Origin of the sequence: Alteromonas sp. PRIM-21, assembly GCF_027563165.1 — a bacterium.
Classification (GTDB): domain Bacteria; phylum Pseudomonadota; class Gammaproteobacteria; order Enterobacterales; family Alteromonadaceae; genus Alteromonas; species Alteromonas macleodii_A.
The window spans coordinates 115,343-173,013 of sequence record NZ_JADOEK010000009.1 but is presented as its reverse complement, the minus strand read 5'-3'; the positions used below and the strand labels follow the sequence as shown (position 1 = coordinate 173,013).

Sequence of the window (57,671 nt, the reverse complement as noted above, 5' to 3'; positions counted from 1 at the left end):
TTCGACGAAAAACAAATATACCGTATTGACCATTACCTAGGTAAAGAAACCGTTCTTAACTTAGTGTCGCTTCGTTTTGCCAACTCTATTTTTGCTACAAACTGGGATCACAACTGTATTGATCACGTTCAAATTTCAGTGGCTGAATCAGTAGGTATTGAAGGACGTTGGGGTTATTTCGACGATGCGGGACAAATGCGTGACATGGTGCAAAACCACCTGTTACAAATTTTAAGCTTGGTCGCGATGGAACCGCCAACAACCCTAGATGCTGATAGCATTCGTGATGAAAAGCTAAAAGTGCTTAAAGCGCTTCGCCCTATCAACTCGTTTAATATTAACGAAAGCACGGTACGCGGTCAGTACACGTCTGGTTTTGTTAAAGGCGAAGAAGTACCTGGATACCTTGAAGAAGAAGGTGCAAATACGCAGAGTAAAACTGAGACCTTTATTGCAATAAAAGCGGAAATTGATAACTGGCGTTGGGCCGGCGTGCCATTCTACCTGCGCACAGGTAAGCGCATGCCAACTAAGGTGAGTGAAGTTGTTATTTACTTCAAGCGCCAGCCGCATAATTTATTTGGCGATAGCTTCAAAAACCTTCCGCCTAACAAACTCGTTATACGTCTACAGCCTGATGAAGGTGTAGAAATCACGGTAATGAATAAAGTTCCAGGTTTAACTAGCTCAGGCTCGATGGACCTACAAAAATCTAAGCTTAACCTAAGCTTCTCGGAAGCGTTTGCTGACGAGCGTATTCCTGACGCTTACGAAAAACTTCTGCTTGAAGTGATGCTTGGAAACCAAGCGCTATTTGTTCGCCGAGACGAAATTGAACAAGCCTGGACATGGGTAGATTCAATTCTTGAAGCGTGGAAGCAATCAAGTGAGCCACCTGAGCCGTATCAAGCAGGTACGTGGGGTCCGGTAGACTCTATAGGTCTTCTAGCCCGCGAGAATCGCAGTTGGTACGAAAGCAAAACAGGAAAGAAAAAGTAATATGGCGTTAACAACTCTATCATTTGAAACACCTGACGCGCTTACCGATGCATTTGCACAAGATTTAGTAAGCATTCTTAAAACAGGTATTAAAACTCGTGGCCGTGCATCTCTTGTAGTTAGCGGTGGACGTACTCCTCTAGCGCTTTTCAAGCAGTTAAGCGAGACCGACCTTGAGTGGGATAAGGTTGATATTACCCTTGCTGACGAGCGCTGGGTAGAAGAGAGCCATGAGGCCAGCAACACTAGCCTAGTTAAAAATAATCTAATTCAAAATAAAGCCGCAGCAGCTCGTTTTATCGAACTGAAAAGCGATGTTGACGATGCAAACAAAGGCGTAAATGCAGCCGAGTCTAATTTGGCAAGCATGTCACAGCCTTTTGACGCATTAATACTTGGTATGGGGGAAGACGGGCACACTGCATCGCTTTTCCCTTGTTCTGAGCAAGTACTTGACGGCTTAGATATGAGCAGCGGCAGAACCTGCATTGCTGTTCAACCTACAACAGCACCTCATCAACGTATTTCATTAACGCTACCTGCGTTACTCAATAGCCGAAACATCTTTTTACACCTAACGGGTGAAAAGAAAAAGCAAGTGCTTTTAGACGCTATTGAAAATGCTACCGAAGCGCAAAAGCCCATCACTGCCGTTGTAAATAGAGCACCGGTGACTCTGATGTGGGCGCCATAGGAGACTATATGAATCCAAAAATTGCTGAAGTTACGCAACGAATTATCGAGCGTAGTAAAGAAACGCGTAAAGCGTATTTAGAAAAGATTGAGGAAGCACGCCGTCAAGGTCCACACCGCGGTGTACTATCGTGCGGAAACTTGGCCCACGGCTTTGCTGCATGTGGTACAAGTGAAAAGGCTGACCTTCGTTCCATGACCAAAGCCAACGTGGCTATTGTGTCTGCGTACAATGACATGCTTTCTGCTCACCAGCCTTATGAAACTTACCCTGCGCTTATCCGCGAAGCGGTAAAAGAAGTGGGCAGTGTAGCGCAGTTTGCCGGTGGTGTACCTGCAATGTGTGATGGTGTGACGCAGGGCCAGTCTGGTATGGACTTAAGTCTTATGAGCCGTGACAACATCGCTCAGGGCGCAGCTATCGCGCTTTCACACAACATGTTTGATAGCACCCTGATGCTAGGCATTTGCGATAAGATAGTACCTGGACTGCTAATGGGCGCACTTACGTTTGGTCACTTGCCAACGGTGTTTGTTCCAGCTGGTCCTATGCCATCAGGCTTGCCAAATAAAGAAAAAGCCCGCGTTCGTCAGGAATTTGCTGAAGGCAAAGTTGGTCGCGACGCGCTGCTTGAAGCTGAGTCTCAGTCTTATCATTCTGCTGGTACTTGTACTTTCTACGGTACAGCCAACTCAAACCAGCTTGTGGTTGAGATGATGGGCTTACACTTACCAGGTTCTTCGTTTGTTAACCCTGGTACGCCACTGCGTGACGCGCTAACAAAAGCCGCTGCAGTTCAAGCAACTCGGCTAACTGACCTTGGCGACAATTACACGCCAATTGGCCACATTGTAGATGCTAAGGCTATTGTGAACGGTCTTGTAGGTTTACTTGCAACGGGTGGTTCTACTAACCACACCATGCACCTTATCGCTGTTGCGCGCGCTGCTGGTTACATTGTTAACTGGGATGATTTCTCAGATATTTCAAATGCAGTTCCACTACTTACCCGTATTTATCCTAACGGTTCAGCAGACATTAACCACTTTGTTGCCGCTGGTGGTATGTCGTTGCTTATCAAGCAACTGCTTGACGCAGGACTACTACACAACGATGTGAAAACTATCGTTGGTGATGGTCTAGACCTATACACCAAAGAGCCTGTGCTAAAAGACGGCGAGCTAGAGTGGCGCGACGGCCCAACTGAATCTCTGGATAAAGAGGTACTTGCGACCGTCGAGACTCCGTTTAAGCCTGATGGTGGTTTGAGTGTGCTTGACGGTAACCTAGGTCGCGGCGTAATAAAAACGTCTGCGCTTCGAACCCCGCATTGCACGATTAAAGCGCCAGCGGTAGTGTTTGAAGATCAGTTTGAACTAGATGAAGCGTTTAAATCTGGCAAGCTAGATAAAGACTGCATCGTTGTTGTTCGCTTCCAAGGCCCATCGGCCATTGGTATGCCAGAGCTTCACCGCTTGACGCCACCACTTGGAGTAATTCAGGACCGTGGATTCAAAGTAGCACTTGTTACTGACGGTCGTATGTCGGGTGCATCAGGTAAGGTACCTGCTGCTATCCATGTGACTCCAGAAGCTTATAAAGGTGGTCTACTTGCTAAGGTACAAGAAGGCGACATTATTGAGCTCAACACCGAAACCGGTGCTTTAACTCTGCACGTTGATGACGAAACACTTGCCGCTCGAGAAGCAGCGCCAGCAAGCTTGGCGAAGCATCATGTTGGCATGGGACGTGAAATGTTTGCAGGTATGCGTGCCATCCTTACTGGTGCAGAAGAAGGGGCGTGTTCACTGTTTTACACGCAGGAGCAAGCATAATGAGCCAAAAGTTTGTGGCTGATGTCGGCGGTACCAATATTCGCGTTGCGAGAGTAACCGAGTCGGGCGTCACTGACATCAAAAAATACATGTGTAATGACTTTGCTAGCATCGATTTGGCTATTACACAGTATTTTACTGATATGCCAGAGCACAACTTTACCCAAGGTTGTATTGCAATTGCCTGCCCAGTGCTAGGTGACCAAGTTGTAATGACTAACCACAGCTGGGCTTTTTCTCAAAACGCTTTGCGTTCGCAGCTTAAGCTAGACGCGCTGTTCGTTATTAACGACTTCACTGCAGTAGCACATTCATTACCTGTGCTAAGTGAAGACCAAGTTGTTCAAATTGGTGAGGGCACACCAAAAGAGAACGGCAATATTGCTGTTTTTGGCCCGGGTACGGGCCTTGGCGTTGAGCATATCACTATGACTTCAACGGGTTGGCAAACATTAGACGGTGAGGGTGGTCATGTTGACTTCGCTCCCGTTGATGAAACCGATGTTGTGGTTTGGCGTCATTTGCAATCAACGTTAGGGCGGGCTTCTGCTGAAGAAGTGATGTCTGGACGTGGCTTGCACAATATCTACACTGCGTTAGCTAACGATGCGTCTGCCCCTGTAGCTTTTACTGAGCCAGCGCAAATTACAGAAGCAGCATTAAACGGAACGTGTGAGTTAGCTGAAGCAACACTGACTCAGTTTTGTCGAATCATGGGAAGCTTCGCGGGTAATATAGCGCTCAATATGGCGACTACTGGCGGCATCTTTATTGGTGGAGGTATTGCAAATCGTTTCCCTGAGTTTATTCAAAACAGCGATTTCAGAGCGCGTTTTGAAGCAAAAGGGCAAATGAAGCATTACGTTAAAGACATTCCCACCTATCTTATTGCAGAACCTGATCACGGTTTATTGGGTGCGGCTGCATATCTGAATCAAAATACAGCGAGCTAAATTATGACATCAAAATGGAAAACCTCTCCAGAGGAAATTTTTGCGGCCGGCCCAGTTGTACCTGTGTTGGTTATCAACGACGTAGAAAAAGCGGTACCTCTGGCAAAAGCGCTAATGGAAGGTGGAATTAAAGTTTTAGAAGTAACTTTACGTACACCTGCAGCAATTGACGTAATTAAGCGAATTGCAGAAGAAGTACCTGATTCTTTAATTGGGGCGGGAACGGTAACCAACGCACAACAGCTAAAGGCGGTTGTTGAAGCCGGCGCTAAGTTTGCTATTAGCCCAGGCATGACGGCTGACTTGCTCAAAGCGGGTATGGATGCTGATATTCCACTTATCCCAGGTATTTCTTCAACGTCTGACCTAATGAAGGGTAAAGATGCGGGTTATACCCACATGAAATTCTTCCCCGCTGAAGCGTCAGGTGGCGTTAAGGCTATCAAATCTATCAGCGGTCCTTTCCCTGATGTAACTTTCTGCCCAACAGGCGGCATTGGTCCAAATAACTACAACGATTACTTAGCACTTAAGAATGTTAAGTGCGTAGGTGGTTCGTGGTTAGCGCCAGATGATGCAATTGAATCAGGTGATTGGGCGCGCATCACCCAGTTGGCTAAAGAAGCCGTTGCAGGTGCTAAGCAGTAGGATGCGACAACCTTATTTCTTTTAACGGAATAAGTTGCCATTTTAAAGCTGTAGCGAATGAAAAAAGAGACGCTTATAACGTCTCTTTTTTATTTATTGTAAAAGAACTCTGTTTTTTACGAAGATAGAGTCTGTGTTTTCATAATGGGCATAAGCGATGTTACGCGTCATTAAATGACCCTTTATGAACCTTTCCCGCATGTTTTTTGATTTGACTCACATATCACACCAGTTGTGTGCAGACTTCTCTCTACGTCCGTACTTAATAGATTAGAGATAAAGCGCGCTAATAGTTCTTCATCCATTAATGAAGACATTTCTAAGTGATTCAGGTTTGGAAAAGAGTGTTGTGTTATACCTGAGCTATTAACAGCTTCCCAATCTCGCTCTAGAGCGACTCTATCGGTGGGTGAAGTGTAAACATAGGTCGTAAGAGGAAATTGTTTTAATTTTCCTATAATGTCTATGTCACTTTCCTCAGCCTTTGCGTTGCTATAAACAATAGCTACAGCGTCTTTAATGTTCTGTTTAGATATAAATGATGAATACACTTTATCTTTGTGCAAAATATTCCATAGCGCCAATGTAGAGTGATGGAAGTCTGTCATTGGCGCAATCAAGTGTAGTCGCGCCCCTTCAACCTTGGATGCGACGTGAAACGCGGCGACGCTTCCCATAGAAATGCCGATTAAATCTACTTTAGCTGGCTTTTGTTCTTCGATTGCTGAAACTATTGGAGTCACGGCGTTCAGGCCAAAAGCAAAATGTTCAGCGCTATCTGCGCTTTCAACAACTATGACATCGGCGCCCGTCATTAGCGTAAGCCATTGTTGATGCATAGCCACAATAGCCTTCGCGGTGCCGAACCCCGGGAAAATAAATATCAAATGACGTCCATCACTTGTGCTGGCTCTTCCACTATCTTTAAAAGTCCATACCTTGGTTTTATTGTTGATGGTGAGGGAAAATTCTAATTGGCTTACTGGGATATCTGGCGAACGTTGAACTTTAATGCATTCACTACTAGTTGAACATAGACGTGATGTTTTAAATGTCTCAGACAAATTTCCACTTACCGAGGGGGTATGCTGGGAGGCTATTTGATAAGCAATAAGGCGGGCGCAGCCCGATAAAGATATCGCCAAATAGAGGAGAAACAACAATCTAACTAACTTCAATTTCTTATTCTTGGGCTTCATTCCATTGAAAAGCATATAACTACACCAACGATTAATATTGATTTTGGTTAGTTTGATAGCAGTAGTGGGGCTTTATTAGCTCCACTACCAAAATATAAATAACTGATACCTAACGTGGAACAATAGTCTGGCTAAGAGTGTGACTTTCACCAGGTGCTAACGTTCTGCCTTGGGTTAATGATGTCTCCACGCACAGCATGTGCTTATAGCCAAATGGGTCCATGTCTGAAATGGACGCAGCACCTTGCCATGGGTTCCACACAACAAGTGAATCATTGCCCTGTGAAACAACTTCGGTAAATATATTGCCGTCTACTTCAATATCAGCGTTTGTAATGGGCGCAAGGTGGATTCGGTCGGTTTCTCCGGTAATGGTGTAAGGCGATAGCGTAGGCTTAACCGCCCAAGTGTCAAGCTTGTCTTTATATTCGCCCTCAATGCCTTTTATAACTGCTTGCTGAATATCATCAACATGAAAATAAGTGTGCAATGCACAGTTAAAGTCGAATGCTACCACCCCTGTGTTTTCAGTAACTAAAGATACCTCCATAGTTTCACCGATAGCGACAACCATGGTTACAGTGCAGTCATTTTCAAATCCCTCAGCCCGGGTAAAACTTGGCGAAAGGGTTATAGTGGTTCCGCTTGCTGATTCTTCTGAGTTAACCAGCTTCCACACCTGGGTTCTTAAAAAGCCGTGAGAGGGAAGGGCACCTTTTTCGCGACCATGGTCATCACTAAACCATGGCCAACACACTGGAATACCCCCGCGTATTGGGCGCTCGCCATTTAGATAGGCGTGTGGACTTACCCAAAGTCGCTCTTTGTTATCGCTCTTTGGAACAAAAGATAAAATATGGCCGCCAAATAAGCTTATGCGCGCTGTGGCGAAAGCGTTATCCACGTCTAAAAAGGTAAGACCATTAGACTCGCTAACGGTAACTGAATTCACAGATGGCATACGTCCCCCTTGGACTGAATACTAAACTTACAAATAGGCGACGGGAAAATGTGGGTCGCTGAAAAACCGTCTTTATTTTTGAGACAACAAAAAAGGTGCAAACATAATGCTTGCACCTTTAGATTAACTCAACTTTAGAACAAATAGTTTAACTATTTGTTCTATATTTTGTTTATTACTTAGAAATATGAGCTACTAAGTCTAGAACCTTATTTGAGTAACCCCATTCGTTGTCGTACCAAGATACAAGCTTAACGAATGTGTCAGTAAGCGCGATACCTGCAGTAGCGTCGAATACAGAAGTGCGTGCGTCGCCTAAGAAATCATTTGATACAACTGCATCTTCAGTGTAACCCATGATACCTTTCAGCTCGCCTTCTGAGGCTTCTTTCATTGCAGCACAGATTTCGTCGTAGCTAGCAGCCTTCGCTAGGTTAACCGTAAGATCAACAACTGAAACGTTAGGTGTAGGTACACGGAAAGCCATACCTGTTAGTTTACCGTTAAGCTCAGGAATTACTTTACCCACTGCTTTGGCAGCACCCGTTGACGATGGGATAATGTTTTGACCCGCGCCGCGGCCGCCACGCCAGTCTTTCATTGAAGGACCGTCTACAGTTTTCTGTGTAGCAGTTGTAGCGTGAACGGTTGTCATTAGACCGTCTACAATACCAAACTTGTCGTTAAGCACTTTTGCAAGTGGAGCAAGACAGTTAGTAGTACAAGATGCATTTGAAACGATAGTTTCGCCAGCATAGCTCTCTTGGTTAACGCCCATTACGAACATTGGCGTGTCGTCTTTAGACGGTGCAGACATAACCACTTTCTTCGCGCCAGCTTCAATGTGCTTCGCTGCAGTTTCTTTAGTTAGGAATAGACCTGTTGATTCAACAACAACATCTACGTTTACTTCATCCCACTTAAGCGCAGCTGGGTCTCTTTCAGAAGTAATACGGATAGTTTTGCCGTTTACAACTAGACTGTTGTTATCAACTGAAACTTCACCGTCGAATAAACCGTGCGTCGAGTCGTATTTCAAAAGATAAGCAATGTAGTCTGTGTCTAGCAAGTCGTTAATAGCTACAACTTCAATGTCGTTGCGCTCAGCTGCTGCACGCATTACTAGGCGACCAATACGGCCAAAACCATTGATACCGATGCGGATTGTCATAACGTACCCCGATTGTTCAAATAAAATGAAAATAAATTACGTAAAGTATGGATCAAAATGCCATAATTAGCAAAATAAAAAGCTAAAGTGTTGCAAAATTACGAATAAGTGCTATTGCAATCGTATTCACATATCGCGAAGCCTTTGTTTCTAGAATAATGTTAAAAATTTGTTTGCAGACGCACTTTGCACCTTTGGCCTATGCGTCTTTCACCGAATAACAGGAATGACACACCATGACACAACAACTTCTGCAACAACTGGTTGAAATGCGGGGAATTGAAACCCAATACGTCGACGCATGGGGAAAACCAGCAACCATCGCAGAATCAAGCAAAGCGAAACTGCTAAACACGCTTGGCTATGACACCAGCAGTGATGAAAAAATTCAGTCACAAATTACACAAGATATTAAATCGGTATGGTTGTCGCCTTTAAATCCTGTTCAAGTTGTACGAAACACCCAAGAAATAAACTTAGCCGTTCGCTTACCCATCGAGTTGGTTAACGATGACCATACACTTACTATTACGTGTGAAAATGGTGACGTACAGACCCATCAATTTACGCCTGTTGATCAAGAAATGACGACAATGGCGCACATTGACGATGTTGAATTTCATGAATACGTAGTAACCCTACCTTTGGATTTACCACTTGGATATCACGACGTAGCATTAAGTGCGGATGACGATGAATTCGCACGTTCTCGCCTAATTGTGGCACCAGAGGCATGCTATACACCGAAAGAGATTAAAGAAGGCAAAAAAATCTGGGGCCTAAGTGTTCAGCTTTACTGCGTTCGCAGTGAAAAGAACTGGGGCATTGGTGACTTCTCAGACCTTGCACTGCTTATTGAAAAAGCCGCGGGCGTTGGCGCAGATTTTATCGGGCTTAACCCAATTCATGCGCTTTACCCAGCTAACCCTAACGCATGCTCTCCTTATGGGCCAAGCTCACGTCGCTGGTTAAACTATTTATATATCGATGTAACTGCAATTGACGGTTACGACGATGCATCGGTGCAAACGGTAGTTAGCAGTGATGAGTTTACCGCTACGCTAGAACACGCCCGTAATGTTGAGCATGTAGACTACGAAGCAGTAGCCCATGTGAAATTAGCAGCCCTTAAAGCGGTGTTTGATGTTTACGATGCTAAATACCTTCGTAAAAACACTAAACAAAATAAGGCATTTAATGCTTTTGTTGATGCCGGTGGCGAGAGCTTAGATATGTTAGCGGTGTACGATGCTCTTCAGTCACACCTAAAAGCTGATGGTAAGGAAAGCTGGGGGTGGCCGGTATTTCCACAGGAATACAAAGACTATCATAACCCAGCGGTGGCTAAATTTAAGAGTGCTAACCAGCATGAAGTTAAGTTTTACCTGTTCCTTCAATGGATTGCTGCCCAGCAACTTGAAGCGGCAAGTAACAAAGCAACCGATGCCGGCATGACTATTGGTCTTTATCGCGACCTTGCTGTTGGCGTAAGTGAAGGCAGTGCGGAGATTTGGGGTAACAAAGACCTGTACTGCACAGGGGCAAGTGTAGGTGCGCCACCAGATATTTTGGGCCCGCTTGGTCAGAACTGGGGCTTACCCCCAATGGACCCTCGCAAACTTTACGAACAAGCCTATCAGCCAATTATAGACTTGTTTGCTTCGAACATGGCCTCTTCGGGTTCGTTGCGTATCGACCACGTTATGGCGTTACTTCGCTTGTGGTGGGTAGTAAAAGGCGACCACGCGAAAGACGGTGGCTATGTTTATTATCCAGTCGATGACTTGCTCGGTATCTTAGCGCTAGAAAGTCATCGTAATGAAAGTTTGGTTATTGGTGAAGACTTGGGCACCGTACCTGAAGAAATTCGCAGCAAACTGGCTGACAACGGTGTGTACTCATACCGCGTATTTTTCTTCGAACAAGCAGAAGACGGCGGTTTCTTCTCGCCTAGTCATTATCCTGTTCAGTCGATGTCAACCTTGACTACTCACGATATGCCGACGTTGATTGGTTACTGGCACTGTCTAGATTTAGAGTTGGGTAAAGAAATAGGGCTGTACCCGACAGAAGAAATTCTTCAAACGCTTTATGCAGATCGTCATGAAAATAAACAAGCTATCCTTGATACGCTGCATGGACACGGCTCCATTGGCGACAATGTAGGTCGCGATGTGAATCACACCGGCATGAATCGTGATTTGAATAACGGTATGCAGGTTCATATGGCAGGGGGGTCAAGTGCGCTGTTAAGTCTTCAACTAGAAGACTGGTTAGAAATGGATAAGCCAGTGAACATTCCTGGTACATTTGATGAGTATCCAAACTGGCGTAGAAAGCTGACTGAGAATATTGAGTCGTTGTTTGAAAGACATGATATAAATGAGTTAGCGTCTAAACTTACTCATGCTAGAAAACAAGCAAGCCAAGACTAACTGTCGTTGTCAAAGAATCGACAAGAGGCAGTTGCTTAGGCAACTTTAACGAGTAAGATAAAGTACCAAGACGGTACTTGAAAGAGCTTAGATGTGATCAACGCATTTAAGCTCTCAATTCAACCCGCTGTCATGCGGGTTTTTACTAGGAGTAGCGAATGCAATTAGCGCAGCAGTTCGAACAGGTATTATGTTCTCAGCCGTTTTCCCATTTAGGTATAGTGACAAAAGAGCAAAGCTCTTTACTTCGTGTTTGGCATCCAAACGCAAGTGAGATAACGATTAAATGGGGCAATCCTGCGCTAAAGGATACAACCGTTACTTCCAGTAATGGTTTGTTCGAAACACCACTGCCAGAAAAGTATCAAGGCGAAATTTATCGCGTTCTAGCTAAAGGCGAAAACGCTTATATCGACCCATATCAATTTACCGACCAGGCTTATCACGCTGTACATTATATCGACAGCACGCCTGCGAACTTATATGAACAAGCTGGCGCGCAAATTATTACACTGACTTCACCAGAAGGTGAAGCTGTAAAAGGCGTAAGGTTCTGCGTATTCGCCCCTAATGCAAGTACGGTTTCACTTATTGGAGATTTCAATCAATGGGATGGTCGTTTACATCCTATGGAAAAAACGTCTATGGGATACTGGGTGCTGTTCGTTCCAGAACTCAGCGACGGAGAGCGCTACAAGTATCAGCTTAAAGATGCGCACGGCCATGACCTGCCGCACAAAGCAGACCCTCTAGGTTTCAGTGCAGAACAATACCCATCGCACGCCTCAAAAATTTACGATCACAACATCTACAAGTGGAATGATGGCGCTTGGATGGAAAAGCGCAAGGGCAATAAATACAACAGCCCGATGAGCATTTACGAGGTACATCTAGGGTCTTGGAAGCGCCCGGGCGTTGAAACGGATGCGCGTTATCTAACGTACAAAGCACTGGCTGATGATCTCATAAGCTATGTAAGCGATATGGGCTACACCCACATAGAACTGCTGCCCATTTCAGAGTTTCCGTTTGATGGCTCATGGGGTTACCAGCCAGTGGGCATGTTCGCGCCAACCAGTAGATTCGGAAACCCAGATGAATTTAAATACTTTGTTGATAAGGCTCACCAAGCAGGTATCGGTGTAATTATCGATTGGGTACCCGCTCATTTCCCTGAAGATGGTCACGGTCTAGCAAGATTTGATGGCTCATGTGTCTATGAGTATGAAGATCCAAGGAAGGGCTGGCATCCAGATTGGAATTCATGCATTTATGATTTTGGTAAAGATACTGTACGTCATTTTTTAGTAGCAAATGCACTGTTTTGGTTAGATAAATTCCACGTGGATGGACTGCGTGTTGATGCTGTGGCATCCATGCTTTATCTCGATTATTCACGTAATGACGGTGAGTGGATCCCGAACGTAAACGGCGGCAACGAAAACTATGAAGCTATAAGTTTACTCAAATGGATGAATGAAGAAGTGTATAAACACTTCCCTGACGCCATGACCATTGCGGAAGAATCGACCTCATTTCCGAAGGTTTCTCGACCTGTTTTTGAAGGTGGTCTAGGCTTCGGCTTTAAGTGGAACATGGGGTGGATGCATGACTCTTTGCATTACATCGCTAAAGACCCTGCGTACCGAAACTATCATCATGGCGATATTACCTTTAGCATGGTCTACGCGTTTGATGAAAACTTCGTACTGCCTATTTCACACGATGAAGTTGTGCATGGTAAAGGCAGTATGCTGCACAAAATGCCAGGCGATGAATGGCAGCAAGCCGCTAATCTACGTTGCTATGCCGGTTTTATGTATGGCCATCCCGGTAAAAAACTTAACTTTATGGGCAATGAGCTTGCGCAGGCACGTGAGTGGAACCATGACAGCAGCTTAGACTGGCACCTGCTCGATTATGATAAACACAAGGGTGTGCAAGCACTTTATAAAGCGCTCAATAACCTCTATACATCAACACCAGCGCTATACGAGCAAGATCACGAACCTAGTGGTTTCGCATGGCTAGATCACAGTAACGCAGACCAAAGCGTAGTATCATTTGTGCGTACGTCAAAAGATGCAAAGCAAAAAGTGTATGTGGTGTCTAATTTTACGCCGGTGCCACGTGAAAACTTCAGAATAGGCGTAGATGATGCATGTACGTTATCGCTTGCACTTAATACCGATGACAGTGCGTACTGGGGGAGCGGCTATGAGGTCGTACGTGAAGTTTCCACGCAAAACACGCCTTTCCATAACCGCGGCCACTCGGTAGAGATAACTTTACCGCCGTTAGCAACCGTTTTTTACGTTGCTGATGTAGGTTAATCCGTCTTAGGCGTTATAGCCTTAGCGTATAAGTAGATTGAGAACGCAGTGAACGAAATTTCAGAGATAGTGCAAATTGTTGAAAGTGGGGTGGGTAATGCACATCCACTTGGCGCCACACTGACTCACGATGGATGTAATTTTGCCGTTTATGCTCCTGATGCTAAAGCGGTCGTATTGTGCTTTTTCAATTGCGATACTGAAGAGGCGATAAGTGAACACCCACTGCCAGAAAAGACCGGCGACGTTTGGCACGGTCATTTTAGCGGTGTAAGTGCAGGCCAGTACTATGGGTACCGTGTAGAGCGTGGAGAAGGTGGTTTACATGCTGTGCCCACTGACAAGTTACTTATTGATCCGTACGCCAAAAAAATCAGTCGTGCAATTAAGTGGGATGCGAGGCAGTACAAACACGACTCTCAGTTTATGATCCCTAAGTGCATAGTCATAGATTATAACGACTATGCAACTAATCATGCTCGTCCGCCGGTTATACCTAAACATAAGAGAGTGGTGTATGAGGCGCACGTAAAAGGCCTAACAAAGCTTCACCCTGATGTGCCAAAAGCGCACCGTGGTAAATTCATTGGTGCAGCTCATCCTAGCGTCATTAATCACATTAAGGCATTAGGCGTAACAACAGTTCAATTTATGCCTTTGTGTTCGTTTATGCCAGAGCCTTTTATCACCGATAAGGGCTTAACAAACTATTGGGGGTATAACCCCGTTAACTTCTTTGCGCCTGAACCACGCTATGGCGTGTCAGACGCGCTCGCTGAACTTAAGTCTATGATTGACGCTTATCACAGTGCGGGCTTAGAGGTGATAGTTGATGTGGTGTTTAACCACACAGCAGAGGCGGGCGGTGGTGGCCCTATTTTATCCTATAAAGGGTTTTGCCCAAACCAAGCGTATTTGTTGGAACAAACCAAAAACGGTGAATTGGTTTACTCTAATCACTCTGGCTGTGGTAACACAGTAAATACTGCGCAGCCATTTATGATGGGGCTTATTTTAGATGCCATGCGTCACTGGGTGTCCGTTATTGGTGTAGACGGTTTTCGCTTCGATTTGGCAGTTTGTTTGGGAAGAGAGCCCCAGCAATACAATAAGAAATCCGGGTTACTAAGAGCCATCAGTAGCGACCCTGTTTTAAAAGATAAGGTGCTGCTCGCTGAGCCTTGGGATATTGGTCCAAACGGTTACCAAGTCGGCAACTTCCCGTCACCATGGTTAGAGGTAAACGACAAATACCGTGATACAGTGCGCGCTTTTTGGCGGGGAGATGGTGGTGTAACAGCAGACTTTGCTACGCGGTTAATGGGCTCACGAGATATTTTCCACAAAGGCCGGCGACATATCAGTACGTCAGTTAATAACGTGACTTATCACGATGGTTTCACGCTACATGATATGGTGACCTACGCTGAGCGCCACAACCTCGATAACTTAGAAGAAAATCGAGATGGGCATGGGCACAACCTTTCTGCAAACTACGGCGTAGAGGGGGAAACGAATGACGAGCGAATTCTTGCAATGCGAGAGCGTCAAAAACGTAATCTGTTCGCTACCCTGATTTTTTCTCAGGGGACTCCCCATATACTTGGTGGTGATGAGTTAAGTCGTACTCAAAATGGCAACAATAACGCCTACTGCCAGGATAACCCGATTAGCTGGATGAATTGGGAACTAAACAAGCGTAAACAGGACTTTTTAAGCTTTTGCCAGTATGTAGTGCGCTTGCGTCAATCATCATCATTGCTTAGCGAATTAAAGCTTCATGACGACACTTTTACACTATCAAGAAACGTTAAAGAGATTAATTGGTACAAACCGGATGGTTCGGACAAAGCGTCTGAAGATTGGAATGCACATCACAACAAAGCGTTTGGTGTTGAAATAAAGGGCTGTGTCATGAGCCAGAGAGAGCCCGACCAAAAGCCCGAGCACTGGTTTTTGTGTGTGAATGCTAGCGATAGCGACGTGCGTTTTCACCTGCCAACTGTATTACCAAAAGGTGGGTGGACCATGCATTTAGACACGCGCTATAGTTCACTAGAAGAGCAACCTTCTATTTGTATTCAAAAGGTGTTTTTACAAGCCAGTAAATCTCTCACGCTGTTTAGTTTTTCCCAATTTTCGGAATGAAAGTTGTAGTTAAACTAAAAGAAAGCCTTAAAGCGATAACGCGCTATATCAGGTTTTAATTGTCTGCCAAATGCCGTTTGCTTTATCAAAACTCACGGCGTTCGCTAACGGGCACGAACCTGATTACTCAGCGCTAGGCGAAATACAGCCAGCAAGATAAACCCAATTAGATAACCCAAATAGATAAACGCAGCGCTCAGCCACCGACAAACCGCATGCACTGTAGGGAAACGCTACCGTGTCTTTACAGTTGTATGAATTTTGTTCTGCGTGGTGATGTGTGTGTTATTCGGTATTAAATAAAAACAAATTTCTCGTTCAAACTGACCATAAAAACCTGTTAATGTTTACCGCTGGTGACATTTACACCAGCGCGTACTAATTTGTTAGCTTAAGCTGTTCTTTATTCTTTCTGGTGGTATCATGCGCAGCCATCTGAAATGTGAGGGTGTTCCTATGCAAAAGAAAGGTGGTAATTCGCACGAAGACAAAGCGTGTGATATTGGTTTTATCGGTTTAGGGGTGATGGGTAGTAACCTAACCATGAACCTAGTAGACCATGGCTATCGTGTCGCGTGTTTCGATTTAGATCAAAACAAAGTTGAGTCAATTCTGGCTAAAGACGCAAGCGAAAGAGCTGAAAATACTGAGCCTCGCGTTGAAGGCTGCAGCTCTTACACCGAGCTTTTAAGCAAGTTAAAAGCCCCGCATCTAATCATTATCTCTGTGCCAGCTGGCGCCCCTGTTGACCACGTATGTAATCACCTTATTGACGCGGGAATTCACGCTGACGATATCGTGGTTGATACTGGCAATAGCTTGTGGACCGACTCAGTAGCCCGCGAAGAACAGTATAAAGGTAAATTTATTTTCTTCTCTACCGCTGTGTCTGGCGGTGAAGTGGGCGCGCGTTTCGGACCGTCCTTAATGCCATCAGGTAACCCTTATGCGTGGACGCGTATTGAGCCAGTGCTTAAAGCCATTGCGGCAAAAGTTGATCCTGAAACAGGTAAACCATTAGAAAGCCATACGCCAGGCCAGCCTGTGTTAGAAGGCGAGCCATGCGCCACTTATATCGGTCCAGTTGGGGCAGGGCACTACGTAAAAATGGTGCATAACGGCATTGAATACGCCGACATGCAACTTATTTGCGAAACTTACCATGTAATGCGCGAAGCCCTTAAAATGACGCCTGCTGATATTGCAGAAGTGTTTCGTAATTGGAACGAAGGAAAGCTAAACAGCTACTTGATGGAAATCAGCGCTGAAGTCCTTGAGCAAATGGACCCTGAAACGCAACAGCCATTAGTTGATGTTATCTTAGACAGAGCGGGCCAAAAGGGAACAGGCCTTTGGACTGCAGTAAGCGCATTACAAGTAGGTAGTCCTGCACAGACCATTACTTCTGCAGTATTTGCTCGTAGTATTTCGAGCTTGAAAGAAGAGCGTGTAGCGGCGAGCGAAGTGCTTGCTGGCCCAGATACGCCTACGTTTAGCGATGATCAAAAAGCGTCTATCATCAATAAGCTGGAACAAGCGCTTTATTGCTCTAAAATCTGTGCCTATGCACAGGGTTTCCAGCTTATGGCAATGGCGGGTAAAGAGCACGGTTGGACGTTAGAGTTTGGTGAAATAGCTAAAATATGGCGTGCAGGCTGTATTATTCGCGCTGTATTCCTGCAGTCTATATCTCAAGCCTACGAAACGAATGAAGACTTGGCTAACTTGCTATTAGACCCGTTCTTTGCAGAGCAAATTACGCAGTATCAGGCTGACTGGCGTGAGTCTATCGCTCAGGCGACACTGGCTGGTGTACCGTGCCCTGCAATGATGTCGGCGCTTAGCTACTACGATTCATATCGTACAGCAGTGCTACCAGCTAACTTATTACAAGGTCAACGGGATTACTTTGGTGCACATACTTATCAGCGTGTAGATAAGCCTGCAGGCAAGAAGTATCACATTGAGTGGAGTGATCCAGCACGACCTCAAACTGCTATCAAGAGATAGCATGAACTAAATACTGGGACAAACGTTCATTTTTGAGCGTAAATTATGAAAAGGTGTATTTGAATACAAATACACCTTTTTTGTTTAAGAGGTAATTTATGTCAACAGGTAAGAACACAAACGCATCACTGAATGAAAAGGACTGGAAAACTGAGCTCAGCGAAGAAGAGTATTATGTATGTCGCGAAGCCGGCACTGAGCGACCTTTTACCGGTGTGCTGCTAGATGAACAGCGAGATGGCCTATACGTCTGTAAGTGCTGTGAAGCACCACTTTTTCCTTCAGATACTAAGTTTGATGCCGGCTGTGGCTGGCCTTCATTTTATAAACAGCTTGATGACGGCAACGTAGATTATAGAGAAGACTTGACTCACGGTATGCGCAGGGTCGAGATTTTTTGTAAACAGTGTGGTTCACATTTAGGCCACGTATTTCCAGATGGACCTGCGCCAACCGGCCAACGTTATTGCGTTAACTCGCTATCTATGACGTTTAAAGGTGAAGACGATATAAAAATCAAAGGTTAAATACTTTAATTGAATCGCGCTTCATTCTATATAAGCGCTAATTAAGGTAAACATCTGATTAAAATTTAACCTCGTGGCAGGTGCCTTTAGACGTAGATAAAAAAAACCGCCCATAAACGGCGGTTTTTTTTATTATTTACTAATGAAATTGTGTAATTGAATTTCAAAATTCTAAAGTTTGTTGAGCTTTAACGAGGTTGCATCAAACGTTGCACTGTCCAAGCTACTGACTATTTCATCGATGATATTATCTAATATCTCAACAGGCAGTGCGTATTTCTGGCCAAGCTGCATGCGCTGTGTCTCGTTAAGTCGTTCGTCATAATGTTCAGCAACTCCATACCAAACATAGGCAAGGCGAAAGTTATCCTTATCCATTCCCATTGAAGCCAGTGAGTAAAAGATACTGACATCGATATCGTCACTATCCGTGTATAAACTCAGCGCGCGATATAGGGTGCTGATAGTACGTTCTTGGTCAGTTTTTATTTGTACAGAAGCGAGCTCGACTAACAATTTAGGGTCGCTGACACGGTTGCTCGCCGCATAGCGCTCGAAGCGATGAAAAGCATCTTTGTCGTTATAGCGAGTCCAATGGTAGTAAGAAAGATAAGGGTCAAGGGAGTCTTTCGTTTCTCGGCTTAGGCGTTTAATCTCACGCTGTGCAGTAATAACGCCCTTAAGTCTCGTAGCCTCTTTACCTTTTCGTTTAACGTGTTCGATATGTTGTGCTTCTTCGACGCATACTAGGTATTCCTCGAAGTTTAAAAGGAGAGGGTACTTATAAGCCTCGTCTTTTGAATCTTGATTGTAATAACGAAGGCGAATGATCTCGGCACGCTCAGCGCGACAGCGCGCATCTAAACTCAAATCTGTGCAAATTTCACTATGAGATTCACAAATTTCACTGATAGTAGGCTCGAAAAGGTCGCCACAGCCTGTGAGGCTTGTTACTGATAGCCAAAGTGTGGCCATACCTACTTTTGTTGGAAACTTACTAAATAAACTCTCTGTTACAGTAGTTTTCATAGAGGTTTTGAAACTTATCAACAATTTGGTCTTCCTTGCTTGTTTATTTAAGATACTGCTCGTCACCGTCAGGCGAAAACTCACCTAGTGTACCCTAAAAATAATAAAAAGCTGACGCGTAATTAGGATTAGTTAGAAGCGTTTAGGCCAATAATAAATTGGCTGCGCATACAACAATGACACCACCGTTAATTTAATATCGATGAAGGCAGAAGCATGAATCAACAGTTTGAGCAGGAATTACAAAGCAGCTGGCAAGAGCGTCAGGAATACGCAGAAATGATGTTGCCCCTTATTGGTAAGTTATACCGCAATAAGGCAGTTGAAATTTCAGTTTATGGACGCTCGCTACTGAACGCCAGTGCTATTGATGTTATTAAAGCGCACCGCAAAGTGCGTCTGCACGAAGGTATTAAACTACGCCTACGCGAAAGCTACCCAATTTTAGAAGCCCTGAGCAACATGAAGCTTGCTCCGGCACAAATTGATATTGGTAAATTAGCTTTTGATTTTCACTATGGTTCTGCGGTCGACAACAACGACCTTACGGCCTACCTCAACGAAAAACTAAACGACGTTGCCGACAAAGAGGACGATCAGAAACCTCAGGACGTTGTACTATATGGTTTTGGCCGTATAGGTCGTTTACTTGCTCGCTTGCTCATCGAGCGTCAGGGTAAAAACAACAAGCTTCGCTTACGCGCCATTGTGGTTCGTGGCGGACGCGATGGCGACCTAGAAAAGCGCGCAAGCTTACTGCGCCGCGATTCAGTGCATGGGCCGTTCAACGGCAGCATCACAGTTGACCACGAACGTAACGCGCTAAAAGCGAACGGTTCATATATTCAAGTCATTTATGCCAATAGCCCAGATGAAGTGGATTACACTCAATATGGTATCGATAACGCTATCATCGTAGATAACACAGGTATTTGGCGCGACCGCGATGGTCTTGGCCTTCACCTTAAAGCGAAAGGCGCGGCGAAAGCAGTTCTTACCGCACCAGGTAAAGGTGACATTAAGAATATTGTACACGGTGTGAACGATGAAGAAGTGACGCCAGAAGACACTATTGTTTCTGCTGCTAGCTGTACGACTAACGCTATTACGCCAGTACTTAAGGCGCTTGACGAAGAGTACGGTATTGAAAACGGTCACGTTGAAACGGTTCACTCTTACACTAACGATCAAAACCTTATCGATAATTACCACAAGGGCGACCGTCGCGGGCGTAGCGCGCCACTTAACATGGTTATTACCGAAACAGGCGCAGCAAAAGCCGTCGCAAAAGCCTACCCGAAGTTGGCAGGCAAGCTTACCGGCAATGCTATTCGTGTACCTACGCCAAACGTATCGCTAGCGATTTTAAACCTAAATCTTAAAACGCCGGTGGATCGCATTGCCGTTAATGAATTCTTGCGCGATACCGCACTGTTTTCAAAGCTTCAGCACCAAATAGACTACACGGCAAGTAAAGAGATTGTGTCTACAGACTTGGTAGGCTCTCGCGCTGCATCTGTGGTTGACTCTCAGGCAACTATCGCAGCAGACAGCCGTTTGACACTTTACGTATGGTATGACAATGAGTTTGGCTATAGCTGCCAGGTATTGCGCGTGGTTCGCGATATGGCGGGGCTAAGCTTCCCTACATTGCCACTTTAAAATGAAAGCATTAAAAGTGAGCCTTTAAAAAGTCGAACTTTAAACTGTATAAAAAACCGACCCAAGTGGTCGGTTTTTTGATGGTGTAAACATTTTGTATACTCTTGAAAGTACAAAACCCGCTGTGTGCGTGGAATTTGTGTTTACGTCTATGCTAAATTAGCGCCCAAATAATGAGGAAAACGACAGTCTATGCATATTTCCAGTCAATTCGACAGCGGTAACATTGAAGTAATTAGCGCACAATCACCAGACGATATTCGTCTAACCATTCCCAACGACAACCAGTCTGAATTTGCACAATGGTTCCATTTCCGTTTAGTAGGCGAAACCTTTGTGACGCATACCATGACTATTGGTAACCTTGCAAAATCAGCATATCCTGAAGGTTGGAAGGGATATAACGTTCTTGCATCTTACGACCGTCAAACTTGGTTTAGAATTCCTAGCGAATTTGACGGCGACAACCTTACGTTCTCACTAACGCTAGAACAGCCCAGCGTTTACTTTGCGTATTTCATTCCGTATAGCTACGAACGTCATCTCGATCTTGTACATGACGCGCAAATGTCATTACTCTGTGAGCATAAATTCTTAGGCCTTACCCTTGATGGCCGTGATATGTCTATGCTGGTTATCGGTGAAGAAACGCCAGAAAAGAAAAAAGTCTGGATCACCGCACGTCAACACCCTGGTGAAACTATGGCCGAGTGGTGTGCAGAAGGTATTATTTACCGTTTGCTCGACGAACAAGATGGTTTGGCTCGACAGTTGCTTGATAACGCTGTGTTCTACATTGTGCCAAACATGAACCCAGATGGCAGTGCACGCGGTCACCTGCGCACTAATGCTGTAGGAACCAATCTTAATCGCGAATGGGCGACACCTACGCAGGAAAAAAGCCCGGAAGTACTTTACGTACTTAACGCAATGAGCGAAATTGGTGTAGATATGTATCTTGATTTGCACGGTGATGAGGCATTGCCGTACAACTTTGTTGCAGGAAGTGAAGGTAACCCTAGCTACAATGACACTATAAAGATGCTAGAAAACACCTTTAAAGATGCGTTGTTAAATGCGACGCCAGAATTTCAAGACGAGTTTGGCTACGATAAAGATGAGCCGGGTAAGGCTAATTTAACCGTGGCATCAAACGCGGTGGGCGAGAAGTTCAAGTGCATGGCATATACGGTAGAAATGCCATTTAAAGACAACGCAGATGTACCAGACGACATCTACGGTTGGTCGGTACAGCGCAGCCGCCAATTAGGTGAAGATTTACTTATTGGTGTGAATGCGGTTGTTAAAAAGCTAAAAGCATCAGAGCAATAAAATAAGAATTAGGAAGCGAAAGCTTCTGCGAAAAGGCCTCGACAAAAAGAGGCCTTTTAATTATTAAAATAAAACAACAATTAAACATAATAAAAAAGGGGAATAACGTTGGAAGGGTTATATGGTTTTCTAACTATGCTCGATGGATTCTTAGGGGGCGCGTTCTGGTTTCCTTATGTTCTATTAGGCGTAGGTCTTTTCTTTACGGTTTATCTTAAGTTTCCACAAATTCGTTTCTTCAAACACGCCTGGCAGGTTGTTACCGGTAAGTTTGATAAAGAAAGCGACCCAGGTGACACCACGCACTTTCGTGCACTAACTACTGCACTGTCTGGTACCGTAGGCACAGGTAACATCTCAGGTGTTGCTTTCGCTATTTTCCTTGGTGGCCCCGCAGCACTATTTTGGATGTGGGTAACAGCCTTTTTAGGTATGACAACAAAGTTTGTTGAAGTCACCCTGTCGCATAAATATCGCGTAAAAACAGAAGACGGCACCATGGCGGGCGGCCCCATGTATTATATGGACCGACGCCTTAACATGAAGTGGCTTGCCGTAGCCTTTGCTATTGCCACAGTAGTAAGTTCATTTGGTACGGGTAACCTTCCACAAAGTAATGGTATAGCACAAAGTATTGAAGCTACTTTTGGCTTCGAGCCTTGGTTGGTTGGGAGTGTATTGGGTATTCTTCTGGCGCTAGTAATTCTTGGCGGTATACAGCGTATTGCTGCGTTTACAGCGCGGGTTGTTCCAGTTATGGCCGTAATCTACCTTATTGGCGCACTTGCCGTGATTTTCGCAAACCTAGAGAACATTGGGCCTTCCTTTGCCGCAGTTATTGGTGATGCGTTCACTGGTTCAGCAGCTGCAGGTGGCTTTTTAGGGGCTTCTCTAGCTTATGCGTTTAACCGTGGCGTTAACCGCGGCCTGTTTTCGAACGAAGCGGGTCAGGGCTCTGCACCAATCGCTCACGCAGCAGCAAAAACAAAAGAGCCAGCGTCAGAAGGTATGGTTTCACTACTTGAACCTTTCATCGACACCATTCTAATTTGTACTGTTACTGGTTTAGTTATTCTGTCGTCAGGCGTGTGGAAAGAAAAACACGAAAACGTATTCGACCGTTCAGACATGTATTTTGTAGCCGGGCAATATGATGATTCAAACCAGGCTGATGTAGATAAACTATACGGATATCTGAATGAGATTGATGGAAACAGTGTAGAGCCGTACACAGGGTCAATTACCGTAGTAAATGGTACTGCCGTAAGCGACGGATTTACTCTACTTAATGCGCGTTCTATAGCAGAAGACGTGAAGTACGCAGTAGGCAGTGAAGACTTGTTTACCGGTACATTAAAAATTGTTGACGGAAAACCGGTTAAAGATAATCTCGAGGTAAGCGGTAAGTCGTTAGTTCACTCAGCAGCGCTAACCACTATAGCCTTTACTCGTGGTTTCTTTGGCGATGCAGGGCAGTATATTGTCTCAATTGGATTAATGTTATTTGCTTTTTCAACCGCTATTGCTTGGTCTTATTATGGCGATCGCGCTATGACCTACTTGTTTGGTCCACGCTCTGTAATGCCGTATCGCGTTATTTACGTTGCGGGCTTTGTTTGGGCGGCATTCTCTGATACTACCCTTGTTTGGGCGCTTTCTGCCGTGGCTATTGTAGTAATGACGCTTCCCAATCTGTTTGGCATCATGCTGCTATGTAAAGAAATGAAAGAAACGGTCAATGACTACTGGTCTCGACACAAAAAATAGTATTTAAGCTACTTTTAGTACTTTTTTTCGGGTATTTAGAAGAAAGAGAGTACGGAAAGCTAGTCAGTAAAAATGCGCAGTGGTGAACTTTGTACAAAAGTTAACACCCTGCGCATTTTTGTTTTGTAACGAAGAGGGTATTCAACAGAATCGACTTCATTGTTGTGTTGAACTTCAGTATGATACCCGTCCGCGTAAAATGTTGGCGTACTTAATTACGCTTAAGCATTTCTAGTTCGCACCCAGTAAACAGGAGCAACATATGGCATTAGTTGACTGTCCTTCATGTAATAAGAAAACGTCTGATAAAGCAAAGACGTGCCCTCACTGCGATTTTAAAATCGGAGACGCTACCTCAGAAGATATAGAGCGCAAACAAAGCTTACAAAGATTTAAAAAATTAGCGAGTATCCAGAACCAGTCGCTTATTGCTATGCTGATATTTGTTGCGAGTTTTGGCTTCATGTATTGGGGCGGGACTCGCCCGGGCGATTTGCAACATAATTTAGCTATTTTGGGCGCTGTGGTTGGCTTTGTATGGTACTTAGTAAATCGCGCGCGAATTGTTTACATAAAGCGTTTTTCGTAAATGAATATAGAAGCACTTGTAGCCAGCATGACGCCGGAGATTTACGAGCGTCTGCGTCAGGCAGTTGAAACCGGTAAGTGGCCAGATGGTACACCTTTGAATGACGAGCAAAAAGCAAGCAGCATGCAGGCCGTGATGCTTTATCAAGCTAAAATAGAAAGGTCCTCTGAACACATGACCGTAGGTGAAAGCGGCGAAATTGTACATAAAAGCAAAGCCGACTTTAAACGCTCGTTACGCGACGAGCAGGAAGATAAAAATACAATAGCGCGGTTTAAACAGGATGATATTTAGTCGTATATTTGCGCCTTCACACCAAAGCCCAAAGCCTGAGAAACGGATGCAGGCGATTGAGAATCTCTCTCCCGACAAGGCACAGGAAAAAACAATACTTCACGAACTGGCATTTAATGATGAAGATGCAAATGTCAGTCTGGCAGCGCTTGAAAAGCTAAACAGCTTTGTGTTGTGGCTCAAAATGTCGCAAATTGCAAAGCAATCTAGGGTTAAAAAAGCCGCTGAAAAGAAGGTGAATGCTGCTTTATTAGGCGAGGGTGATGTTAGGCTTTCACGTCAAGAGATATTCTCGTTTTTGACAGAAACAGCCAACCCTGACTTAGTGGTACAGTTAGTGCCGCAAATGTTGAAGAAAGAGCCTAGGCTCCTACAAGATGATGCCCTAGCTAGCGCGCTAATTGAAAAAGTGGGTAAGCCCTCGTTTACTCAATTTATCTTTTTAGAGGGAGCGAGCGCTCAGCTGCAAACTCAGTTGATTAACGCACAATCAGAGGTTTCAGAGCTACAGAAGCTTGCCAAAAAAGTGTCAAGTGATGCGCTTGCAGAGCAAATTAATGCGCGAATTGACGCGATTAAAGAGGCTGCAAAGCGTCCAATTGAGCTTAAAAAGCAGCTAACGCTGGTGCTATCTAAATACCAAGCATTACTCGATAAATCAGACGTTGAAACTATTGAAGAGAAGCGCAACGAGTTAGAAAGCGAGCTAACGGGATTATTTGCACAAGTTGATTTGCTTGTTGAGGAAGAACGCACTGATTATGAAGAAAAGCGCGCTCGTATAACCGAACAAGTAGAGCGATATGTAAGCCGTATTCGCCCTGCATGGGAGGAAAAACAACAAGCTTCGCAACGTGCCAATACCAAAGCATTATGCGAACAACAATTAACTCATGCGAAAGAGCAAGTTGCCTGGCTATACAACAATCGTTTATGTGAAGCGACGCTCGCCGATGTGGCTACCGTTAACGAGAGCGTTCGCGGCGTAGAGGCTACTTTAGAACAGCTTACTCGCCTTGGCAGTGAGCTTACGACCGAGAAGCGTATTGCAGAAATTAAGCGTGAGGTTGATACATTAAACGAACAGCTTGATCGCTTCTCCATGCAACAGCAATACGGACAAAAGCTGCTCATTAAGCTACAACAGCTTGAAGATATCGCCGCCAAGATTGTTTCTGAAAATGATAGCGATAATGTGCAGGTCAACCGCGACTCAGATGCCAAAGATGAGGTGGCCCCTGCTGCTAGTGAAGAAAGCGTAGCAAGCAGTGAGACGGTCGAACAAGACACCTTGCAAAGCCTCAAAGCTCAATTTGACGAAACAAAACAAGCGTATAAAGCGCTTAGTGGTGAAATCGACGCTGTTCCTAAAGCCTTGTCTAAGCGCTTTAACACTGCCAAAAACAGTGTAAATGCCAAAGAGCGCGCGCAGAGAACAAAAGAAAACGAGCAAATTAAACACATTCGTAAACACATTAGTGTTATTGATAATTTAATTGCTCAAGGTAAGTTTCGCGTTGCTATTTCAAAGTTTGCCAAGCTTCAAGACACTTACTCTGCATTGCCAAGCTCAGCAAAAAAGAGTGTGGAAAAGCGCTTTGTGAAGACTGCAGATGATGTGTCGCGATTGGAAGGCTGGCAGGATTACCTTGCAGCGCCGCGTAAGCCAGCTCTAGTGGCAGAGGCCCAAGCACTGGCAGATGTCGCTCCTGATAACATTAAGCAAAGGAGTGACGCCATCAAATACTTGCGTAAGCAATGGTTGTCGCTAACACCGTCATCGTCAAATAACGACGAAAGCAGTGATGATGCATTGCAACAGCAATTCGATGCTGCCCTTGAGAAAGCGTTTGAGCCATGTAGAGCACATTACGCCAAGTTAGACCAACAACGCGCTGCGGCGCGTGAACAGCGTGAATCCATCATTAATACAGTCAAGGCAATGGATATTACTATGCCTGAAGCTGAGTTGGTGAAGGTATTTGATAGAGTATCTAAAAAGTGGCACAGCGCAGGTCAGGTTGAGCGTGAAGTATATGAGGAGTTGAAACAAGAGTGGAAGACGGTTTCTGCGCCTATCCAAGCTAAGGTGACTCAGTGGCAAAGTGATAACCAGACACAAAAGCGTAGTTTGGTTGCCAAAGCTCAACAGCTTTCAACCGAAGAGGATATAACAGACGCTGCCGACAAGGCTCAGCAGTTACAAAAGCAATGGAAGCAAATAGGTCACGCTGGTAAACGGGAAGAGAGTAAGTTGTGGGCAGAGTTTAAAGCTGCAAACGATACGGTTTTTGAGCGTTTAAAAGCGCAGCGTAAAGTGCAGAATAATGCATCTAATGAATTAGTTGATTCTTTGCTGACGCAAACTGAGGCTATCGATATCAACAGTGATGACGCTAGCTTTACTCAATCCGTCAATGTTGTACAAGCTCAGCTAAATGAACTGCCTAAAGCACTGCGCAATAAAGTTGAACGAAAAATAGACGCTATTGAAAACAAACGCGAGACACTGGTAAAAAATGCACAGTCGCAGGCTCGCGTAGCCCGAGCTCAAGCGCTCGTCTCATTACTTCAGTTGAGCGCTGGCGAAGCCGGTATTGATGAACGGGCTGATGAACAATCGTTAGCCGAAACGTTAGGTAAGCGGTGGTCAAGTTTACTTGGTCAGTCTACTGGCAGTACAGCGAGTCAACACGATAGACAGTGGTTGACGGTGGCATTAGAAGTGGCAGTAGGAATGCCTAGCCCAGATGGTGATGCATCAATACGTTCTAGCGTACAGTTACAAATGATGACGTCTAAGTTGGAACAAGGAGAGGCGGCGACCGCCCCCGACATTCTTGCTGACTGGTTATCCTACGACTCAATAGATAAAGTGGACAATAATCTGCTTCAACGTGTTGTTGCAGTAATTAATGCTCACCCTGAAATTGTGGCTTAAGCGGGAAAATAAATGGAAAACAGTGTTGAGTTTCAATTTGAAACCGAAATGTCAGCGTATCGTTTTTTAAATACCGTAAAGCATATTGATGCTGAAGGGTTGAGAGTTAAATTTGGACGTACCGACCATCACGTAAGTGTACAGTACCGTTATGGGATAGGGGAGTTCGATTCTACGCTATCTACACTGGATGACCTTGCCCGAGAGTTAGGTGGTGAAGAAGTCTCTTAACGAGAATATTAGACATAATAGTTAGATCAATACATACAAGAAGGGCCAGACATTGTCTGGCCCTTCTCTTATAAAGACGTGATTAACAGTCTTTATCTTCGGCATTTGCGCCTTCTTTCACATCTTCACAAGCGTCTTCAACGGCGTTACCTGCATCGGTAACCATCTCGTCTAACTCTTCGCCTGCGTCTTCCGCCTTACCGTCACCGCATGCCGCTAGTGATAGTGCAAATGCTGATGCTACTAGTACCTTTGATAGATTTTTAAATGAAAACATATCCTTACTCCTTTTTCCTATATAAAATTTTCTTAGGCCCTTGGTGATTTTCCACGTAACGCATTAGCGATAAGTGAAATTACTAACAACGCGATAAACACAAAGAAAAGAAACTGTGCTATACCTGTTGCTGCACCTGCGATGCCTCCAAAACCAAAAACTGCTGCAATAATGGCGATGATAAAAAATGTGATTGCCCAACCTAACATAACTAAATCCTCGTATTGCTTCCGTTACTTTCACAATAACTAATGCTATCTTTATGCCTGTTTTTTAAGTGTATGAATTATATGGATTAAGTTTGTTTTAGATTGAAGTTTTGAGACGTGGTTTTCAGTGGCAGGAGTCACGATTACACAAGCGAATGCATTTTTTACATGATAGAGCAGAAGCCCTTTTCTCATCATTTAATTCAAGATGAAAAAAGAGGCAAAGCGAAAGGGAAAAACGCTTTGCCTATAAAAGGGAGGAGGTGACGCCCCACATAATGTTAGAAGATTGGGGACTGAGCGTTACCTAGTTACCATTTGGGTTGTAAGGTAACGAAGATTGGTGAGCGACAATACGCAGGTCGCCATCACTGTCTTTCACATAGGCAAAGGTGTACTCTACTTTTGTTTCTCCGCCCTTAGTGTCAGTAAAGAAGTAGTTACCCATCGCCACCGCCATCCGACAACTGTTATTAATAATTCCTACATTGTCGAATTTCACGTTTGTATAAGGCTTAATCGCAAAACCCTTATCTTCCTGATAAGCGTCATTTCCACCGACAAAGTAAGAAAGCGCTGCATCAAAGCTTGAACGGAACTGATCATTTGCTGCAAGAGTTGGTTTAAACAGTACACTACTTAAATCATATCCGTACATGTCCTGGATAAAATCAGCCGCTTCGCCAGAGTAATCACCGTCGTTACTAAACACTGCGCCAATACGTACAATGCCTTCACCCCACATCTTTTGTGCTGCTACAACTTCACGCTCTGTAATACATTCATCCGAATACAGTAACGCATTGTCCAGCGCCTTAGCTTTCAATACACCAACGTTCGAAGTGGCGGTCTCATTCATTTGCGGTTTGGCCACTGCACTGCAGCCGGTGACTAGCATAATTGAAGCTACTACAAGCGTTGTTTTTGTCATTAACGAGTTTAGCTTTTTCATCGCGTGACTCCTCAGTCATTTGCAAAACAAATACGTGTTATTACCTAATTAAATTGCTGGGAGCAGAAGCTGTATAACGTTGTAAAAAGCGGTCTACAGATCTGCTCTGCAGTTCATAGGTTTAATGATAGCTAGCTTGGATGACGGAGACTTTTGTACAACATTAATAGAAGATTAATGGGTCATTAAAAAATGAAGGTGTTCAGACATGTATCAGTTCTGGACGAATGAATGTCTCATCTATCATGTTGAATAGTGTGTTTTATTGTCGCATTACTTCATCAATATTACGTAATTTATACGCAAGCTCATTCGTTTACTGATATACCAAGGCCTGGATTTACTCGATTTTGAAGGACCTTAGTCTGCTTTATAGGATGCATTTTAGGGAATAGGTGGTAGCTATGAATTTAAGGTAGTGGGCTTTAGCGCGTTCCACAGACTTGCTCGTGCATGTAAGCCATGCTTTTCAGTAGAACTAACTGCGTACCGAAAAGCATTTTGTCAGAACACTGATGATGCAGTGTATAGATGAACAGAATGACGTTCAGCTAGTTTGTATTCTTTGGCTCTAGAGGCTGTGACAGCACTTCTAAGACAGTAAAGGCGTTTTTACCTAAACGAGTTTTATCATTCGCCATTTTTACATCAATAGTATAGTAGATGTCGTTAATCTGAGTATTTACAACATCGTTTGAGCTCGGGGCGGCCATCGGTTGAGCAACTTCCTCACAGCCTGACATAGTGCATTGCCTATCTGTTTGAAATATTGCTGGCTCATTTTTGCCAGCCGTTACTTCCCGCGCTATGACAGGCTTTTTATCAATATTTGTATTAATCACCTCTAGATAAGTAAAGCCTTGCTCTTGTGCGACTTCTGCGGCGCGATATAGAGCGTACTGCTGTACTTTGTCGGCCGGAGTTTTATCAGTCGCTTTAAAAAGAACCTGATACTGATTTGCAGATACTTTTTCGCTTGAATAACCATATGAGGCTTTAGAATTCGCTGATTTGTATGGGGTAGGGGCAGCTACAGGTGTCGATGAACACCCTACTATCGCAAAGCTTAGTGCCACACCTGCGGTGGCAAGAAGTACGCGACTACTTTTAATTTTGCTTTTGATGTTCATCTCACAAATTCCTTAATACTGTGATTACTGAAACAAAGAGAACAGCGCGGTTCTACCTAAAACCATTAACGCGCGATTGCGCTTTGCTTTGGGTTTAGCGTCTACTGCACCCTTATAAGCTCCAACAGAAGCTATGCCAAGTAATGTCTCCGGCTTACCCATCATTAACGAACATTGCCTTTTTGCTTGTGTAAGTGCAACATCAGCGTGATGTTTTTGAGAAAAATAGGCATGCTCCTTTTGCGCTATGTCTCTCATGTTCGCTTTCAAAAATATGTTCATAGTACTCACCTCACTATTGTTAAAAGGCCGCGGTCAAAGAGCTTAATCAAAAGAGGTCTCTACTCGCCTTTCGGTATATGCCTTATCCGAAGACTCTACGCCATGTTTGAATCAATCTGCTTAAACTTAAATAGTTAAACGCATTCTGAGCAAGCTTAAAGAAACCAAATGCCGCAAGACTATTAAGTACTAATAATACAAGTGGTACTACAACGTAGTGCACGCCAGCATTGTGAAGTATAGCGCCTATAGCGATATTTAAAATAAGCCAACAAACTGTACCAACCGCGAATGCTGCAAGGCATGCAAAAACAGTAACGAAAAAACTCTTTTTGACAAGCATGAGTTCACTATTGGTGAGCTCAAGAAATGCAAAGCCTTGTTCTTTTCTTTGAGAGAATGCTTCTTTGAACGCGTTGAAAACCTCAGAGAATGACGGGTCGGGGTATTGTTGCTGGGTTGACTGCTCGCCAGATTCTGACGCTGCGGGGTTACTTTCTCCTGTAGCGTTTACATGCAACTTCGCCTGAGCCGGGGGCGGCGTCAGGCGAAATGGATTTTCATGGCACGTGCTATAACGCGCTTTGTGAAAATCTGGTGCTTTCATAATATTACTTCTTACGTAGAAGCGATGTTACTAGCATACCCGCTGCAAAAGCAATACCTGCAGTCGTTACAGGGTTTTCAATTGCATATTTACGTACTTTTGACGCCTGCCATTTCTGCTCTGCTAGACGCTTTCGCTCTGACATGTTTTCGGCAGACGATGAAGCAGTACGACGAATGTTTTCTTCTGCCACACCTGCACTATCTGCAAGCTTGTCTACTGATGCATGAAGAGTGTCTTTCAGTTGATCCGTTACTGGGTGACTCGGTTCAGCCACACCGTTAGTGCTGTTAGTTTTAACGGTTTGTGGTTTTGCTGAAGCTTGTGTAGCCATAATACTCTCCTTAATATTTTGGGTTCACAATAACTACTGCAACGGCTGTACCAATAGAACAATTCCTTAATTTACAGTGGGATAGGGGTTTTGAGTTATTTGGAAGGGTGAAAGGTTTGCAAGAGAAACGCGTTATCCTTGCAAACCCCTGTAATATTTTCTTAGTCGTTAAAACGAAAGCTTAGCTTCCACCTACGACGGATGCGAGGTCATCCTTTGACACGGGTTTAAGCAAAGCGCTGTCTATTCCAATCGAGTCCATTGCTTCTTGTTCGGCTTCGTGTCCACTGACTATGGTAAGCGAAGCATTTGGTAATTGTTTTTTTAGTTCGCCAGCAAGGTCGTAACCGTTGTAATCAGGTAGGGTTAAATCCATTAATACGTGATCAAAGTCATTGTCTTGCGCGGTGCTAAGCGCATCAACACCACAGTACTCGGTGGTGACTTCATGACCTAAATGCACTAAAAACAACTGCAATAGCTCTGCTGCATCTTCATCATCTTCAATTACTAAGATACGTTTACTAGAAGGGCTTCCGTCACCTTTTTTCTGAGGGGGATCTTCAGCTGCTATGCCTATATTCGTATTGGGTTCAAATCCATCGCTTGTTGGCATGTTTTCCTCTGGTGCGTAAGGTTTCTGTATCGGCATGTCAGCAACCTGTGCTTCCACATTGGTAAAAGTAACGTGGTCGCCAGGCGGAAGGTATTGTGAAAGAAGTTGAGCTAATGCAAAGCGGTCTATTGGTTTGCCTATAACGTCATTAAAGCCTTCACGTATTAGTGATTCTCTGAGTCCTTTACGACTCGCTGCGGTAACCGCAATAACGGGAATATCTTTACCATGGCGACGAATAGCGTGTAAGGCCTCAATGCCATTCATCACAGGCATGTGAATATCCATAAGAACGAGGTCAAAAGGTCGATTGTGCTCGTCGGCCTGTAATACAGCTTCCAGTGCTTTGACACCGTTTTCTGCGTAACTAATATCTGCTTGGGACTGACTTACAAGATGACCGGTAAGGCGCCGAATTTCTCTTAAGTCATCAACAATTAGCACTCTGCCGGTAACATTCAAATCGATACTACTAGACTCAACGGTTTGTATCTGGCCAAGCGCTAAGTCGACAAGAGGTTGTTTGGATATATCGCCAGGGTCAATATCGAAGGTAAACGTACTGCCTTCACCAAGTCGAGATGATACATCTATATCGCCGCCAAGCTTGGTGACAAGTTCTTTACAAATAGCTAAACCTAGACCTGCACCACCGTGATTAGCGCGCATCACGTCTTCAATCTGCTCGAAGGGCTGGAAGATATTGATTAGTTTGTCTGGTGGCATACCTATGCCAGTATCGTCTACGGAAAATCTAAGTAACTGAGGCTTTTCACTATCTGTTGAATTTTCATCAAGGGTAATAGTGAGTGTGATACTGCCCTTATCGGTAAACTTAACTGCATTAGAAATCAGGTTAAGCAGCACTTGGCGAAGTCGAGTGGGATCCGTCTTAATAAATTCGGGAATTTTGGTATTTGAGACCACATTTAAACTCAGCCCTTTATCCTTGGCATTCAAACGCATCAACGAGTGAATATCGGTGAGAAAAGCCGATAGGTTCACATCTTTAATGTTTAGTTCTAGCTTCTCGGCCATTATTCGTGACATATCAAGTAAATCATTGAGCAAGCTCAATAAGTGTTTACCGTTTGAATGAATTATCGATAGCTCTTGCTGAAACGGGCTGTTTCTTGCGTCATCTATGAGAAGTTCTGTGTACCCCAAAATAGAGGTAAGAGGCGTGCGCAATTCATGGCCAAGGTGAGCAAGGAACTTGTCTTTCGCTTTGTTTTTTTGTTCAACTTTGTTGCGTTCAATCCGCTCGTTTTCTATATCGCGACGAACCATGGCGTAGCGGATAGTGCGCATAAAGCGTGGCGATTCTATCTCCGACTTCTGTAGATAATCTGCGGCCCCTGCGCGCATTACCATTTCATCTACTGTCACGTCAGACTGACCTGTTAAAATAACCACAGGCAGGCTAAATTGGTTCGACTTCAGAACACCCAGAACATCTATGGCATTCTCTGCGCCTAACAAATAGTCAAGCAAACATAAGTCAAAGTCTTCCGTTTTAAGCGCTTCTATGGCGTCAAGACTGTTTGTCACCCAAGTTAACTCAAACTTAGGTGACTCACATTGTTCTAGATAGTCAGAAGTTAAGAAGTAATCATCTTCATCATCTTCAACCAATAGAATTTTAATAACCTCTGACATCTAGTACCTCTTTTACTCGTGTGGTAACTCTACGAACTCGATCCAATAACGGCCTAAAGCACGCATTAGTTCAACCAACCCTTCAAAATTAACTGGTTTGGTAATATAAGAAGCGCAACCAAGGTCGTAACCGCGTAGCATGTCCTCTTCTTCCTTCGATGTTGTTAAGATAACAACGGGAATACTGCGTAGTTTAGGGTCGTTTTTAAGTTCCTGGAGTGCTTCGCGACCGTCTTTTCTTGGCATATTTAAATCAAGTAAGATGAGGCTAGGGCGAGGGGCAGACGCAGGATCTGTGTATTTTCCCTCGTGACGGAGAAACTCTAATAATTCCACACCGTCTTCAACACAAAATAAGTTGTTTAGTACGCGACTTTCTTGCAGTGCGTCGACGGTCAGTAAGCGATCATCCTCATCATCATCGGCCATCAATATATTTATTGGCTGGGTTTGTTTACGCGTCATTGTGTGTTTCTCCATTATTGTTGTTGGAACCAAACGGCTCACTATCCACCGGCACTATTATTGTGAACGTGGCCCCGTGACCTTGCGCGCTCGTAGCAGTAATCTGACCATTATGCCTTTCTACTATTCTTCGACATACGGCAAGCCCTATGCCCGTACCTTTATACTCACTTCTACCGTGAAGACGCTGGAAAGGAGCAAATATTTTCTCTGCGAACGACTGGTCAAAACCAATACCGTTATCGGCGACGGTAATTTTTATCCAATCGTATTCCTCAGACATGATGATGTCTTGAGTATCTTCTTCGCTAACTTCTTGTAAAGTGATTTTTACAACGGGCGTTATGCCTTCACTTTGAAATTTGAGTGCATTAGAGATCAAGTTTAAAAACAACTGCTCGAGTTGTGTTTTATCACCACGAACAATAGGCATATTTTCGCTTACTTCTATCTGTGCTGATTTTTCATCGATGGCGATTTCTAGATCATCTAATACGCTTTGTATAACGTTATCTAAGCTTACTTCACTGAAATCTTTGCCACGTGTTGAAACACGAGAAAAAGCGAGAAGATCAGATATGAGCATCGACATGCGTTCTGCGGCGTTTAACATTCGCGCTAGATAGTCTCTGCCTCTCTCATCGATAACATCGGTGTATCCTGACTCAAGACGGTTACCGAACGCCCGAATCTTGCGAAGTGGCTCTTGCAAGTCGTGTGAAGCAACAAAAGCGAAATCTTCTAACTCTCGGTTACTTCGGGCTAACTCATCGGAGTAAAGGCTAAGTTCTTGTGTCCGCTCTTCTATGCGATTTTCTAAGTCTTCATTTACAGATTCAAGATCAGCTTGATACTTCTCGTGCTCTCGCGAGTTAATTTTCAGCAATAGAAAAACAGCAATAACGAGTAATAGGGTAGTGGCTGACGAGATGATTAAGGTATTGACCGAGTCTCTTCGCAAGCTCATCAAATTTGCTAAATGTGTACCTTGCATACCGCGTTCAGAAGCATCAATTTCACGAAATAGCTCTTCGAAACGTCTGTAAAGGTCAATACCTTTATCGCTCTCAACTAGTTTAATGGCCTCTTTCTGTTTGCCTTCCTTTATAAGCTCAACGACTTTAATAACTTCGTTGATCTTTGCTTTGGTTAGGTAAAGCAATTCCTCAATTCTTACAGATTGTTCGTCTATATCAGACGAAAAAGAGCTCACTTCTACTTCGTCCATTAACTCGCCGATAACGCCAAGTGTTTCCGTGTAGTCAGTTAGATATTCTTCATCGTCAGTAAGCATGTAGCCCCGTTGACCAGACTCCACCCGCAATACAGCTACATGAAGCCTATTAACTGCATTAATAACCCGATTAGTTGTAAATAATCGCGCTTCAAGTGCTGACAGGTCGTTAAGCGTACTCACTACATAAAATGAGTTTGCTGTCATAACAACAATGATGACTACAACCAAAATTATCCAGCTGTAAATGGAAGACAGAACTTTAGAGATCATTTATTTATTCCGCATCATTCTCACCCAGTTCTGCCGTCATTTCAGAAAGGGTCTCGCTGCAGTCTTTTGCACTGCTTATTATTTTATCTAACGCCGCTAATGCCTTTTCAGGCGCAACATCACCATTTAAAGCCATTTTTACTAGCTCTGCCTGCATAGATATTCTATTTAAAGGCTTGCGAGCATCATGAACGAAAACGCTCAGCCGTGAGAATTCTTCGCTAGTCATATCGAATACCTCTCATTACTCATCTTTGCTAAGGTCGCCGTAGGCATGAAGGCGGTTGTACAGCGTTTTGGTACTGATCCCTAACATTTCTGCGGCTGTGGTTTTATTGCCACTTACTTTTTCTAATGTGGCGTAAATAAGCTCTTTTTCTACATCTTCAATCGTTCTTCCGGCTTGAAGGGCAGGTGTCGTACTCTGCTTTTGCGCAAAAGGAGATTCGATGGTTTTAGGTAGCTCAATCTCACTCTTTTCAGGGTCACTCATAATGGCGGCACGGTGAACAAAGTGTCTTAACTCTCGAACGTTACCAGGCCAGTCGTAGGCTTGAAGCGTTTCTAGCTGATTATCTTCCCATTTAAAATGAGATCCATTGTCTTTATTAAATTCGGCAATAAAGGTTTTCGCTAGAAGCGGAATATCTTCTTTTCGTTCACGTAAAGGTGGAATAGTGATTGGGAAAACGGCCAATCTAAAATAAATATCTTCACGCAACACTTTGCTTTGCGCAATTTCTTCCATTGTTCTGTTTGTTGCAGATACTACGCGACAGTTTACAGGTATAGATTTTGTGCCGCCTACACGAAGCACCACTTTGTTTTCGAGCACACGCAAAAGGTTAGGCTGCATATCGATAGGCATTTCTGTGATTTCATCTAAGAAAAGGGTGCCTCCTTCTGCCTGCTCAAAAACACCCTCTTTACGGCCCACAGCACCGGTGAAGGCACCTTTCTCATGACCGAACAACTCACTACCAATCAATTCTTTAGAAAAGGCGCCACAGTTTGTAGCGATATAAGGACCTTCACTTTCTGAAGCTCTGTGAATAGCAGCTGCGACTACTTCTTTACCAACACCACTTTCACCTAACAGCATGACGTTAGCGCTTGTTTTGCTAACCCTTGAAATGAGTTTATATAACTCCTTCATGACCGTTGACTCGCCAATAAGCAAATCGAAGTGTTTTTCAATTTTCTCTTCTTTAGGTGCTTTTTCTTTTGGCTTTTTACTTAACACAGCCTCGATTTCTTCGCGCTGTATTGGCTTGACAAGGTAGTCTACGGTAGGGCCACACAAGCCTTTGATTACACTTTTAACCGAAGGGTGGCCGGTGATTAAGGTAACACGAGGACGCTTGGGGAGCGCATCAAGTTCATTAAACAGATGAGCGCCGCTACCATCGGGCAACATGAAATCTAACAGTACGTGATCGAATGTTTCTTTCTCTAGCCAGTCGCGGGCTTCGGCCAATGTCGCAGCTGTTAGGACGTCGTGGCCTAAAAACTCAATAATAGTACAAGCTACTTCTGTAAACTCGGCGTCGTCATCAACTAAAAGTACGGTTAGCACGTGGATGTCCCTCTCTATTACTTTCCATTTAAAATATGGAATAAAATCAATGTTATAGTTGTATCATAAAAGGCAAGGAAAAATAACTAGATACCTAGCTATACTGACTCCTTTCCAAGCAATAACTTGTTTAGTTCAGGTAAAACCGAATGAATGTTCAATAAAGTCACATTAATTGTTGTGATTCATCTGTAGAAACGACCGTCTATAATTTTACTTTTTTGATTTAATCTAGAAGATTCTCGGTCTATCAAACACACATTGAGTGTTACCTATTTACATACAACTGCAAAAAGTATTCCCATTTGCTTATAAAGTGTACGTGAGCTTGGCTATGGCACATTTTTCGCACAATTTGTATGTAGAGCAACTTTATTATTGGTGAAAGGAATAGATAAGGTTTACCGAGAATTTGCGTATGGTAGGCCCGCATTTGCTCTCTGAAGTTAGAGGACTACGGCTAAATTTATGTCAAAGGAATTGAAAATGTGGGCAAAAACAGCTGAGAGATCAATGACTTTAACCGAGCTGCTGACAAAAATGCAGCCTCGGGCTAGTCAAGATTTATTTTATTTTGTAGATTTTTGGGAAGTTATGGAAAAGCGGGGCTTTGGCCCAATGCTAGCGCTTCCGTCGTTTATCGCCTGCACCCCTATAGGCGCTATTCCTGGTGTACCTTCTTTAACCGGTGTTACGATTTTACTTATTGCATTGCAAATATTACTCGGTAGCAGGCACCCATGGTTACCTCAAAAAGTGATGGATATACATTGCGATGCTGATCAACTACGCCATATAGTCGAAAAAATAAAACCCTATGCAGCTAGTGTCGACCGCTTTCTCGTTCCCCGTTGTTTTTTTATGAGGCAGCCCGTATTTCGCTCTTTAATTGCTTTAAATTGTGTGGGCTGCGGCTTGGTAATGGTTCCGTTAGAGCTTATTCCCTTTATGGGTCTTATTCCCGCTTTGGCAGTTTTCATTATGGCCGTTGGAATGGCTACTGACGATGGGGCAGTAGCCTTGATAGGTGTAACAATTTCACTGTTTGGATTTGTGTTAGGCTTTCAGCATTTGCCGGCAGTTGTTAGCTAATGCGCGAGCTACACTGAGCATGAATCAAGCATAAAATCTGAGGTAGGTAGGTTCATTGTTTGGTATCTGAGTTCACCCATAAATGCCCGCGCCGCCGGGCCTAAGGTGTCTCCATCTTCAAAAGAAAGATAGAGAAGGGCTTTTCTTAACGCCGCATTGTTATCTAAAGGAAGCGGAACTAGGGTACCGTTTTCTAATTCTTCCTTAATAATTGCTATAGGTAGCCACGCAAATCCCAGTCCCTGAGCAATGATATCTAAAGATGTTCTTACGTGGCTCACTGTCCAACGTTGTTCTGCACCTAACCAACCCACATCTGCCTTGCGCTCTGCAGAAGAGTCACGAACTACAATCTGACGATGAGTTTTGAGGTCTTCTAAGGTTAGGGTTCTGTTTAATTGGTGTAAAGGGTGCTTAGCATGAGCCACCGCGGCGAACTCAATTTCGCATAAGTCTTCGCTAAAGCCATTCGGAAAGACAAAGGGAGAAATGCCCAAATCTACTTTTCCGCTACTTAATAACGCGTTAGCACCGCTAAGCACGGTTTCCTCTATTTCTATACGCAAGAGCGGAAACTCTGCAGAGACTTTAGCAAGTACGTTATACAATAATTCAGAAGGGAAGATAATATCTACAGCTATGCGCAGTGTTGTTTCTGTTCCTACTTTTAAGCTACTTGCTACCGCTTCAAGCTTTTGAGCTTCGTTGAGCAAAAACGAAGCTCGACGGTACATGAGCTCACCTTGTGGAGAAAGCTGTACTTTACGACCAATATTTTCAAATAGTGTTACACCAATGGCGTTTTCAAGTTTTTGAACAGCGTGATGAACACTAGATTGACTTTTATGTACTTCTGCAGCTGCTTGATTGAAGCCACCAGCATCAACAACGGCTTTAAACATACGCCATTGTTCTAATGTGGATTTAAGCATACAACGCCCTTTACCTGTCTTTTGGGCTACTTATAGCATAGACAGATTATACAAGTCATTCTTAAAAGGCTTGATTAATGGTTGATACGGGACACGTTACCACTGATACCTTCTCGTATCCCATCTGCATTAGTTGCTCAGCAGCTAACTTTGCACGAACGCCAGATGCACAATGGATGTAGAGCGGTATTGAGGCATCTTTGAATCTCTCCAATGCTTTCATCTCAAGCACGCCTCGGGGTATGTTGAGGGCAGAGGGGACTGGCTGGCTCGCTACTTCGCCGCTTTCCCTTACGTCGATAAGGGTTCCATCATTACGCACTAACTCTTCAGACGCTTTTTGTGCAGTGACGCAACGAATATCGAAACTGATGTTCTCAATTCGAGTTTTAATATCTATTAGCATAGTACTCCCAATTTATAACGATTTTGTACAAAATAAATAAGCAATACCTAATGTATAAATGGAAATTCAATAAAACAATATCAATTACCGGAATTCATCGCATATAATGGCAAGTCGGCAAAATGTCTTATACTTTAGTATAATTAATAGCTAAATTATTGCCAGAAACGTTAAAGAAAGGAAGTGCTTATGTCTGAGGATATGGTAATAGGTTCAGATGATATTATGGAACATGCGGTGGAAGCTGAGATCTTCCTTAAACAATTTGCGAATAAAACACGTCTCATGGTGCTTTGTTCATTGTTGAAAGAGGAAAAGTCGGTAACCGAGCTTCTAGAGGTAGTCAATGTTTCACAGCCCGTGATTTCTCAACACCTCGCATTATTGCGAGAATCAAAAATGGTAGCTACCAGAAGGGAAGGCCAAACAATTTACTATCGTCTTGCGGATGAGCGTGTTAAACGACTTATTGCGCTGATGGACGAATTCTTCTGCGAGTAGGTTTTTCTTAATTATCATTAAAACAACAATGTCCGCCACATAGCGGACATTGTATCGTTTAACATTCCTTCAAATTCATATCTGAAACTATTTATCCAGTTGTTTGCACAACATGGCGATGTAATCTTCTTCTGGAATTCTATCACTATCTACTTCTGGTCTATTGACTAATTCATCATGGCTTAGGTTAACCGCGACACTGTGTGCGGCCCAATCAATATTTTCAATATCCCCCGGCAATAGCGCCAAGTGTTTACCGCCTGGAAGCCAGTTATTGGTATCGACCACCAGCATTATTATTTTCCAACTTCGCGTATCGATTATAAAGTTGCTTATGTGCCCAACATTGTCGGTAGTCGTGGCAACTTCATAGCCTCCCACTTCTCCCACAGCCCTCAAGTGATTACTTGTTTTCTTAGGGTTAAGTGTTTCAGATTCTTCCGCCTGCTGTAATTCAACAAGCTCATTGGGATGTGCAAACTCTCCCCATGCTCCTGGCCCAATCCAGTAGTAGCCGTAGCCGAAATATTTAAAGAGGTTCTCCTCATACTCTCGAGACACGGGCTTATGTTCATCAATTGATGGGCTGTTCTTTAACTTTTCAACAGTCATATTTACATGAACACTGTCATCACTGCTGTCTAGTTCTGTAACGGCAATGGGAGAAATAACCACTTTTCTGCTAAGCGGAAGCCACGTATTTGTATCTGCAACCAGATAACGTACGGTAAACGTTTCATCGTCAAAAAGAATATCGCGAACGCCGCCTACTTTGTCATCAACGGCATGAATAGAAAAGTGAGTAAGCTGTTTTGAACTAATGATCATCGTTGCGCCTCCTTTGCTAGGGCTCTTTGTATAGAGCGACAGTTATTATTAGTTAACGTCACTCTTTAATACTCTAAGTGTAGACAGTCCTTAACCTTTCTTCATTTTCTTCTTGCTTAACCTTGATTGAGATCATTTATCGCTTAAAACAAAAAAGCTCGCCTGAGCGAGCTTTTTAACGTTGACTGATATGTTTTAGGGTTAGGCTACATCAAACTCTTCATCAGAATAATCATCATCGTATTCTGATTGATTACTAGCACTGCTATGAAGGGTATAAAAATGTTTTTTCCCTCTTGCCAGCTTTACATATTTTGCCCATGCCTTTTCGAGGTTATTTACTGCTTCAACTTTGCCATTAATGAACGAAACGAAGTGTTGCTCATCTTCACTTTCTGGCGAAAGTTCACCGTTTTCGAGGCCTAATAAAGTCTTGCCATAGTTAGTTAGAAGATCGGCTTCAGTGATACTGAAGTCACCTGATTTACGAAATCCATAGGGAAACTTTTGACGGTCAATATATGGTTTTGCAGATAGTCGAATAGCTAAACTTTTCATGTTGTACCCAACGTATTGTTTTGTTCAGCGCACTTTTAAAATAAATATAACCGAAGATAAAACAAAAGATTTTTTCCTTATCAATAAAAAATTTTTAATAGGTCAAAAAGTAATGGAATCTAATAAGAATATTGCCGCGAATAGGCTCTCTGAAACGTTATAGAACGAGAGTTCACCTCTTTTAACCTGATGAAATTTATCAATATATCCGACTTTTGGAACAAGTTTTTGCGGTGGGAAATTTGTAACAAAAATGAAACATGTGTTGGCGAAGTGCTCCTGTGAAAATACAGTAAAAATGTCATCAAAAATTCTTGTCGCTACGATGATTAAAATTCGTTTTCTATTTTTCGGCTTAGGATGATAATTGAAAAGTGTTCATAACCCAGAGAAGTCAATGAGTAAAGACTATCGTTACCAGCGTGATGAATGGGACTCGGTAGAAGAGGAAGGTCTTCACGCAAAAAAATCAACTTCCAAACGTCACAGCTCTGTAAAAATAAAACAGAAGCGGGACATGCAACGCCGAGAGAAGCAGCGTCGTTTGCATCAAGAAGAGTATTAACGCAACAAGTTGATGAATTTTTGATTAAGCGCATCGATTAAAGCGGTGCGCTTCTGTGCATTTATATTTACTTACCGTATTATCTATGTCAATTTAGAGCCATATCAATTCGGTTGTACATCAAGCATGGATATACGCTTTCTCACCACTTTCATAGAGGTGACAAAAACACGTCACTTCGGTAAAGCCGCTGAAAATCTCTACCTCACTCAATCTGCCGTTAGTGCTAGAATAAAGCTGCTTGAGGAGTATTTTCACACGACGCTTTTTATTAGACAGCGCAACAGTATCCAACTCACGCAATCTGGGGAAAAGTTGCTGCCCTACGCTAAGCAATTGTGTGCCACACTCAACGAAGCCAAACAAGAGCTGCAGGTACAATCGTCTGAGTATGTGGTTTGCGGGGCAACACAGCTTGCCAGTGAATTACTGTTGCCCACAATGCTAAGCCACCTTCACAACTCATTTCCTGACTATTCCGTAAAGGCAGAAGTTTTGACGCTCGACTCACTGTCACGTCAACTACATGAAAGAGTTACAGATCTCGCTTTTTCTACTGAGCCGCTTAAGTCTGAAGAAGTGAATAGCGAGGTTTTGATGGAACACGAAATAGCATTATACCGTGTAGGTGAAATTTCCGATGCTGTTAATGCTGCTGATTTTGTAGCAATTGACTGGGGTACCAAAGCGAGAGACTGGCTTCTTACCGCCTACCCGCAGCTTCGCGATGCAAAGTTAAGGACTAATTCGCTTAATCTTGCGCTAAATAACTTACTTAGCGAAGGGGGAATAGCCGTACTGCCCACCAATATAGAAAAGCAGATACCGGCCCATATTAACGTGGTTAAGATAAGAACCCTTGAAAACATACCATTAAGGTTATACATACACAGCATGAAGCAAATACGACGCGTGGGCCTTGCAGAGATAATAAACAGCGTATCTACAGTAAGTTAAATGGACCCAAAAGGTTTTGCGCAAATGCCAATCATATATGGCGCATCAACAACAGAATTTAAAAGAGAGTACTATGTCTCAAATACATCCTTTATTAGAAAAAAACGCCTTCCAACGCTTAGAAACTAGCCTGGCCACGATTAAATCTGATAAGAAATTGTTTATCCTTAAAGATGAACATGGTTGCGTTATGTTAACCACCGACGAAGAAGATGGTGTACCGGTTTGGCCAGACGCTGAACTTGCGCGTTTGTGGGCTACAGAAGATTGGGCTCACTGTGAAGCAATGGAACTCAGTACTGAAGAGTTTCTAACCAAATGGGTTCCAGGTATGACGCAAGACGAACTCATGGTTATTGTTTGTCCTGTTCCCGCTGAAGAAGGTGAGGTCATTTCGCCACAAGAGTTTGCTGAGTACCTTTAACATGGTGCTCAAGATACTGTAAGTTCAAAAGTTACGGGTGATCTTAAGCAAAGAGCCTAGGGTAGTTATTTAGTAAGTAGATAGATACAATTGAGCGGCAGTTTAATCATAGGCCGCTCTTTGTATCTATGTCTCTTGTTATTAGATAACCCAAAGGAGGCGTTATGTTTACTGAACAACCCACAATGAACAGCCTATTTAGTCAACTTGGTCTAGGAAGTTCAGACGAAGAAATTGCAGAGTTTTTCGAAACACATAGAGGACTAAACAAAAGTCAGCATTTGCACGAGGCACCGTACTGGAGCGAAAGTCAGTCCGCATTTTTGAAAGATGCTATCGTAGAAGATGCTGCATGGGCTGAGGTTATCGATCAGTTAAATGTAGAACTGCACGAATAACGCGACTTAGCATGCATCTATCGCTTTCTTAGCTAATTTCTAATTTTTAAAAAAGGTAGTATCCGCTTTGTTACACCCAAACATTGATGATTTGTGGTTTGTCCCCTTAGGAGGGACAGGCGAAATTGGTATGAATCTAAATTTATACGGACACAATGGTCAATGGTTGATGGTGGACTGTGGGGTGTCATTCGATGAGCCCCTTGTTCCGAACTACAAAACTGACGCTTCAGTAGGCAGCGTTACTTCGTCTAAGGGTGCTACGCATCGAGTAGTTGCGCCTGACCCAACTTTTATAGCGAAGCAGAAAGATTCATTGGCCGGCATTGTGATCACTCACGCTCATGAGGATCATGTCGGCGCTATCCCTTACCTCTGGGAGCGGTTTCAGACGCCGATTTTTACTACCCCATTTACTGCCGAGGTGTTAAGGCGCAAACTAGCTAGGAGCAAGCTTGCCAACCGTATTCCTATCGTTGAAGTAGAGGCTGGTGACACCCGCCAAATTGGTCCCTTTAACGTCAATTGGTTGGCTATTACACACTCTTTGCCTGAGCCTTTTGCGCTCAAAATTACAACACCTGCAGGCACTGTTCTACACACTGCTGATTGGAAAATCGACGCTAACCCCATCACTGGATTACCCTTTGATGTAAACCTTTATAAGCAACTAGGGAACGAAAACATCCTTGCGTTAGTCGGCGATTCTACCAATGCCCCAAAGCCTGGTTTTTCCATTTCTGAAAGAAACTGTTATGACGGTTTACTCAGTACTATTTCGCCGCTTAAAGGGCGGGTGGTAGTCGGGTGCTTCGGCAGTAACATAGCTAGGCTTATTTCGTTAGCTAAAATTGCTAAAAAAACGAAACGCTACATGGCGCTGTACGGACGTTCGTTATTAAATATGTATGGTATTGCGAAGCAGCAAGGTATTTGGCCTGATGATTTACCAATAACTGACCCTCAACACTTGGGTTATCTGCCGCCACATGAAGTTTTAGCAGTAGCAACAGGGAGTCAAGGCGAGAAAAATACAGCCTTGGCGCGTTTAGCTCGCGATAATCATCCACACTTAACTTTGGACAAAGGCGACACTGCTATATTTTCCTCTATTGTGATCCCTGGTAACGAAGAGAGTGTAGGGCGTTTAAGTAAAGCGTTATCGGCGAAAGGGGTTACTGTAATTCACAGCGAGGATAGCGCCTTGCCTATTCATGCCAGCGGCCATCCTTGCGCTGAGGAACTTAAACTTATGTACCACTGGGTTAAACCTAAAATTGCTATACCGGTGCATGGTGAGCATATGCATTTACAGGCACATGCAGATATTGCTAAGGCGTGCGGGGTAATGAAACACTACGTGGGACAAAATGGCGATTTGTATCGGTTATCTCCTCAGCCCAGCATTCGCCGCCAAGTTGTTCCAGTGGGGCGGGTGCCAGTTCAACAAGACTAAACTTTTCGAAAAAAGTAGGGAAGAAAGAAAAAGTCTTGGCATGATTTAATCATTCTTTAATCCTTTTAAGACTTACTTTTTGCGTTTTTAAACGTCTTGCCTCTAGTGTAATTAGTTTATTAATATCAATGCGATAGCGGTATCTTAAGGAAGTGTAAAAACCTGCTTTTGAAACTGCCCATGTTTCGAACATTCTGGTACACTTAATTGCATAATAAAAATTTAAATTATGCGAACAACTTGTGATGAAGTTTTTATCCTACCTGGTTCTTTTGGCTTTTACTGTTTGTATTCATGCAGAGGCTTCTCCACGGCTTACCAACCCAGTTTTCCAATCGCTTTCGACAAAAAATGGACTGCCTCAAGATGTCGTAAACGACATTGTAATAAGTGACGATGGGTTTGTGTGGATTGCCACTGAAGGTGGATTAGTGCGCTGGGACGGCGTTAGAACAAAACGGATAACGGATTCTACTAACACGCTACTTGATGCTTCAATTCACAGATTAGCGCTGCAAGGCTCCGAAGGGCTTTGGTTTAGCATTTTTGGCAAGGGTAATTACTATCTGGATTTAACTACCCAAAAAATTGTTCAAATAGAGCCTACGAGTTACCACGATATTGAAGGTATGGTTCAACACGCCCAGACATTCCATTGGTACACTACTAATAAATTGGTCATCGCGCTTCCCGAAGAAGTTCAGCTATTTGATACTAAAGAAAAGAAATTAACTCGCCTTGCTAAGCTACCTACTGAGCTTTTGGAAAATAATCATATCATTCGAGCTGCTATTACTATTGACGATACTTTGCTGGTAGCAACATCTAAAGGCGCGTATGTAAAAAATATACACGATACAGAACAGCCACTGGTTAGCTTAGATTACTTAGGCGAGACACCACAGAATATTGACAACATCAATGCGAAGTTTCTGCTGTTGGATGAACAAAACAGAGTATGGATTTCAACGGTACTTGGCGTGTTCGTCGCACAAAAAGAAGATTTTATAGCGCAAGTCAACGGCGTTAAAAAGAGTGTATTTGATCAGGTAGTCAATAATAGAAATGTGTGGACTATGGTTCAGCACAAGGACAATGCATTCTGGATGGGGACTAATAAGGGTCTGTATCGACTAGTTAAAGCGTCAGACGGTTGGGAGAGCGAACACATTTTAGAGCCCAATAATGGGTTCACTGAAATCTCGAATAAAAAAATTACAGCAATAGCAAAAGACGAAACGGATAACTTGTGGATGAGTTCTGTCTACGCAGGCGCGCTGTACTTCGGTGTTAAAAGTGCTGATATATCTACCATTCAGAACGAGCGAGCGGGTGCAGAAAGCACTTTAACTAGTCACGTAGTGTGGACTTTCGCGGAAACCGAGCCCAATAAAATATGGATAGGTACTGACAATGGGCTAAATCATTATGACTTCACAACAAAAACATCTGACAAGTTTCTTTATTTTGACACCAAAGTTTATGGTCAGGGAGCGGTAGATAAAATTATTCCTTTGGAAAACGACAAGCTGTTCGTGAGTACTTATGAGGGCATCCGACTATTCGACCCGAAAACAGAGGAAATATCTCGCCCAGAAGTACTTAGTGGCGGAGATGATGTTGTCTTCGATACTTATATTCCCGGTATGGTTCTGTCTGATAACGATGTTTTGTACTTTATTGGGTATGAGGGTTTTTTTAAGTATGACGTCGAAAATAAAGCCATCTCTCCACTTAATTTAGACTCACGAGTTTTCGACATCAATTTCTCTTATGGCTTTATAGGGCAGTCTTCCTATCACAACAATAGGTTGTTCTTGGCTACCAAAGGAGGCTTGTGGTTAATAGATCCTGAGACTTCGCGACATGAACTTGTTTATCGTTTCCCAGAGTCGCAGCGCGGAAACGAGCGCTCAATATCATCTTGGGTCATTGACGATATGGGCGTGTTATGGCTTGCCTACAATGGCGTTGGTTTGATTGGTGTCGATGCTGATACATTCGAACCCCTATATAATTTAAACGACACTAATATTTTGTTATCAAACATAGTTTACGGGCTTCAAAAAGATGAGTTTGGGAACATCTGGTTTAGCTCGCATAAAGGTCTTCATCGGTACGATCCTTCCACTGCACAAATCAAAAATTTCATATACGGTCGTGAGCTAAGTGTTTCTGAATTTAACCAAGGTGCTTCGCTAAAACTTAATGATGGAAGGCTCGCCTATGGTTCAACAAGTGGAGCCGTTGTATTTTCGGCCTCGCAGCTTGAAAGATTAGATACAGAGAAAAGCATGCTGAGCAAAAAAACGGCCATTACTGAAGTTGCAGTAGACAATCGTGCTCTTAGCCAGCCCTTAAAAAACTTAAGTGGTTACCACTTTAATTTAGACTATGAAGACTACGGGTTAACCATTCACTTTTCTTCGCTTGCTATGTCTGGAATAGGTAAAGTTAAATATTACTATAAGTTTCTTAACGGTGACCGCGTGGTAACAGAAGGTGTTACCGACGATGCGAAAATAACCTTTACCAATATAGAGCCTGGCGACTATGTCTTTACCGTGGCGCCGACGCCAGGTAGCTTCGAATTTAACGTATTGCCGGCAGAAATAACGCTCTCCATGCCTTATGCTCCGCTTCGTTCACCACTGGCTTACTCCTTATATGCCACGCTTATTATTGGCCTTTTAGTCGCTTATTTACTCTCTAGACAACGTCACCTGTTTAGGCTGCAGAAGGCGCAACAACAGGTTACCTTATTTAGCGATGCGTTTAGACAAACTCGGGATTGGGTACTCATTTTTGATAAAAATAAGCGTTTAGTTGCCGCTAACCCCGCCTTCGAGCAAGTGTTTGGATTTAATAGCAGGGAGCCACTGCCAAAACAGTTAGCTCGCCTTTACCTGCGTTATCCCAACCTTAATCGACACCTTTCGGGTAAGTTACCCGAAATGCAAGGCGGTGACTTTTGGAAAGATGAGACCGCTATTGATGGTGCTGACGGTAAACGTTACGACGTTTTGATAGATATAACAGCAGTAAGTGGCGAAACTAATGACGCAGAACACTACTTGATTGTTATATCTGATATTACCGAGCAAAAAAATGCAGAACGCAAGCTGCTTAAAATTGCCACCTACGACAGTCTTACCGGCTTGGTTAACAGGACGTTACTACTCGATAGACTTGAGCACGCCATAGGGCTTGCGCGTCATCATGGGCATCGTGTAGCTGTGATGTTTGTTGACCTAGACAGATTTAAAGGCATCAATGATTCTCTAGGTCACGATTATGGCGACAAACTTCTACGTATTGTCGCTAATAGAATGCGAAACCTGGTGGCAGAGTCGGGTACGGTTGCGCGTCTTGGTGGCGATGAGTTCGTGATTGTTATTGAAGAGGTGGGCGCCGACGATGATTTAAGTTCATTTGTAGCGCAAATTATTGAATCGGTAGAAACACCTATTTCATTGGCTGAAGAAGTGCTTCGTGTATCTTGTAGTATTGGCGTTGCTTTTTATCCGGAAGATGCGTCTGAACCTGCCGAGCTTATCAAGCAAGCTGATGTTGCTATGTACAGCGCTAAAAAAGATGCGTTGAGCGGTTTTACTTATTTCACAAGTGATATGAATGAACGCGCAAAAACGCGCTTGCAGATAGAAAACAAAGTAAAACGCGCTTATTCAGATGACTGCTTCTTTAATCATTACCAGCCCATCATAGATGCAAGAACTAATAAAACGATTGGGGTAGAACTGCTGCTTCGGGGAAGGTTAGACGAGGAGCCGCTGTTCCCCGATCAGTTCATTCCAGTTTTAGAAGAGCTTAAATACATCATTGAAGTGACAAGGCAAGCCATGCGCCGCGCGGCTGAAGATTTGTCTTTGTGGTATGAAAAAGGCTTCGACGGTTATGTATCAATAAACCTATCTGCCCTCCACTTTAAAACTGAGTTCGACCTAAGCGGGGTACTAAGCCTGTTGAGCGAGTTTGGTTTACCAAAAGAGGCATTTAGATTTGAGATCACAGAAGGCGTATTGATGGATGATAGCGATAATGCGTTACGCCAGATTGAGCGGTTCGTAAAAGAAGGCTTTGTTTTAGCGTTAGACGACTTCGGAACTGGATACTCATCGCTAAGCTATTTAAAACGCTACCCGTTATCGGTACTAAAAATTGATAAAAGCTTCGTTAATGAGATGGCACCGGGTAATGCCAACGAAGCCTTAGTAACAACGACTATCGCGCTCGCAACGAACTTAAAGATGAGTTGTGTTGCAGAAGGCGTTGAAACACAGGCGCAGGTTGACGAACTTATCGAAAAGGCCTGCTATTTCCATCAAGGGTATTTTTACGCAAAGCCATGCGCGGCAAATGAAATAGTACCTATTTTGTTTAAAAATTGGTCTGAATAAACGTAATTAGTAGCGGCTTTTAACGTTAAACAATCATAAAGAGTAAAAAGCCGCATGTATAAAAAAACTAAATTTAGCGCTCAAATTGTTGTTATTCATCGCAAATAATGTAAACGCTTGTTTAAAAAGCTTGTTTTTCCATAAAAAATAAGGCTTATTAGAAGTCTGTGAAATCATTGTAAAAATGAGCTACATTATAACAACATATGAGTGACTTATGCCGCTAGACATGACAGTAAACGCAAATACCACGGAAGTAACAACCTCGCCATTAAGTATGTTGTACCACTGGGAAAAAAACCGTGGCAACGACGTATTTCTTACGCAGCCAATCAACGGTGAATATCACGATTACACTTGGAAACAAGTTGCGGAGCAAGCCCGAAAAGTGGCGGCACGCTTGCGTGAATTAGATTTCCCACAAGGCAGCCGCATTGGTATCTTTTCTAAAAACTGTGCAGAGTGGTTTATTGTCGACCTGGGCATAATGATGGCAGGTCACGTGTCGGTACCTATTTTCTCTACAGCCGGCCCTGATACGGTTCAGTATGTGCTGAAACACGCTGATGTACAGTTGCTGTTTGTAGGAAAGCTTGATAATACTGCCGAACAGGTAGCCTCAATTCCTTCAGAGTATCTAACTGTTGCCTTCCCTTATCCAAACATTGCTACCAAACAGCAGTGGAAAGAGTTCATGGATATAGCGCCAATCTCGGATTCACCTGTGCCTGACATGGACGACATGATGACAATTATCTACACGTCCGGAAGTACCGGCCAGCCAAAAGGGGTAGTGCACAGCTATAACACGGCTTGTTGGGCAGCCCGACGTTCACTGGATCAGTTAGGCATCAACGAAAATGATCGCACTATGAGTTATTTGCCCCTTGCACATATTACAGAGCGCGTGCTTGTAGAACTTTCAAGCTACTATAGCGGCGGAAAAATTCATTTTGTGGAAGACTTAGCGACCTTCCAACGAGATGTAGGTCATTGCCAGCCTACGCTGTTTATTTCTGTGCCTCGCCTATGGACAAAGTTCCAAATGGGCGTATTAGCGAAAATGCCGCAGAAAAAACTAGATACTCTACTTAAAATACCCTTCCTAAACAAAATTGTTGCCAAGAAGATTCGAAATGGCTTGGGTATAAATAATGCGCGCTTATGGGCGAGCGGTTCTGCACCATTGGCGCCCGCTGTTATTGAGTGGTTTGCGAAAATCGGTATCTACATTTCCGAAGGGTGGGGGATGACTGAAAACAGTGCTTACGGTACTGGTAGTGTACCTTTCAGACACGACAAAATTGGTTGTATCGGTAAGCCTTATGAGGGTGTCGATATTCGCACATCAGAGGAAGGCGAAATTCAGGTTAAGTCGCCATGCAACATGCTGGAATATTATTTAGAGCCTGATAAAACCGCTGAAGTCTTCACCGAAGACGGCTACTTGCGCACTGGCGACAAAGGCGTCATAGATAACGATGGCTACGTTAAAATTACTGGTCGTTTGAAGGACATCTTTAAAACGGCGAAGGGTAAATATGTTACACCGGCACCCATTGAAGCTAAATTTATGGAAAACCCCGTTGTTGAACAGGTGTGTGTAACGGGCACTAACTTACCTCAGCCGGTTGCGCTTTTGGTGTTGAGTGAGGAAGCGCAGAAGAAAGACAAAGCCAGCATTGAAGCTAGCCTTAAGAAAACGTTTGAAGCTATCAACGCTAAATTAGAAAGCCATCAGGTAATGGACCGCGTTGTTGTAATGAAAAACGAATGGAGTATTGAGAACGATTTACTTACCCCAACGCTTAAGGTTAAGCGCCATGTGCTAGAAGAGCGATTTGTTGACATTATACAAGGTAACTACAGCGATAAATTGGTGTGGGTTGACGCGTAAGTCGCCTGCTTAACCATATTTTTCTAGTTAGATTAAAAAAGCTCTGTCCAAGGACAGAGCTTTTTTGTAGTAGCCTTATGAAAACAGCCTGGCGTTGAACAGGTTATTTCTTTTGCGCCCTCAAGTCTCCACACAGCACTCTCTAATACGCGAGTCTCACTTCAACGCTCAAGCTTAAAACGCTATTGGGATGAAGCTTTATCGGGCCTAAGGGAAGTTTAAGAAGGGTAGCGTGCGCGCAAGCCTTCGTACACTAAATCGCTAAACTCGGGCTTAGTCAAATCAAGTGCGTCCATGACTTCAACTAAGTGCTCGTTGTCTTCGCGCCCTTCCCATACTTTGACGTATGTTCCTTCTTTGTAACCGTTATCTTGACGGAAGAAATTGAGAACATTTTTGCCAACATACTGACGATACAACTCGTTAGCCGACATTTCGCATTGGCTCACGATAAACATAAATAGTGGAACGCTGAAGCGCTTAGCCGCGCATAGGCCTGTCATTAATTCTAAATTATCAAGAAGGGACTGATTAGATGCGTCGTAGTCTTTACCATCAAAGGTCACTTGAGTATTGCCACTTGCCAGCTCAGCCGCAATACTTTTGGCTGACTCACTGATATCACCTTTATATTCAATAATGCATGCGCTCAGCGCAAAATGCCAAATGTCCACGAGCTCCATTTGAAGCTGAGGCAAATCTTTTTTCTGTGCTTTCCACCATTTCCAGCCGTGATGTTCAATGGCTTCAACAGACTCAACCATAGCTGCACGCAAGTATCCATATCCTGCATTTAGCCAGTTTGGGTTTACTTTGGCGTTCATTTTATCTTGAAGAGAAAGCATGGTGGCGAGTTGTTGGGCGGTTAACATTGTTGCTCCTGACCGTGAATGTGTAATGCATCTTTTAAAGGCGAAATTGTACTTGAATGACGATGAAGGAGAAACTGCTAAATTTTAGCCAATAATAGTGAAGCATCTTCTTTACTAAGTGCTTGCTTGTGGTGCACTTGCACCAGAGTAAAACCATGACTGATTAGTCATATTTTCTAAATTGCCCTAAGTGTTTGAATTTTAAGTATTACAAAAATTGGCATTCTACCTGCAAAACCTAAAGAGTTAACAGTGCTGCCCAGTAGCGCTAACGTGAATGAGTGCCAGGCAACGCTTATTCACGTTGTTACTGAGTAGACCGTAAACCTTACCCATACAGATTTTTCGTGTCCTGAGGTCTGTATGGGTTTTTTTTGTCTAAAAAACGATACCATTACTTTTCTCGTACCTCCGATACCTAGCTTTTTCCTATTAGCTGCCACTGTGTTGTTTGGATACGGTTGTTTATATCATTGCCTTAGTCCTTATTTTTATCTTCATAAGACATTTGCTTATCTATTTTTTTGAGAAATAACTTAACTACTTGGCCTAATGCGATACACTTAAATGATAAGTTCGACGATGCGTGCATAGTCTTTATACAGAACCTAATAGCACGTTTTACAAAGGATTTTTCGATTGCTTGCGTTATACCCCTCTAATAAATTAGAACACTTAAGTTTTCTTCTTACCACGCTTTTACGTCAGCAACCCTTGGGGGTATTTACGCCAGAAACCATTCTGGTTGAAAGCCCAGGTATGCAACATTGGGTTAGTATGCAATTAGCCACTGAACACGGCGTGGCGATGAACATTGATTACCCGCTGCCTGTACGCTTTATGTGGAATACAGCGCGTTCTGTATTAGGGCAGGATAAAGTACCTAAGCAATCTCCTTATCGTCGTGAAGTACTGACTTGGCGCATTGACAATATTCTTCAAGATGACTCACTGATGAACAGTGAAGCTTTTGAGCAAGTAAATAGATATTGGAAAAACGCCGGCAGCGAGCAGGAGCAGGGCCTTCAGCGTCTTCAACTTGCTACTGCGTTAGCTGACGTGTACGAACAATATCTCTTATACCGTCCCGACTGGCTGTTTAAGTGGGAAGCGAATGAACGGGCTGTATTCGATGATATGGAATTATGGCAAAGCGAAATTTGGCGTATTCTTGCCAAAGAAGAGCCGTTGCATCCTGCTCGTTTGCATCAAATGACCTTAGAAGCGTTAGGAGCGTTAGAGGCAGGTGACATACCAAATGATCCCGTCGGTCATTTACCCAAGCGCGTTATTGTCTTTGCCATTAACACCATGGCACCGCAACTAATAGCATTTTTTGACGCCCTCGCACAGCATATTGATATTCATATATTCCACCTAAACCCCAGCGTAAATTATTGGGGGGAAGCGAAAAGTAGTAGCGAACAAGCCAAGCTATTACGCCTGGAAGGACTTAAAAAATGGATGGAAGAAGACCAGTCCAATCCATTACTTGGCAACTTAGGTAAGCAGGGAAGAGAGCTATTTAATCTTCTTACCGAACTGGACACGTTTGAGATAAGCGCTTTTGATTCGCCAGAATTCGACGAAGTGGTCGACAACGGTGATACAAAGCCAACTCGCAGCCTGCTGGATTATATCCACAACGATATTTTACAAGCCGCTCAACCTGCGCCATTCACTAGCGAACTAAAACAAAATGATGATAGCGTCACTATCATGTGCACTCATTCCGCGCTTCGCGAGGTGCAAGTGTTGCACGACCATTTATTGCATTGGTTATCTCAAGATAAAACGCGTACCCCATCAGATATTCTTGTGATGTGCCCGGCTATTGAAAACTATGCGCCATTTGTTGATGCCGTATTTCACAGGGTTGGTACTAAAAGCTTAGCTGGCACCGGGCAGGTTAGACTTCCCTGTACCATTGCAGATAGAAGCCCTATGGACGCAGAGCCACTCATCGCGGCGTTTATGGCGCTTTTGCAGCTACCTGATAGCCGCTTTGGCGTGTCGGATATTATGGATTATTTGCAGCTGGACTCTGTACAAAAACGATTCTCAGTGTCTCAAGACGACATAGAACAAATGTTGGTGTGGCTGAAACAAGCCCATATCCATTGGGGCCTTAATAGTACCCATAAAACCGCTGTATCGGAGGGCGTTAAACTAGATGAAACGTACAGCTGGTGGTGGGGCATTCGTAGGCTGCTAATGGGGATGTTGGCGCAAGACGCCGAAGTGGTTGTGAGTGACCTACTTACTATTCCAGACGTTGAGGGGCAAAGTGCGCTAACCCTAGGTAAACTTATTGATATAGTGGCAATGCTCGGGGAATTTGCACAAGAGTTAACCGCTCCAAGAACACCTGAACAGTGGTCCAAAGCGTTAATCGACCTTCGCGATGCGTGCTTTATGCCTATAAAAGACCAGCAGCAAAGCTGGGATCTTATTGCTAACGTTGCAGCCGATCTTGCAGCACGATGCGAAGAAGCGGGTTACCAGCATGAATTGTCCTTGCGCCAAGTACGCGATCTTTTGCTGAATCGATTCTCATCACCAGACGCAGGTAACCACTTCATGACCGGTCAGGTCACGGTATGTTCAATGTTGCCAATGCGAAGTATACCGTTTAAAAAAGTGTGTATTCTTGGCCTAAATGACAGTGAGTTCCCAAGAAAATCAAGCCCCCTAGGCCTGGATTTAATGGCAGGTGCGAACCGTAGGGTTGGCGATCGTTCAAGGCGTTTGGAAGACAGATATTTATTTCTTGAAGCCATTATTTCAACGCGGGAAAGCCTGTACTTAAGCTATCAAGGCAACGACGTTACCAATAACAGTGAGCGCCAACCTAGTCTGGTACTGGCTGAGTTTATGGACATGCTGGAAAATAGCTACGCTCTGGCCTTGTCTAGATACCGAGTACATGCGCCGCTTCACCCCTTTAGTGAAGAGGGGTTCGCTGGACAATTGCCAAGCTACGAAACCGGTTGGCTTAGACTGGCCGATGCGCTACAGCATACAAAGTCACAGTCTGATAAGACAGGTGTTGATAGCAACGACTCTAATCATTTAGCGATGCCTGATGAGTCATCCAATGCGCTTTCAACACAAGTACTTCGACTATCAAATAGCCAAGTTGCAAGAGCCTTTAAAGACCCTCTTGAGCACTTTTCTATACAAAGGCTAGGTGTAAACTTATCACAGTCATTTACGCTGCTGGAAAACAGCGAGCCATTTGAGACCAATGCGTTACTGCGCTATCAGGTGCTTGATGCCATCTTCTCATCGCCTGAACGCAAGTTGTCACAAGAGCATGACTCAATTTCATACGGTGAACAGGTGATCGCTTTTGCGTCGCTTCGGGGCGATATTCCCAATAACCCCGTTGCCAGAGATGAAGTTGAAATGTGGAAAGAAGGGGCGTTAGCATTAAGTCAGGCTATGGGACCTCACGATGCTGAACCTGTAAAGGCGCAGTTCCAAGGTAAATTTATCACCTTTACCACAACTGCCCTTGTTGGTAGCGACGCGTTAGTAGAGCTTTGTGCCGGTAAAATAGACTCCCACCGCGCGTTAAGCTTTTTCATCTCTCAATTGATATTTTCATGCAGTGATGAAGCAACAAAATACAGCAATTATCCATTGGATATTTATTCATGTTCATGGGAAAAGGGCGAAACTGTATTGAAGAAACAGCGTTTCCCTTCTTATGACCAAGAAACTGCGGTGCGGCTACTCTTGTTTATAGAACAGCTTTATATGGCTGTTTATACGGCGCCAACGCCAGTGCATTTAAGCTTGTTTGGTACCTTTATGCCCGGCACAAGAAACTCAGAGACTAAGCCCGTGGTTGAAAGCATAAAACCGGATATGTTTAACCATATACTGCATGCACTGCTGCATAGTACAGATGTTACAAGTGAAACAGACAAAGCCATTCTCGATCTAATTCAACAGGTAATTGAGGAAGTCTGCCCGTTTGCTGAGAAAGACAGCGACACTACTCGCGAAATAATGAGTGACAGAAACGAAAAAGCGAAACAGATCGTTGGTCAATCTGCCGCACTTTTTGACACAATTGAATTACAGCGTGCGCTCACCGATTGGCAGCAAAGTAACGGGCAGTACAGTGCAGATATGGCAAGCAATCCTTATCTCAACTGGCTATTCCCGCAAGGTGTTAGCTGGAACGATGCCCCGCACTTGTGTGCCTTTGTACTTTTGTCCATGGTCAATAATGCGTCTCAGGAGGAGAAGTTATGAGCCAAAATTCTGTATCCCCTGAAAATTACGTGAACGAGCGACCCCATAGCGAAGCGCAATTGCTTGACGTGGTGGCTATGCCGCTAAAAGGGCGACACCTTATCGAAGCGAGCGCTGGTACAGGTAAAACCTTTAACATTACGCGTTTGTACCTACGCTTGCTGTTAGAAAAAAAGCTTAACGTTAAAGAAATATTGGTGATGACCTTCACCAAAGCCGCTACCGAAGAAATTAAGGGGCGGATTGCGGCCACCCTAAGAGAGGCATTGCTTATTTGGCAGCAAGCCAAAGACAACGGCAACGAAATAGACGCTAGCTGCGACCCTGTTTATCAGAGCTTGTTTAATAGCTGCGACCCTGATGAGAGTTTAGCCCTGTTAAAAGCAGCGCAGCTGGAGCTTGATGAGGCGTCAGTGTTCACTATCCACGGTTTTTGTCAGCACGTTATTACTCAGCTGGCGTTCAACAGTGGCTTCGCCATGTCGCTCAATTTGGGTAACGATACTAGCGATTTATATCTTCAGGCTGCCGAAGATTTCATTCGAAAAATAAGTAAAAGTGAGGACGATTTCAGGCTGTTGGCAGAGTCTGGTTGGCATACACCTGAAAACCTGCTGCGTGAATTTAATGCCAGCATAAAAAGTACTCTGACCCCATTAATGCTAACTGAGGACGACATTGAAGCGGCTTTTAACAAACAGCTGGATGACGCGCCAAACACGTCTTTGA

At 43.7% G+C, this 57,671-nt stretch carries 49 protein-coding genes (2 of these 49 running past the window's edge); 28 read left to right on the top strand and 21 right to left on the bottom strand.

Translation table 11 applies throughout. The annotated features are described in order from the left end of the window. The 5 genes in view from zwf to IW644_RS13840 are tightly spaced (at most 8 nt apart) and all read left to right on the top strand, a layout consistent with a single transcriptional unit that may run on beyond the window. Nucleotides 1-999, top strand: the 3' portion of a protein-coding gene (zwf, locus tag IW644_RS13860) for a glucose-6-phosphate dehydrogenase (protein WP_118493985.1). It extends 495 nt beyond the left edge of the window; the window shows 999 of its 1,494 coding nt (coding positions 496-1,494); its start codon lies off the left edge, out of view; it ends in the stop codon at nucleotides 997-999. Nucleotide 1,000: 1 nt separating this feature from the next. Then, a complete protein-coding gene (gene pgl / locus IW644_RS13855) occupies nucleotides 1,001-1,693 on the top strand; it encodes a 6-phosphogluconolactonase (RefSeq protein WP_179983757.1) in 693 nt (230 codons plus the stop codon). An 8-nt stretch (nucleotides 1,694-1,701) separates the two neighbouring features. Continuing rightward, the gene (edd, locus tag IW644_RS13850) at nucleotides 1,702-3,528 is read left to right on the top strand and encodes a phosphogluconate dehydratase (RefSeq protein ID WP_269918099.1); all 1,827 of its coding nucleotides are present in this window, start codon (nucleotides 1,702-1,704) and stop codon (nucleotides 3,526-3,528) included. Continuing rightward, nucleotides 3,528-4,481 (top strand): glucokinase, encoded by a 954-nt coding sequence (locus tag IW644_RS13845; RefSeq protein ID WP_269918098.1) that lies wholly within the window; start codon nucleotides 3,528-3,530, stop codon nucleotides 4,479-4,481. The genes edd and IW644_RS13845 overlap by 1 nt, the downstream gene beginning before the upstream one ends. 3 nt (nucleotides 4,482-4,484) lie before the next feature. Beyond that, nucleotides 4,485-5,129, top strand: coding sequence for a bifunctional 4-hydroxy-2-oxoglutarate aldolase/2-dehydro-3-deoxy-phosphogluconate aldolase (locus tag IW644_RS13840; protein WP_179983754.1), 645 nt, complete (start codon nucleotides 4,485-4,487; stop codon nucleotides 5,127-5,129). Nucleotides 5,130-5,311: 182 nt separating this feature from the next. Here IW644_RS13840 and IW644_RS13835 read toward each other — a convergent pair whose 3' ends face one another. The 3 genes from IW644_RS13835 to gap form a co-directional block, all read right to left on the bottom strand. Then, nucleotides 5,312-6,307, bottom strand: coding sequence for a hypothetical protein (locus IW644_RS13835; protein WP_269918097.1), 996 nt, complete (start codon nucleotides 6,305-6,307; stop codon nucleotides 5,312-5,314). Between the two features lie 130 nt (nucleotides 6,308-6,437). After that, the gene (locus tag IW644_RS13830) at nucleotides 6,438-7,289 is read right to left on the bottom strand and encodes a D-hexose-6-phosphate mutarotase (protein ID WP_269918096.1); all 852 of its coding nucleotides are present in this window, start codon (nucleotides 7,287-7,289) and stop codon (nucleotides 6,438-6,440) included. A gap of 175 nt (nucleotides 7,290-7,464) precedes the next feature. After that, nucleotides 7,465-8,460, bottom strand: coding sequence for a type I glyceraldehyde-3-phosphate dehydrogenase (gap, locus tag IW644_RS13825; protein ID WP_179983752.1), 996 nt, complete (start codon nucleotides 8,458-8,460; stop codon nucleotides 7,465-7,467). Between the two features lie 236 nt (nucleotides 8,461-8,696). Between gap and malQ the strand changes: the two genes are divergently transcribed. The 5 genes from malQ (at nucleotide 8,697) to msrB (ending at nucleotide 17,913) form a co-directional block, all read left to right on the top strand. Continuing rightward, nucleotides 8,697-10,895, top strand: coding sequence for a 4-alpha-glucanotransferase (malQ, locus tag IW644_RS13820; protein ID WP_269918095.1), 2,199 nt, complete (start codon nucleotides 8,697-8,699; stop codon nucleotides 10,893-10,895). Between the two features lie 158 nt (nucleotides 10,896-11,053). Continuing rightward, nucleotides 11,054-13,228 carry a 1,4-alpha-glucan branching protein GlgB gene (glgB, locus tag IW644_RS13815; protein WP_269918094.1) on the top strand — a complete coding sequence of 725 codons (2,175 nt, stop codon included), beginning with the start codon at nucleotides 11,054-11,056 and terminating at the stop codon, nucleotides 13,226-13,228. 48 nt (nucleotides 13,229-13,276) lie between these two features. Further along, nucleotides 13,277-15,376, top strand: coding sequence for a glycogen debranching protein GlgX (gene glgX, locus IW644_RS13810; RefSeq protein WP_269918093.1), 2,100 nt, complete (start codon nucleotides 13,277-13,279; stop codon nucleotides 15,374-15,376). Nucleotides 15,377-15,832: 456 nt separating this feature from the next. Beyond that, a complete protein-coding gene (gene gndA / locus IW644_RS13805; protein WP_269918092.1) occupies nucleotides 15,833-17,386 on the top strand; it encodes an NADP-dependent phosphogluconate dehydrogenase in 1,554 nt (517 codons plus the stop codon). Between the two features lie 98 nt (nucleotides 17,387-17,484). After that, nucleotides 17,485-17,913 (top strand): peptide-methionine (R)-S-oxide reductase MsrB, encoded by a 429-nt coding sequence (msrB, locus tag IW644_RS13800; RefSeq protein ID WP_269918091.1) that lies wholly within the window; start codon nucleotides 17,485-17,487, stop codon nucleotides 17,911-17,913. A 171-nt stretch (nucleotides 17,914-18,084) separates the two neighbouring features. On the opposite strand, the gene IW644_RS13795 is transcribed toward msrB, so the two are convergent. Further along, on the bottom strand, nucleotides 18,085-18,966 hold the full coding sequence (locus tag IW644_RS13795) for a DUF2989 domain-containing protein (protein WP_333473869.1): 882 nt from the start codon (nucleotides 18,964-18,966) through the stop codon (nucleotides 18,085-18,087). Nucleotides 18,967-19,158: 192 nt separating this feature from the next. Between IW644_RS13795 and IW644_RS13790 the strand changes: the two genes are divergently transcribed. The 7 genes from IW644_RS13790 (at nucleotide 19,159) to IW644_RS13760 (ending at nucleotide 27,758) form a co-directional block, all read left to right on the top strand. Then, nucleotides 19,159-20,604, top strand: coding sequence for a glyceraldehyde-3-phosphate dehydrogenase (locus tag IW644_RS13790; RefSeq protein ID WP_269918089.1), 1,446 nt, complete (start codon nucleotides 19,159-19,161; stop codon nucleotides 20,602-20,604). A gap of 192 nt (nucleotides 20,605-20,796) precedes the next feature. Continuing rightward, entirely contained in the window at nucleotides 20,797-21,936 is a 1,140-nt protein-coding gene (locus IW644_RS13785) for a M14 family metallopeptidase (protein WP_269918088.1), read from the top strand. Nucleotides 21,937-22,044: 108 nt separating this feature from the next. Next, nucleotides 22,045-23,703, top strand: a complete 1,659-nt coding sequence (locus IW644_RS13780) for an alanine/glycine:cation symporter family protein (protein ID WP_269918087.1) — start codon at nucleotides 22,045-22,047, stop codon at nucleotides 23,701-23,703. 262 nt (nucleotides 23,704-23,965) lie between these two features. Further along, a complete protein-coding gene (locus IW644_RS13775; protein ID WP_118494035.1) occupies nucleotides 23,966-24,292 on the top strand; it encodes a zinc ribbon domain-containing protein in 327 nt (108 codons plus the stop codon). Continuing rightward, nucleotides 24,293-24,586: a YeaC family protein gene (locus IW644_RS13770; protein ID WP_179983743.1), complete on the top strand. Its 294-nt coding sequence runs from the start codon at nucleotides 24,293-24,295 to the stop codon at nucleotides 24,584-24,586. It abuts the gene before it with no gap. Further along, nucleotides 24,576-27,527 (top strand): DUF349 domain-containing protein, encoded by a 2,952-nt coding sequence (locus tag IW644_RS13765; protein WP_269918086.1) that lies wholly within the window; start codon nucleotides 24,576-24,578, stop codon nucleotides 27,525-27,527. The genes IW644_RS13770 and IW644_RS13765 overlap by 11 nt, the downstream gene beginning before the upstream one ends. A gap of 12 nt (nucleotides 27,528-27,539) precedes the next feature. Then, nucleotides 27,540-27,758 (top strand): hypothetical protein, encoded by a 219-nt coding sequence (locus IW644_RS13760; RefSeq protein WP_179983741.1) that lies wholly within the window; start codon nucleotides 27,540-27,542, stop codon nucleotides 27,756-27,758. 82 nt (nucleotides 27,759-27,840) lie between these two features. Here the strand turns inward: IW644_RS13760 and IW644_RS13755 are convergent, their stop codons facing one another. From IW644_RS13755 to IW644_RS13700, 12 genes are all read right to left on the bottom strand, one after another. Further along, nucleotides 27,841-28,035 (bottom strand): hypothetical protein, encoded by a 195-nt coding sequence (locus IW644_RS13755; protein WP_269918085.1) that lies wholly within the window; start codon nucleotides 28,033-28,035, stop codon nucleotides 27,841-27,843. Nucleotides 28,036-28,067: 32 nt separating this feature from the next. After that, nucleotides 28,068-28,244 carry a DUF1328 domain-containing protein gene (locus IW644_RS13750; protein WP_118494051.1) on the bottom strand — a complete coding sequence of 59 codons (177 nt, stop codon included), beginning with the start codon at nucleotides 28,242-28,244 and terminating at the stop codon, nucleotides 28,068-28,070. Between the two features lie 307 nt (nucleotides 28,245-28,551). Continuing rightward, nucleotides 28,552-29,196 (bottom strand): phosphoribosyl-AMP cyclohydrolase, encoded by a 645-nt coding sequence (locus tag IW644_RS13745; protein ID WP_269918084.1) that lies wholly within the window; start codon nucleotides 29,194-29,196, stop codon nucleotides 28,552-28,554. A 551-nt stretch (nucleotides 29,197-29,747) separates the two neighbouring features. After that, the gene (locus tag IW644_RS13740) at nucleotides 29,748-30,326 is read right to left on the bottom strand and encodes a CC0125/CC1285 family lipoprotein (protein WP_269918083.1); all 579 of its coding nucleotides are present in this window, start codon (nucleotides 30,324-30,326) and stop codon (nucleotides 29,748-29,750) included. A gap of 24 nt (nucleotides 30,327-30,350) precedes the next feature. Further along, the gene (locus IW644_RS13735; protein ID WP_179983737.1) at nucleotides 30,351-30,608 is read right to left on the bottom strand and encodes a hypothetical protein; all 258 of its coding nucleotides are present in this window, start codon (nucleotides 30,606-30,608) and stop codon (nucleotides 30,351-30,353) included. Between the two features lie 82 nt (nucleotides 30,609-30,690). Further along, on the bottom strand, nucleotides 30,691-31,215 hold the full coding sequence (locus IW644_RS13730) for a hypothetical protein (protein ID WP_269918082.1): 525 nt from the start codon (nucleotides 31,213-31,215) through the stop codon (nucleotides 30,691-30,693). 4 nt (nucleotides 31,216-31,219) lie between these two features. After that, nucleotides 31,220-31,549, bottom strand: coding sequence for a DUF883 domain-containing protein (locus IW644_RS13725; RefSeq protein WP_269918081.1), 330 nt, complete (start codon nucleotides 31,547-31,549; stop codon nucleotides 31,220-31,222). Between the two features lie 181 nt (nucleotides 31,550-31,730). After that, entirely contained in the window at nucleotides 31,731-33,824 is a 2,094-nt protein-coding gene (locus IW644_RS13720) for a response regulator (RefSeq protein ID WP_269918080.1), read from the bottom strand. 12 nt (nucleotides 33,825-33,836) lie between these two features. Next, nucleotides 33,837-34,289: a response regulator gene (locus IW644_RS13715; RefSeq protein ID WP_025255558.1), complete on the bottom strand. Its 453-nt coding sequence runs from the start codon at nucleotides 34,287-34,289 to the stop codon at nucleotides 33,837-33,839. Beyond that, entirely contained in the window at nucleotides 34,279-35,796 is a 1,518-nt protein-coding gene (locus tag IW644_RS13710; RefSeq protein WP_269918079.1) for a sensor histidine kinase, read from the bottom strand. Before IW644_RS13710 ends, IW644_RS13715 begins: the two co-directional genes overlap by 11 nt. A gap of 4 nt (nucleotides 35,797-35,800) precedes the next feature. Next, nucleotides 35,801-36,025: a hypothetical protein gene (locus tag IW644_RS13705; protein WP_269918078.1), complete on the bottom strand. Its 225-nt coding sequence runs from the start codon at nucleotides 36,023-36,025 to the stop codon at nucleotides 35,801-35,803. Nucleotides 36,026-36,040: 15 nt separating this feature from the next. Then, nucleotides 36,041-37,372 (bottom strand): sigma-54-dependent transcriptional regulator, encoded by a 1,332-nt coding sequence (locus tag IW644_RS13700; RefSeq protein WP_269918077.1) that lies wholly within the window; start codon nucleotides 37,370-37,372, stop codon nucleotides 36,041-36,043. Between the two features lie 486 nt (nucleotides 37,373-37,858). Between IW644_RS13700 and IW644_RS13695 the strand changes: the two genes are divergently transcribed. Beyond that, nucleotides 37,859-38,464 (top strand): exopolysaccharide biosynthesis protein, encoded by a 606-nt coding sequence (locus tag IW644_RS13695; protein WP_269918076.1) that lies wholly within the window; start codon nucleotides 37,859-37,861, stop codon nucleotides 38,462-38,464. 8 nt (nucleotides 38,465-38,472) lie between these two features. Here IW644_RS13695 and IW644_RS13690 read toward each other — a convergent pair whose 3' ends face one another. Both IW644_RS13690 and IW644_RS13685 read right to left on the bottom strand, forming a co-directional pair. Further along, nucleotides 38,473-39,396 carry a LysR family transcriptional regulator gene (locus IW644_RS13690; protein ID WP_269918075.1) on the bottom strand — a complete coding sequence of 308 codons (924 nt, stop codon included), beginning with the start codon at nucleotides 39,394-39,396 and terminating at the stop codon, nucleotides 38,473-38,475. A 61-nt stretch (nucleotides 39,397-39,457) separates the two neighbouring features. Then, a complete protein-coding gene (locus tag IW644_RS13685; RefSeq protein WP_269918074.1) occupies nucleotides 39,458-39,802 on the bottom strand; it encodes a rhodanese-like domain-containing protein in 345 nt (114 codons plus the stop codon). A gap of 189 nt (nucleotides 39,803-39,991) precedes the next feature. Here IW644_RS13685 and IW644_RS13680 point away from each other — a divergent pair, with 189 nt between their 5' ends. After that, a complete protein-coding gene (locus tag IW644_RS13680; RefSeq protein WP_179983727.1) occupies nucleotides 39,992-40,303 on the top strand; it encodes an ArsR/SmtB family transcription factor in 312 nt (103 codons plus the stop codon). A gap of 87 nt (nucleotides 40,304-40,390) precedes the next feature. On the opposite strand, the gene IW644_RS13675 is transcribed toward IW644_RS13680, so the two are convergent. Both IW644_RS13675 and maoP read right to left on the bottom strand, forming a co-directional pair. After that, the gene (locus tag IW644_RS13675) at nucleotides 40,391-41,131 is read right to left on the bottom strand and encodes a PRC-barrel domain-containing protein (RefSeq protein ID WP_269918073.1); all 741 of its coding nucleotides are present in this window, start codon (nucleotides 41,129-41,131) and stop codon (nucleotides 40,391-40,393) included. A 201-nt stretch (nucleotides 41,132-41,332) separates the two neighbouring features. Beyond that, nucleotides 41,333-41,689, bottom strand: a complete 357-nt coding sequence (maoP, locus tag IW644_RS13670; protein WP_269918072.1) for a DUF413 domain-containing protein — start codon at nucleotides 41,687-41,689, stop codon at nucleotides 41,333-41,335. Between the two features lie 367 nt (nucleotides 41,690-42,056). Between maoP and IW644_RS13665 the strand changes: the two genes are divergently transcribed. From IW644_RS13665 to IW644_RS13635, 7 genes are all read left to right on the top strand, one after another. After that, nucleotides 42,057-42,254, top strand: coding sequence for a hypothetical protein (locus tag IW644_RS13665; protein ID WP_269918071.1), 198 nt, complete (start codon nucleotides 42,057-42,059; stop codon nucleotides 42,252-42,254). Nucleotides 42,255-42,380: 126 nt separating this feature from the next. Then, nucleotides 42,381-43,211, top strand: a complete 831-nt coding sequence (locus IW644_RS13660) for a LysR family transcriptional regulator (RefSeq protein ID WP_269918070.1) — start codon at nucleotides 42,381-42,383, stop codon at nucleotides 43,209-43,211. A gap of 73 nt (nucleotides 43,212-43,284) precedes the next feature. Continuing rightward, nucleotides 43,285-43,635: a DUF2750 domain-containing protein gene (locus IW644_RS13655; protein WP_269918069.1), complete on the top strand. Its 351-nt coding sequence runs from the start codon at nucleotides 43,285-43,287 to the stop codon at nucleotides 43,633-43,635. Between the two features lie 164 nt (nucleotides 43,636-43,799). Further along, a complete protein-coding gene (locus IW644_RS13650; protein ID WP_179983722.1) occupies nucleotides 43,800-44,033 on the top strand; it encodes a DUF2789 domain-containing protein in 234 nt (77 codons plus the stop codon). Between the two features lie 67 nt (nucleotides 44,034-44,100). Then, nucleotides 44,101-45,489, top strand: coding sequence for a ribonuclease J (locus IW644_RS13645; protein WP_269918068.1), 1,389 nt, complete (start codon nucleotides 44,101-44,103; stop codon nucleotides 45,487-45,489). Between the two features lie 245 nt (nucleotides 45,490-45,734). Further along, the gene (locus IW644_RS13640; protein ID WP_269918130.1) at nucleotides 45,735-49,907 is read left to right on the top strand and encodes an EAL domain-containing protein; all 4,173 of its coding nucleotides are present in this window, start codon (nucleotides 45,735-45,737) and stop codon (nucleotides 49,905-49,907) included. Nucleotides 49,908-50,124: 217 nt separating this feature from the next. Beyond that, nucleotides 50,125-51,804, top strand: coding sequence for an AMP-binding protein (locus IW644_RS13635; RefSeq protein ID WP_269918067.1), 1,680 nt, complete (start codon nucleotides 50,125-50,127; stop codon nucleotides 51,802-51,804). Between the two features lie 218 nt (nucleotides 51,805-52,022). Here the strand turns inward: IW644_RS13635 and IW644_RS13630 are convergent, their stop codons facing one another. Further along, a complete protein-coding gene (locus IW644_RS13630) occupies nucleotides 52,023-52,676 on the bottom strand; it encodes a dUTP diphosphatase (protein ID WP_269918066.1) in 654 nt (217 codons plus the stop codon). 639 nt (nucleotides 52,677-53,315) lie between these two features. Between IW644_RS13630 and recC the strand changes: the two genes are divergently transcribed. Next, nucleotides 53,316-56,942 (top strand): exodeoxyribonuclease V subunit gamma, encoded by a 3,627-nt coding sequence (gene recC, locus IW644_RS13625; protein WP_269918065.1) that lies wholly within the window; start codon nucleotides 53,316-53,318, stop codon nucleotides 56,940-56,942. Further along, a protein-coding gene (recB, locus tag IW644_RS13620) for an exodeoxyribonuclease V subunit beta (RefSeq protein WP_269918064.1) crosses the window boundary here: on the top strand, nucleotides 56,939-57,671 show its start. It continues 3,125 nt past the right edge of the window; the window shows 733 of its 3,858 coding nt (coding positions 1-733); the start codon lies at nucleotides 56,939-56,941; the stop codon falls past the right edge of the window. The genes recC and recB overlap by 4 nt, the downstream gene beginning before the upstream one ends.

Coding starts and splice junctions, on each gene's coding strand:
- IW644_RS13690 (WP_269918075.1), bottom strand. CDS start 39,396: ATGCTTAAATCCACATTAGAACAATGGCGTATGTTTAAAGCCGTTGTT.
- IW644_RS13660 (WP_269918070.1), top strand. CDS start 42,381: ATGGATATACGCTTTCTCACCACTTTCATAGAGGTGACAAAAACACGT.
- IW644_RS13775 (WP_118494035.1), top strand. CDS start 23,966: ATGGCATTAGTTGACTGTCCTTCATGTAATAAGAAAACGTCTGATAAA.
- IW644_RS13680 (WP_179983727.1), top strand. CDS start 39,992: ATGTCTGAGGATATGGTAATAGGTTCAGATGATATTATGGAACATGCG.
- IW644_RS13750 (WP_118494051.1), bottom strand. CDS start 28,244: ATGTTAGGTTGGGCAATCACATTTTTTATCATCGCCATTATTGCAGCA.
- msrB (WP_269918091.1), top strand. CDS start 17,485: ATGTCAACAGGTAAGAACACAAACGCATCACTGAATGAAAAGGACTGG.
- IW644_RS13755 (WP_269918085.1), bottom strand. CDS start 28,035: ATGTTTTCATTTAAAAATCTATCAAAGGTACTAGTAGCATCAGCATTT.
- IW644_RS13745 (WP_269918084.1), bottom strand. CDS start 29,196: ATGAAAAAGCTAAACTCGTTAATGACAAAAACAACGCTTGTAGTAGCT.
- IW644_RS13640 (WP_269918130.1), top strand. CDS start 45,735: ATGAAGTTTTTATCCTACCTGGTTCTTTTGGCTTTTACTGTTTGTATT.
- IW644_RS13790 (WP_269918089.1), top strand. CDS start 19,159: ATGAATCAACAGTTTGAGCAGGAATTACAAAGCAGCTGGCAAGAGCGT.
- IW644_RS13705 (WP_269918078.1), bottom strand. CDS start 36,025: ATGACTAGCGAAGAATTCTCACGGCTGAGCGTTTTCGTTCATGATGCT.
- IW644_RS13840 (WP_179983754.1), top strand. CDS start 4,485: ATGACATCAAAATGGAAAACCTCTCCAGAGGAAATTTTTGCGGCCGGC.
- IW644_RS13720 (WP_269918080.1), bottom strand. CDS start 33,824: ATGTCAGAGGTTATTAAAATTCTATTGGTTGAAGATGATGAAGATGAT.
- gap (WP_179983752.1), bottom strand. CDS start 8,460: ATGACAATCCGCATCGGTATCAATGGTTTTGGCCGTATTGGTCGCCTA.
- IW644_RS13765 (WP_269918086.1), top strand. CDS start 24,576: ATGATATTTAGTCGTATATTTGCGCCTTCACACCAAAGCCCAAAGCCT.
- IW644_RS13635 (WP_269918067.1), top strand. CDS start 50,125: ATGCCGCTAGACATGACAGTAAACGCAAATACCACGGAAGTAACAACC.
- IW644_RS13760 (WP_179983741.1), top strand. CDS start 27,540: ATGGAAAACAGTGTTGAGTTTCAATTTGAAACCGAAATGTCAGCGTAT.
- IW644_RS13650 (WP_179983722.1), top strand. CDS start 43,800: ATGTTTACTGAACAACCCACAATGAACAGCCTATTTAGTCAACTTGGT.
- IW644_RS13710 (WP_269918079.1), bottom strand. CDS start 35,796: ATGATCTCTAAAGTTCTGTCTTCCATTTACAGCTGGATAATTTTGGTT.
- IW644_RS13830 (WP_269918096.1), bottom strand. CDS start 7,289: ATGCCATCTGTGAATTCAGTTACCGTTAGCGAGTCTAATGGTCTTACC.
- maoP (WP_269918072.1), bottom strand. CDS start 41,689: ATGAAAAGTTTAGCTATTCGACTATCTGCAAAACCATATATTGACCGT.
- IW644_RS13685 (WP_269918074.1), bottom strand. CDS start 39,802: ATGCTAATAGATATTAAAACTCGAATTGAGAACATCAGTTTCGATATT.
- gndA (WP_269918092.1), top strand. CDS start 15,833: ATGCAAAAGAAAGGTGGTAATTCGCACGAAGACAAAGCGTGTGATATT.
- IW644_RS13740 (WP_269918083.1), bottom strand. CDS start 30,326: ATGAACATCAAAAGCAAAATTAAAAGTAGTCGCGTACTTCTTGCCACC.
- IW644_RS13630 (WP_269918066.1), bottom strand. CDS start 52,676: ATGTTAACCGCCCAACAACTCGCCACCATGCTTTCTCTTCAAGATAAA.
- IW644_RS13725 (WP_269918081.1), bottom strand. CDS start 31,549: ATGGCTACACAAGCTTCAGCAAAACCACAAACCGTTAAAACTAACAGC.
- edd (WP_269918099.1), top strand. CDS start 1,702: ATGAATCCAAAAATTGCTGAAGTTACGCAACGAATTATCGAGCGTAGT.
- IW644_RS13715 (WP_025255558.1), bottom strand. CDS start 34,289: ATGACGCGTAAACAAACCCAGCCAATAAATATATTGATGGCCGATGAT.
- IW644_RS13730 (WP_269918082.1), bottom strand. CDS start 31,215: ATGAAAGCACCAGATTTTCACAAAGCGCGTTATAGCACGTGCCATGAA.
- IW644_RS13695 (WP_269918076.1), top strand. CDS start 37,859: ATGTGGGCAAAAACAGCTGAGAGATCAATGACTTTAACCGAGCTGCTG.
- pgl (WP_179983757.1), top strand. CDS start 1,001: ATGGCGTTAACAACTCTATCATTTGAAACACCTGACGCGCTTACCGAT.
- IW644_RS13770 (WP_179983743.1), top strand. CDS start 24,293: ATGAATATAGAAGCACTTGTAGCCAGCATGACGCCGGAGATTTACGAG.
- malQ (WP_269918095.1), top strand. CDS start 8,697: ATGACACAACAACTTCTGCAACAACTGGTTGAAATGCGGGGAATTGAA.
- IW644_RS13735 (WP_179983737.1), bottom strand. CDS start 30,608: ATGAACATATTTTTGAAAGCGAACATGAGAGACATAGCGCAAAAGGAG.
- IW644_RS13675 (WP_269918073.1), bottom strand. CDS start 41,131: ATGATCATTAGTTCAAAACAGCTTACTCACTTTTCTATTCATGCCGTT.
- IW644_RS13655 (WP_269918069.1), top strand. CDS start 43,285: ATGTCTCAAATACATCCTTTATTAGAAAAAAACGCCTTCCAACGCTTA.
- IW644_RS13845 (WP_269918098.1), top strand. CDS start 3,528: ATGAGCCAAAAGTTTGTGGCTGATGTCGGCGGTACCAATATTCGCGTT.
- glgB (WP_269918094.1), top strand. CDS start 11,054: ATGCAATTAGCGCAGCAGTTCGAACAGGTATTATGTTCTCAGCCGTTT.
- IW644_RS13785 (WP_269918088.1), top strand. CDS start 20,797: ATGCATATTTCCAGTCAATTCGACAGCGGTAACATTGAAGTAATTAGC.